This is a genomic window from Sphingobium sp. OAS761 (assembly GCF_024168485.1).
Classification (GTDB): domain Bacteria; phylum Pseudomonadota; class Alphaproteobacteria; order Sphingomonadales; family Sphingomonadaceae; genus Sphingobium.
The window spans coordinates 113195-170695 of record NZ_JALJVY010000007.1 but is presented as its reverse complement, the minus strand read 5'-3'; the positions used below and the strand labels follow the sequence as shown (position 1 = coordinate 170695).

49 protein-coding genes and 2 tRNA genes (2 of these 51 only partly in view) are annotated in these 57501 nt (G+C 64.7%); 30 read left to right on the top strand and 21 right to left on the bottom strand.

What is annotated here, in order from left to right; translation table 11 throughout:
* Positions 1 to 1329 carry the beginning of a DNA-directed RNA polymerase subunit beta gene (rpoB, locus tag J3E64_RS11275; protein WP_253342842.1) on the bottom strand. The gene continues 2835 nt to the left of window position 1, outside the view, so only the first 1329 of its 4164 coding nucleotides appear in the window; the start codon lies at positions 1327 to 1329; its stop codon lies beyond the left edge, outside the window.
* A gap of 304 nt (positions 1330 to 1633) precedes the next feature.
* A complete protein-coding gene (locus J3E64_RS11270; protein ID WP_253342841.1) occupies positions 1634 to 2827 on the bottom strand; it encodes an MFS transporter in 1194 nt (397 codons plus the stop codon).
* A 179-nt stretch (positions 2828 to 3006) separates the two neighbouring features.
* On the opposite strand from J3E64_RS11270, the gene J3E64_RS20835 reads away from it, so the two are divergent.
* Complete coding sequence (locus tag J3E64_RS20835) at positions 3007 to 4095, top strand: helix-turn-helix transcriptional regulator (RefSeq protein WP_253342840.1); 1089 nt, start codon at positions 3007 to 3009, stop codon at positions 4093 to 4095.
* Positions 4096 to 4133: 38 nt separating this feature from the next.
* Here the strand turns inward: J3E64_RS20835 and J3E64_RS11260 are convergent, their stop codons facing one another.
* The 8 genes from J3E64_RS11260 to hflK all read right to left on the bottom strand — a co-directional run bounded on the left by J3E64_RS11260 (position 4134) and on the right by hflK (position 13661).
* The gene (locus tag J3E64_RS11260) at positions 4134 to 5393 is read right to left on the bottom strand and encodes a cell wall hydrolase (RefSeq protein WP_253343019.1); all 1260 of its coding nucleotides are present in this window, start codon (positions 5391 to 5393) and stop codon (positions 4134 to 4136) included.
* 87 nt (positions 5394 to 5480) lie between these two features.
* Positions 5481 to 6410, bottom strand: coding sequence for a cysteine synthase A (gene cysK, locus J3E64_RS11255; RefSeq protein WP_253342839.1), 930 nt, complete (start codon positions 6408 to 6410; stop codon positions 5481 to 5483).
* Positions 6407 to 7714 (bottom strand): MFS transporter, encoded by a 1308-nt coding sequence (locus J3E64_RS11250; RefSeq protein WP_253342838.1) that lies wholly within the window; start codon positions 7712 to 7714, stop codon positions 6407 to 6409. The genes cysK and J3E64_RS11250 overlap by 4 nt, the downstream gene beginning before the upstream one ends.
* Before the next feature lie 203 nt (positions 7715 to 7917).
* Entirely contained in the window at positions 7918 to 8310 is a 393-nt protein-coding gene (locus tag J3E64_RS11245; RefSeq protein ID WP_253342837.1) for a hypothetical protein, read from the bottom strand.
* 36 nt (positions 8311 to 8346) lie between these two features.
* A complete protein-coding gene (locus tag J3E64_RS11240) occupies positions 8347 to 9957 on the bottom strand; it encodes a helicase HerA-like domain-containing protein (protein ID WP_253342836.1) in 1611 nt (536 codons plus the stop codon).
* Between the two features lie 105 nt (positions 9958 to 10062).
* Complete coding sequence (locus tag J3E64_RS11235; protein WP_253342835.1) at positions 10063 to 11559, bottom strand: Do family serine endopeptidase; 1497 nt, start codon at positions 11557 to 11559, stop codon at positions 10063 to 10065.
* Between the two features lie 123 nt (positions 11560 to 11682).
* A complete protein-coding gene (gene hflC, locus J3E64_RS11230; protein ID WP_253342834.1) occupies positions 11683 to 12531 on the bottom strand; it encodes a protease modulator HflC in 849 nt (282 codons plus the stop codon).
* Positions 12531 to 13661 carry an FtsH protease activity modulator HflK gene (hflK, locus tag J3E64_RS11225; protein WP_253342833.1) on the bottom strand — a complete coding sequence of 377 codons (1131 nt, stop codon included), beginning with the start codon at positions 13659 to 13661 and terminating at the stop codon, positions 12531 to 12533. Before hflK ends, hflC begins: the two co-directional genes overlap by 1 nt.
* Before the next feature lie 72 nt (positions 13662 to 13733).
* On the opposite strand from hflK, the gene J3E64_RS11220 reads away from it, so the two are divergent.
* A complete protein-coding gene (locus J3E64_RS11220; protein ID WP_301287245.1) occupies positions 13734 to 14702 on the top strand; it encodes an Mrp/NBP35 family ATP-binding protein in 969 nt (322 codons plus the stop codon).
* Here J3E64_RS11220 and J3E64_RS11215 read toward each other — a convergent pair whose 3' ends face one another.
* Positions 14703 to 15161 (bottom strand): GNAT family N-acetyltransferase, encoded by a 459-nt coding sequence (locus J3E64_RS11215; RefSeq protein ID WP_253342832.1) that lies wholly within the window; start codon positions 15159 to 15161, stop codon positions 14703 to 14705.
* A gap of 80 nt (positions 15162 to 15241) precedes the next feature.
* On the opposite strand from J3E64_RS11215, the gene J3E64_RS11210 reads away from it, so the two are divergent.
* The 8 genes from J3E64_RS11210 to J3E64_RS11175 all read left to right on the top strand — a co-directional run bounded on the left by J3E64_RS11210 (position 15242) and on the right by J3E64_RS11175 (position 24014).
* Positions 15242 to 15676, top strand: coding sequence for a CoA-binding protein (locus tag J3E64_RS11210; protein WP_253342831.1), 435 nt, complete (start codon positions 15242 to 15244; stop codon positions 15674 to 15676).
* A 38-nt stretch (positions 15677 to 15714) separates the two neighbouring features.
* Positions 15715 to 17982, top strand: coding sequence for a molybdopterin cofactor-binding domain-containing protein (locus tag J3E64_RS11205; RefSeq protein WP_253342830.1), 2268 nt, complete (start codon positions 15715 to 15717; stop codon positions 17980 to 17982).
* On the top strand, positions 17979 to 18980 hold the full coding sequence (hemH, locus tag J3E64_RS11200; protein WP_253342829.1) for a ferrochelatase: 1002 nt from the start codon (positions 17979 to 17981) through the stop codon (positions 18978 to 18980). The genes J3E64_RS11205 and hemH overlap by 4 nt, the downstream gene beginning before the upstream one ends.
* A gap of 23 nt (positions 18981 to 19003) precedes the next feature.
* Positions 19004 to 19726, top strand: a complete 723-nt coding sequence (gene phbB, locus J3E64_RS11195; RefSeq protein ID WP_253342828.1) for an acetoacetyl-CoA reductase — start codon at positions 19004 to 19006, stop codon at positions 19724 to 19726.
* Entirely contained in the window at positions 19726 to 20025 is a 300-nt protein-coding gene (locus J3E64_RS11190; protein WP_253342827.1) for a ribbon-helix-helix domain-containing protein, read from the top strand. Before phbB ends, J3E64_RS11190 begins: the two co-directional genes overlap by 1 nt.
* Before the next feature lie 60 nt (positions 20026 to 20085).
* Positions 20086 to 22395, top strand: coding sequence for a TonB-dependent siderophore receptor (locus J3E64_RS11185; RefSeq protein ID WP_253342826.1), 2310 nt, complete (start codon positions 20086 to 20088; stop codon positions 22393 to 22395).
* A gap of 156 nt (positions 22396 to 22551) precedes the next feature.
* Positions 22552 to 23316 carry an energy transducer TonB gene (locus J3E64_RS11180; protein WP_253342825.1) on the top strand — a complete coding sequence of 255 codons (765 nt, stop codon included), beginning with the start codon at positions 22552 to 22554 and terminating at the stop codon, positions 23314 to 23316.
* 14 nt (positions 23317 to 23330) lie between these two features.
* Positions 23331 to 24014, top strand: coding sequence for a Fe2+-dependent dioxygenase (locus J3E64_RS11175; protein WP_253342824.1), 684 nt, complete (start codon positions 23331 to 23333; stop codon positions 24012 to 24014).
* Positions 24015 to 24020: 6 nt separating this feature from the next.
* Here the strand turns inward: J3E64_RS11175 and J3E64_RS11170 are convergent, their stop codons facing one another.
* From J3E64_RS11170 to J3E64_RS11155, 4 genes are all read right to left on the bottom strand, one after another.
* Positions 24021 to 24893 carry an FAD:protein FMN transferase gene (locus J3E64_RS11170; RefSeq protein WP_253342823.1) on the bottom strand — a complete coding sequence of 291 codons (873 nt, stop codon included), beginning with the start codon at positions 24891 to 24893 and terminating at the stop codon, positions 24021 to 24023.
* Positions 24894 to 24991: 98 nt separating this feature from the next.
* A complete protein-coding gene (locus J3E64_RS11165; RefSeq protein WP_253342822.1) occupies positions 24992 to 25870 on the bottom strand; it encodes a DUF4198 domain-containing protein in 879 nt (292 codons plus the stop codon).
* Positions 25871 to 25881: 11 nt separating this feature from the next.
* Entirely contained in the window at positions 25882 to 26415 is a 534-nt protein-coding gene (locus J3E64_RS11160; RefSeq protein ID WP_253342821.1) for a DUF2271 domain-containing protein, read from the bottom strand.
* A 13-nt stretch (positions 26416 to 26428) separates the two neighbouring features.
* Positions 26429 to 27073 carry a PepSY-associated TM helix domain-containing protein gene (locus J3E64_RS11155; protein WP_253342820.1) on the bottom strand — a complete coding sequence of 215 codons (645 nt, stop codon included), beginning with the start codon at positions 27071 to 27073 and terminating at the stop codon, positions 26429 to 26431.
* A 259-nt stretch (positions 27074 to 27332) separates the two neighbouring features.
* On the opposite strand from J3E64_RS11155, the gene J3E64_RS11150 reads away from it, so the two are divergent.
* Positions 27333 to 28247 carry a VacJ family lipoprotein gene (locus tag J3E64_RS11150; protein ID WP_253342819.1) on the top strand — a complete coding sequence of 305 codons (915 nt, stop codon included), beginning with the start codon at positions 27333 to 27335 and terminating at the stop codon, positions 28245 to 28247.
* A gap of 28 nt (positions 28248 to 28275) precedes the next feature.
* Here J3E64_RS11150 and J3E64_RS11145 read toward each other — a convergent pair whose 3' ends face one another.
* Both J3E64_RS11145 and J3E64_RS11140 read right to left on the bottom strand, forming a co-directional pair.
* Positions 28276 to 32940: an NAD-glutamate dehydrogenase domain-containing protein gene (locus J3E64_RS11145; RefSeq protein ID WP_253342818.1), complete on the bottom strand. Its 4665-nt coding sequence runs from the start codon at positions 32938 to 32940 to the stop codon at positions 28276 to 28278.
* A 281-nt stretch (positions 32941 to 33221) separates the two neighbouring features.
* Positions 33222 to 34517 (bottom strand): hypothetical protein, encoded by a 1296-nt coding sequence (locus J3E64_RS11140; RefSeq protein ID WP_253342817.1) that lies wholly within the window; start codon positions 34515 to 34517, stop codon positions 33222 to 33224.
* Between the two features lie 165 nt (positions 34518 to 34682).
* Between J3E64_RS11140 and J3E64_RS11135 the strand changes: the two genes are divergently transcribed.
* The 3 genes from J3E64_RS11135 to J3E64_RS11125 all read left to right on the top strand — a co-directional run bounded on the left by J3E64_RS11135 (position 34683) and on the right by J3E64_RS11125 (position 35961).
* Positions 34683 to 34755 (top strand) — tRNA-Thr (locus J3E64_RS11135).
* A 148-nt stretch (positions 34756 to 34903) separates the two neighbouring features.
* Positions 34904 to 35221, top strand: coding sequence for a DUF6481 family protein (locus tag J3E64_RS11130; protein WP_253342816.1), 318 nt, complete (start codon positions 34904 to 34906; stop codon positions 35219 to 35221).
* A 119-nt stretch (positions 35222 to 35340) separates the two neighbouring features.
* Complete coding sequence (locus J3E64_RS11125; protein ID WP_253342815.1) at positions 35341 to 35961, top strand: spermidine synthase; 621 nt, start codon at positions 35341 to 35343, stop codon at positions 35959 to 35961.
* A 283-nt stretch (positions 35962 to 36244) separates the two neighbouring features.
* Here the strand turns inward: J3E64_RS11125 and J3E64_RS11120 are convergent, their stop codons facing one another.
* On the bottom strand, positions 36245 to 36697 hold the full coding sequence (locus J3E64_RS11120) for a group 1 truncated hemoglobin (RefSeq protein WP_253343015.1): 453 nt from the start codon (positions 36695 to 36697) through the stop codon (positions 36245 to 36247).
* A gap of 63 nt (positions 36698 to 36760) precedes the next feature.
* Complete coding sequence (locus J3E64_RS11115) at positions 36761 to 37633, bottom strand: DUF3034 family protein (RefSeq protein WP_253342814.1); 873 nt, start codon at positions 37631 to 37633, stop codon at positions 36761 to 36763.
* Between the two features lie 108 nt (positions 37634 to 37741).
* Here J3E64_RS11115 and J3E64_RS11110 point away from each other — a divergent pair, with 108 nt between their 5' ends.
* From J3E64_RS11110 to J3E64_RS11095, 4 genes are all read left to right on the top strand, one after another.
* Positions 37742 to 38365, top strand: coding sequence for a methylamine utilization protein (locus tag J3E64_RS11110; RefSeq protein ID WP_253342813.1), 624 nt, complete (start codon positions 37742 to 37744; stop codon positions 38363 to 38365).
* Positions 38366 to 38370: 5 nt separating this feature from the next.
* Positions 38371 to 40683 (top strand): bifunctional diguanylate cyclase/phosphodiesterase, encoded by a 2313-nt coding sequence (locus J3E64_RS11105; protein WP_253343012.1) that lies wholly within the window; start codon positions 38371 to 38373, stop codon positions 40681 to 40683.
* Between the two features lie 425 nt (positions 40684 to 41108).
* Entirely contained in the window at positions 41109 to 42203 is a 1095-nt protein-coding gene (locus J3E64_RS11100; RefSeq protein WP_253342812.1) for a glycosyltransferase family 4 protein, read from the top strand.
* Between the two features lie 14 nt (positions 42204 to 42217).
* On the top strand, positions 42218 to 44434 hold the full coding sequence (locus J3E64_RS11095; RefSeq protein ID WP_253342811.1) for an amylo-alpha-1,6-glucosidase: 2217 nt from the start codon (positions 42218 to 42220) through the stop codon (positions 44432 to 44434).
* A gap of 44 nt (positions 44435 to 44478) precedes the next feature.
* On the opposite strand, the gene J3E64_RS11090 is transcribed toward J3E64_RS11095, so the two are convergent.
* Positions 44479 to 44553, bottom strand: a tRNA-Gln gene (locus J3E64_RS11090).
* A gap of 125 nt (positions 44554 to 44678) precedes the next feature.
* Here J3E64_RS11090 and J3E64_RS11085 point away from each other — a divergent pair.
* The 3 genes from J3E64_RS11085 (at position 44679) to J3E64_RS11075 (ending at position 46577) form a co-directional block, all read left to right on the top strand.
* Positions 44679 to 45194: a MarR family winged helix-turn-helix transcriptional regulator gene (locus tag J3E64_RS11085; RefSeq protein ID WP_253342810.1), complete on the top strand. Its 516-nt coding sequence runs from the start codon at positions 44679 to 44681 to the stop codon at positions 45192 to 45194.
* A 70-nt stretch (positions 45195 to 45264) separates the two neighbouring features.
* Entirely contained in the window at positions 45265 to 45579 is a 315-nt protein-coding gene (locus J3E64_RS11080) for a hypothetical protein (RefSeq protein WP_253342809.1), read from the top strand.
* An 83-nt stretch (positions 45580 to 45662) separates the two neighbouring features.
* On the top strand, positions 45663 to 46577 hold the full coding sequence (locus J3E64_RS11075) for a DMT family transporter (RefSeq protein WP_253342808.1): 915 nt from the start codon (positions 45663 to 45665) through the stop codon (positions 46575 to 46577).
* Positions 46578 to 46735: 158 nt separating this feature from the next.
* Here the strand turns inward: J3E64_RS11075 and J3E64_RS11070 are convergent, their stop codons facing one another.
* Entirely contained in the window at positions 46736 to 47494 is a 759-nt protein-coding gene (locus J3E64_RS11070; RefSeq protein WP_253342807.1) for an enoyl-CoA hydratase, read from the bottom strand.
* 99 nt (positions 47495 to 47593) lie between these two features.
* Here J3E64_RS11070 and J3E64_RS11065 point away from each other — a divergent pair, with 99 nt between their 5' ends.
* From J3E64_RS11065 to J3E64_RS11025, 9 genes are all read left to right on the top strand, one after another.
* The gene (locus J3E64_RS11065) at positions 47594 to 48559 is read left to right on the top strand and encodes a bile acid:sodium symporter family protein (protein WP_253343010.1); all 966 of its coding nucleotides are present in this window, start codon (positions 47594 to 47596) and stop codon (positions 48557 to 48559) included.
* A 48-nt stretch (positions 48560 to 48607) separates the two neighbouring features.
* On the top strand, positions 48608 to 49789 hold the full coding sequence (locus J3E64_RS11060) for an aromatic ring-hydroxylating dioxygenase subunit alpha (RefSeq protein ID WP_253342806.1): 1182 nt from the start codon (positions 48608 to 48610) through the stop codon (positions 49787 to 49789).
* The gene (locus J3E64_RS11055; protein WP_253342805.1) at positions 49786 to 51387 is read left to right on the top strand and encodes an NAD(P)/FAD-dependent oxidoreductase; all 1602 of its coding nucleotides are present in this window, start codon (positions 49786 to 49788) and stop codon (positions 51385 to 51387) included. Before J3E64_RS11060 ends, J3E64_RS11055 begins: the two co-directional genes overlap by 4 nt.
* A gap of 163 nt (positions 51388 to 51550) precedes the next feature.
* Complete coding sequence (peaA, locus tag J3E64_RS11050) at positions 51551 to 53278, top strand: quinohemoprotein amine dehydrogenase subunit alpha (RefSeq protein ID WP_253342804.1); 1728 nt, start codon at positions 51551 to 51553, stop codon at positions 53276 to 53278.
* On the top strand, positions 53275 to 54723 hold the full coding sequence (gene peaB / locus J3E64_RS11045) for a quinohemoprotein amine dehydrogenase maturation protein (RefSeq protein ID WP_253342803.1): 1449 nt from the start codon (positions 53275 to 53277) through the stop codon (positions 54721 to 54723). Before peaA ends, peaB begins: the two co-directional genes overlap by 4 nt.
* Positions 54720 to 55091 carry a quinohemoprotein amine dehydrogenase subunit gamma gene (gene qhpC / locus J3E64_RS11040; protein ID WP_253342802.1) on the top strand — a complete coding sequence of 124 codons (372 nt, stop codon included), beginning with the start codon at positions 54720 to 54722 and terminating at the stop codon, positions 55089 to 55091. The genes peaB and qhpC overlap by 4 nt, the downstream gene beginning before the upstream one ends.
* 8 nt (positions 55092 to 55099) lie before the next feature.
* Positions 55100 to 56191, top strand: coding sequence for a hypothetical protein (locus J3E64_RS11035; protein ID WP_253342801.1), 1092 nt, complete (start codon positions 55100 to 55102; stop codon positions 56189 to 56191).
* A gap of 31 nt (positions 56192 to 56222) precedes the next feature.
* Positions 56223 to 57212 carry a hypothetical protein gene (locus tag J3E64_RS11030; protein WP_253342800.1) on the top strand — a complete coding sequence of 330 codons (990 nt, stop codon included), beginning with the start codon at positions 56223 to 56225 and terminating at the stop codon, positions 57210 to 57212.
* A protein-coding gene (locus J3E64_RS11025; protein ID WP_253342799.1) for an ABC transporter ATP-binding protein crosses the window boundary here: on the top strand, positions 57209 to 57501 show its start. 1411 nt of this gene lie beyond the right edge of the window; 293 of the gene's 1704 nt are visible here — the first part of the coding sequence; it begins with the start codon at positions 57209 to 57211; the stop codon falls past the right edge of the window. Before J3E64_RS11030 ends, J3E64_RS11025 begins: the two co-directional genes overlap by 4 nt.

The following is a 57501-nucleotide window of genomic DNA, read 5'->3' as shown; positions in this document are numbered from 1 at the left end:
CTTGACGACGGCCAGGATGTCCTCGGTCCGCAGCGTGGTGACCGTATCTTCCGCGTCGAGGTCCAGGCGCATGTTCATCTTCACGCGGCCGACCGCCGACAGGTCATAGCGCTCGGGGTCGAAGAACAGACCCGCGAACAGCGCGTCGGCGGTTTCGCGCGTCGGCGGTTCGCCGGGGCGCATCACGCGATATATGTCGGACAGCGCCTGATCGCGCTCCTCGGCCTTGTCGGCCTTGAGCGTATTGCGGATCCAGGGGCCGGTGGTGACATGATCGATGTCGAGCAGTTCCAGCCGATCGATGCCCGCACTGTCCAGCTTTTCCAGATTTTCCGGCGAAACCTCGTCACCGGCCTCGATATAGATTTCGCCGGTCGATTCGTTGATCAGGTCATAGGCGCTGTAGCGACCGTAGATTTCCTCGGTCGGAATCAACAGCGTTTCGAGCCCGTCCTTTTCCGCCTTGTTGGCGGCGCGGGGAGAAATCTTGTGACCGGCGGCGAACACCACCTCGCCCGACTTGGCGTCGACGATATCGAACGTCGGCTTCTGGCCGCGCCAGGCTTCGGCGAGGTAGGGAATCTGCCAGCCGCCTTCGCCGCGCAGGAAGGTCACCTTGTTGTAGAAATGGCTCAGTATGTCCTCGGCAGTCAGGCCGAGGGCATAGAGCAGCGCCGTGACCGGCAGCTTGCGCTTGCGGTCGATGCGGACGTTGACGATGTCCTTGGCGTCGAATTCGAAGTCGAGCCAGGAACCGCGATAAGGGATGACGCGCGCCGCGAACAGATATTTGCCCGACGAATGGGTCTTGCCCCGGTCATGGTCGAACAGGACGCCGGGCGAACGGTGCATCTGGCTGACGATGACGCGCTCGGTGCCGTTGACGATGAAGGTGCCGTTCTGGGTCATGAGCGGCATGTCGCCCATGTAAACGTCCTGCTCCTTGATATCGAGCACGGAGCGGGTTTCGGTGTCCTGATCCACTTCGAACACGATCAGGCGCAGCGTGACGCGCATCGGCGCCGCATAGGTGATGCCGCGCTGACGGCATTCCTCGACGTCGTATTTCGGCTCCTCCAGCTCGTAATGGACGAAGTCCATTTCGGCGGTGCCGGCAAAATCGCGGATCGGGAAAACGCTGCGCAGGGTCTTTTCCAGGCCCGAAACATAGCTGATCTTGGGATCGGACCGCAGGAACTGTTCGTAGCTCTCCCTCTGGACCTCGATCAGGTTCGGCATCTGCACCACTTCGTGGATGTCGCCGAACACCTTGCGGATGCGCTTCTTCGCGCCGGTGTTGCTGATTGGGGGAAGAGCCTTGGTCGCCATGCGTGTCCTGCCTGTCTCTGTTCGTCGTGTTTTTCCGCATTGCGGCGGAAATTCAGCCTGGGCAGCGAGGAATAACAGATGATTCGCATCCGCCATTCCACGCAAAAAAGTGCGGGTCGGGACTGTCCGAACCGCACTGGCAGCGTCTTGTAACCCTTCGAATTCCGCCTATTCCAACCGTCGCCGTGCGCTACGCAGCATCGGATCCCGGCAGGAAGCCGAAGGCCGGTCCGAAAGGGGCAATGCCCGTCCGGATCGGATTTCCTGTCGGCATATAGGGAGGAACGGCACGCTTGTGAAGAGCCTATCCCTTCATATCGGACGATCGGGCAGGGCGGACCATCGCGATCACCACTGCCGCGACGAACGCCATGGCTGCGTATGTCAGGACAGGCAGCCCATACCCACCGCTCAGCGCGCGCATCCCGTCCGTCATGGCGGGCGCAATGCTGCCCAGCAGACCGGTGAGGGCGATGATGGTGCCCAGCAGGCCGGGAAAGGCATCGGGCGCGAAACGGTCGTCCAGCAATATCGGGGCCGACTGGCCTGGCAACGCGCTCGCCCCACCCCACAGGATGACGAAGGCGCCCAGGCCCGCAATGCCCCACGGCCTTGCCAGCAGCAGCGACGCGCTGCCCAGCGCCAGCAACAGGCTGGACCCGATCAGCGCGCGGCGGGCACCGATCCTGTCTGTTGCCAGCCCGCCGAGCAGCAGGGCCGGAAGGCCCATCAGATTGGCCAGCCCATAGGCTGCGGTGGCGCGCGTCGCGGTGAAGCCCTGGTCCAGGAGGCTGCTGACCGCCGCGAACAGGATGCCGTTGATGGACAGTTGAAGAAGGATCATTGCCGCAAGAATGCCGATAAAGCCGGCCGCCGCCAAAGGCAGGCGCGGGGTCAAGGCGCGGGCACGGACCGGACGGGAACTGCGAGGCAGCCTTGGCAGGCAGGGAAGGAAAGGAATGCAGGCCAGCAGCAGGCCGGCGGACCATGCGCTCATGGCGCCTTGCCATCCCAGTCGGTCTAGCAGAAGGCTGAGGGCCGGCGGCAGGACAGCCCCCCCAACCAGTGTCGCGCACAGGAGGGCGCCCAAGGCAATGCCACGGCGATCCGCCATGAGGCGGGTCACGATGGTGATGGCGGGCACCAGTGTCGATGCCGCTACCCCGGCTCCGGCCACCGCCATCGCGCCGCTCAGGATGATCCGGTCCGCAGCCATCGCCGCCGCCATCCATCCCGCGCCGACCAGAAAGACGCCTGCGCAAAGCATCGCCCTGACACCGATGCGATCCAGCATATGGCCCACAATGATGTTGGAAAGGCTCATCGCAACCAGGAAGGCGGATGCGGCGAACCCGGCCGGTCCTGAAAAATGCCGTTCGGCGTGCGGTATCAGGACGGTGAGGGAGAATAAGGTGGAGCCCTGAACGAGCAATGCGATCGCCGACAATGCCAGAACCGGCGTCCATGACTGCCCCGCATTGTCACTGGTCTTTGCCATCCTCATGTCCCTTGGCTGCCGGGACTTGTTCCGGCCTATCGTTCATCCGGGGCAATAGCCGGTTTTTGTTTTCGGGGAATATTGAATTTATACAATGTGCTAAATTGCATTCTGTGCTAAAGGGCCCGGTGATAGGATAAACTCGATGCCGATGGGGAGCGGCTACAGGAGGTGCTGGAGTGATCCGCGCGGAGGAAATTTACGACGCTGCGACCGACGACGGGGCGTTCGATCGCCTTGCATCGACGCTGGCGGAGGCGATAGGGGCAAGGTCCGCTGCCTTTCATTGGGGCCGTTCGCCCGCCGATGCCGATGAAGTGAGTTATTCCGGTTATTTCTCGGAAGAGCAGATGGACGTCTACGACCGGGATTTTGCCTTCGACGATGTGTGGGGCGGTGCGCTTCAGGGCCGGTCGGTCAACCATATATGGAATTTCGCCGATCTGGTCGGCGACGACGAATATGAAGCGAGCCGCATCTATAATGAATGGATCCGGCCGATGGGGGACGATACGTTCCGCTGTCTGGGCGGTACGATCCGGCATGGCAGCACCACAGGCTATATCGGCTTTCATCGCGGCAGGACGCAACGGCCATTTTCCAAGCGGGATGTCGGCATCGCCCAACAATGTGTGGCCCATATCGGCCGGGTCATGCACATACGCCGTCAGCTCGACCGGGCGACGCATCGGGGACGCATGCTGCATGCCACACTCGATCTTGTGGGCCATGCGACGCTGATCCTGTCGATGGACGGGCGCCTGCTCCATTGCAACGGCCAGGCGGACATCATGCTCCGCCGGCAGGATGCATTGATGATGCGTCAGCAACGCATCGTCGCGCGCGATCTTGCGAGCGATGCCGCGTTGCAGGCGGCATTGCGCGCGGCGGCGGCGCCGGAAGGCACGCGGTCGGCTGCCGTCATGCTCCGGCGGGAGGACGGGCCGGGCTATATCGTCACCGTGGCGGCACTGATGATCGCAGGCACGCGGCGGATCGTCCTGATAGCAACCGATCCCACCACTATGGACGGCAGTCTGGTTGGCCGCATCCGGTCGCTTTACGGCCTGACCCGCGCGGAGGTTGAAGTGGTGCTGGCGCTGTGCGCGGGCAAGGCGCCGGAAGAACTGGCGCGTGAGCGCGGCGTCGCGCTCAATACCGTGCGCACCCAGATGAAGAATATCTATTCGAAAATGGATTGCAGCCGGCAGTCGGAACTGGTCGCCCGGATCAGCCTTCTGCCGCGCCTGAACGTCGCGGAAATATAAGGGGCCTTCGGTGTCGGCTGTCGGACCGGTGCGGCCGACTAGGGAGCCCGCGCGCGCGGCGCATCCGGTGGCGTGATCCGCACCGTTTCGAACCGCTCCTTGCGCCGAACGCCGCTCAGCGCCGCATCCGGCGTCGCCGAAGGAGCAGGGGCGGCGGCGGGCGTCCGGTCGCGCATGCATTGCGCCTTGGCCGGGCGCGGCGTCTGATCGCAATTCCACAGGGCGCGTTGCAGCCCGCTCGCCGTGTCGTGAATGTAGGCAAAGCTCATCCGGCTCAATTCCGTGTCGCTCAAGGGCAGTTTCGTCGGCGTCGTCCCCTTCCGCCAGGCCATGATCCGGCATGTCGGCCGACCCGCGCAAAAGGTTTGGGCCAATGCTGGCCAGCGGTCGGACGACCCGCCGTCCGGCAGCTCGACCAGGAAGCTCTTGCCGTCGGGGCCGAGGACCGCGATCTTCACGCCGGCCACGGTCCTGCCCAGCATGTCCTCGCCGATTGCCTGCTTCGGCCGGGCGGCGAGCGCGGCGGCGGCTGGCGTGGCGCCGGGCGCATAGGCTCCCTCGCCGATGGCATCGTCACCTGCCCCCTGATGCGCCGCGGACAATCGCGCGATCCGGCCGATCAGCGGTTCGCCATTCGCGCGCGCCAGGCGAAAGGCCGGTGGCGTGCCCCACCAGCCGCGCCAGCGGAAGAAGAGATGCGTGTCCACCGCGGCAATCTTGTCCAGGCTGCCGCTCCAATAGGGCACGACCCAATCGGTATGATAATGGGTGGCAAGACCGACGACCCGGTCGACCTTGCCCGCCAGCGCGCCCTTCGCGATGTCGCGCGCGCGGTCCCATGCGCCGGTTGAGGGCGTTCGCGCCAGGGCGCCGTCGCAGGTGAAGGTAAACTGGCACCCGGTTCGGCGTTCCTGTCCCTGAAACACGACGCCGCATACCGTCTTGGGGAAGGCGGGGTGACGAACGCGGTTCAGCACGACTTGCGCCACGGCCTCCTCGCCCTTGGCATCATCTCCGGCCTCATAGAGCACCGCCGCCGCCAGGCAGTCTGTCGCACGCGCCAGATCTGTCTCGGACCCCGAAAAGACGAAGGGCCGGGCTGCCGGGTTCGGCAATCTGGAAAAGGGAATGGCCGCATTCACCGCCCGGGCCTGGTCGCGGTCCAGGCTGTATATTTCCACGGGTTCCACCGGCGGCGGCGGTGTCCGCGGCTTTCGCGCCAGTGCCGCCGCCACGGGCGCGAACGCGGTACGGTTCCGCGAAGGCCCGGCGCGCGTGTCCCATGCCGCGACGCCCATGGGTACGCCCAGCAATATCAGCGCCCATATAATCCAGGCGAAAGGATGCGCGCGTTCGCTTCGGCTCACGAAGATCCGTCCGCCGCCCTATTCAGGCAGAAAATCGGGTACGGACAGATAGCGTTCGCCGGTATCGTAGTTGAAACCCAATATCCGTGTTCCGGCCGGCGCATCCTTCGCCTTTTGCGCAATCGCCGCAAGCGTGGCGCCGGAGGAGATGCCCACGAGCATGCCTTCTTCCCGTGCCGCCCGGCGCGCATATTCCTTCGCGTCGGCGGGGTCGACCTGAATGACGCCATCCAGCAACTGGGTGTGCAGATTGGCCGGGATGAAGCCGGCACCGATGCCTTGTATGGGGTGCGGGCCCGGCTGGCCGCCGCTGATCACGGGCGACAAGGTCGGTTCGACGGCATAGACCTTCAGTGCGGGCCAGGCCTGTTTCAGAACCTGCGCTGTGCCGGTAATATGCCCGCCGGTCCCCACGCCGGTGATCAGCATGTCGATCGGCGCTTCGGCGAAATCGGCGATGATTTCCTGTCCGGTCGTGCGGATGTGGGCGTCGACATTGGCCGGATTTTCAAACTGTTGCGGCATCCAGCTGCCGGGTGTTTGCGCCACCAGTTCCAGCGCGCGTTCGATCGCGCCCTTCATGCCCTTTTCGCGCGGCGTGAGGTCGAAGCTGGCGCCATAGGCGAGCATCAGTCGCCGGCGCTCGATCGACATGCTTTCGGGCATGACGAGGACCAGCTTGTATCCCTTGACCGCCGCCACCATCGCCAGGCCCACGCCCGTATTGCCCGATGTCGGTTCGATGATGGTGCCGCCAGGCGTCAATTCGCCCGAAGCCTCTGCCGCCTCGATCATGGCGAGCGCGATACGGTCCTTGATCGATCCGCCCGGATTGGCGCGTTCGGACTTGATCCACACTTCGGTGCCTTCGGACAGGTCGCCAAACAGCCGGCTCATGCGGACGTGCGGCGTGCTTCCGATGGTTTCGAGAATATTGGCAACTTTCATTTCGCCGTCTCCTGATTGTGGTCCGCCGCCCTTATGTCGGGTGGGTCGAAGGTCCGCGCAAGGCGCAGTTCGGGAAAGAGTCTGGCCCAGAGGATGGTGATGATGATAGCACCGATCCCGCCGCCGATGACAGCCGGTACCGGACCGACCAGCGCCGCCAGGAAACCGGATTCCGCCTCGCCCAGTTCGTTCGACGCGGAAATGGTCAGCTGCGACAGGCTGGACACGCGTCCGCGCATGGCATCGGGCGTATGGAGCTGGACCAGCGACTGACGGACGAAAACCGATACCATGTCGGCCCCGCCCAATATGACCAGCGCGCCGATCCCGACCTCCATGGCGATGCCGCGCGGCAGGAAGGCGGTGCTGCCGAAAACGATGGTCGCCAGACCGAACAGGATGACCGCGCCCAGCATCTTCAACCCGACCTCGGTCTTCATCGGCTTCACGGAAAACCATAGCGCCATGGTAGCGGCGCCGATCGCGGGTGCAGCCGCCAGATGGCCGAGCCCGGCCGATCCGACATGCAATATGTCGCGGGCATAAACCGGCAGCAGGGCGGTCGCGCCTGCCAGCAGCACGGCAAACAGATCCAGCGTGATCGTCGCCAGCACCAGCCGGTTACCCCGGACATAGCGGAACCCGTCGATCATCTGGCGGATCGGGTGGCGGCTGGTATCGCGTGGCGGCTGCGGCACCGGGCCGATCAGCATCATCCCGGCCAGTGCGACCGCGTAAAGGCTCGCCGCCAGCGCATAGGCCCCCCAGGGCGTTGCCGCATAGGCGTAACCGCCCAGCGCAGGCCCTGCGATCATGCCCGTCTGCCAGGCTACGCTGGAAATGGCGATGGCGTTGGGCAGCACCTTGGGCGGCACCAGATTGGGTGCCAGCGCGCCATAGGCCGGCCCGTTGAACGCTCGGGCGATCCCGACGATCACTGCGATGCCGAATATCAGGGGCAGGCTGACCCAGCCTTCGTAGGTCGCGAAGGCCAGCAGTCCCGACGATATCGTCAGCAGGGTCAGCGTGATGCGCGTGATCTTGCGCCGGTCGAAATGGTCCGCGACCCATCCGGTGACAGGGGTGAGAAAGAAGAGCGGCAGGAACTGCGCCAGCCCGATCAGGCCCAGCTGCGCCGCGGACTGCGCCGTCGACATGGTTTCACGCGCGATATTGTAGGCCTGCCATCCCAGTACGATCATCATCGCATATTGGGCCAGCACCGCGCTTAGCCGGCCGACCAGATAGGCCCGGAAATTGGCTATTCGCAGTGGATGGCGGGGATCGTCGTCGGGCGTATGCATGTCCGCGCTTTAGCGGGGCGGTGATGGGGCGGCAACGGTCGTTTTCCGGTCGGATGCGTGGCATGCTCCGTGTGGGCAGCACGCGCATCTTTGTGCTTCGAGCAGAGTGAGAAGAAACGCACGCTCAAGGTGTCACGCGATCGGCGCGTCGCGTGCCGTGATCGCACCGGGCAGAATTTTCATAATCGCACGATTATGAATCCCTACCGCCGCAGCAAAATCCCGCTGACCGACCCGTTGCGTACCGAACAGACGAAGGGCACCCTCTCGCCGCCATTCTTCCAGCCGACCACGCCCTCGACTTCCCAGCCGGTAGACATGCTCCTGGCCCGGGCCGGGCCCAGCAACATCGCGCCCGGGCCCGCCTGCGCCCCTGCCTTCGCGGCACAGGCCCGGCTTGCAGCGTCGGCGCTGTCGATCGGTCCATAACTCGTCGGAAGATAGGGCGCGCGCCGCGCATCTCGCTGCGCCTGCCGGTCCTGCACGATATCGCTGGCGATGGCGGCGCCTATCACATCATGAGGATCAATAACTGCCTGCGCATGGACGGGTCCCGCGACCAATAGTGCCCCTGTCCAGAACATGATTCTCTTCATGATCCGCCGCCTCCCTGCCGGCCGCCAACCCATATCCTATTTGAACAGGCTGCCCAATATGCCGCGCACAAGTTGCCCCGCGATCCCGCCGGATGACTTGCGGCGCGACGACCCACCAAAGACCGCCCGGCCGATTTCGTTGGCTACCTGCCGCCCGACCGACGATGCCGCCGACCGTGTCGCCGACTGGACCGCCCTGTCTAATGTCGACGGTTTGGCCGCTTCCCGGGCCTGCCGCTTCAGATCCGCCTCGCGCTGCCGGGCCTCCGCCTTGGCTTGTGCGGCGGCGGTCTTGTCGGCTTCCGCCTGGGCTTTCGCCACCTGAGCGGCGGCCGCTGCCGCATCCGCGCGCGCTGCCAGTATCTCTTCCGCGGACTCGCGGTCGACGGCGGCGTCATATTTGCCGGCGCAGGGCGATATGGACTGGATGATCGCGCGCTCCTTCGGCTCGACCGGCCCCAGCCGCGAGCGGGGCGGGGCGATCAGCGTGCGCTGCACGATGCCGGGCGATCCATCCTCCTGAAGCAGCGATACCAGCGCCTCGCCGACCTTGAGCTCGGTGATCGCCGTGGCAACGTCCAGCTCCGGATTGATGCGGAAGGTTTCGGCCGCCGCCTTGATCGCCCGCTGGTCGCGCGGGGTAAAGGCGCGCAGCGCGTGCTGCACGCGATTGCCCAATTGTCCCGCGACATCCTCCGGAATATCGATCGGGTTCTGGGTCACGAAATAGACGCCGACGCCCTTGGACCGGATCAGCCGCACCACCTGCTCGATCTTGTCGGTCAGTGCCTTTGGCGCATCGTCGAACAGCAGATGGGCCTCGTCGAAGAAGAATACGAGCCGAGGCTTGTCCGGATCGCCCGTTTCCGGAAGCGTCTCGAACAGTTCGGACAGCAGCCAGAGCAGGAAAGTCCCATAGAGCTTGGGGCTCTGCATCAGCTTGTCGGCGGCCAGGATATTCACATAACCGCGCCCCTTTTCGTCGACTTGCAGGAAATCGTGGATATCGAGAGCGGGTTCGCCGAAGAAATGGTCGCCGCCCTGACTTTCGAGTTGCAGCAACTGCCGCTGGATCGCGCCGACGCTGGCCTTGGTGACATTGCCGTAACGGGCGGACAGGCTATCGGCATTGTCCGCGCAATGAGCCAGCATCGCCTGAAGATCGCCCAGGTCGAGCAGCAGCAGCCCTTCCTCGTCGGCATATTTGAAGGCGATCGACAGGACGCCCTCCTGCGTGTCGTTCAGGCCCATCAGCCGTGCCAGCAACAGCGGACCCATCTCGCTGACGGTGGTGCGGATCGGATGCCCCTGTTGCCCATAGAGGTCCCAGAAAATGGCGGGGTTGTCGGAATAGCTATAATCGGCAAGGCCGATCTCGTTTGCGCGCGCCACCAGCTTGTCGGCATTCTTCGCGGTAGGGGAACCGGCCATGGAAATGCCGGCCAGGTCGCCTTTGACATCGGCGAGGAATACCGGAACGCCCAGTGACGAGAAACTTTCGGCAAGGCCTTGCAGGGTGACCGTCTTGCCCGTGCCGGTCGCTCCCGCGATCAACCCGTGGCGATTGGCACGGCGCAGGTTCAGATATTGCGGTATCCCGCCATCCTTTTCAGGCGCACCCAGCCCGATGAAAATGCCTTCAGCCATCGTCCCGACCTTCCCCACAAAAGAAAACCGTCATTCCCACGATTGCGGGAATGACGGCATAATCTTCGCGCTGCCTGTCCCGCAAGCGCGATGGCAGCATGGCGCCTATTTGTCCCGCAGACGAATCGGCAGGAACAGGGCCGGCTGTCCCCGGCGCAACACCTGGAGCAGGATGGCGTTGCGGCCCTGCGAGGCGACAGCCTTGACCTGCGCATCCAGTTCCGCCTGCGTTGTGACCGGGCGGTTATTCGCGCTCAGGATGACATCGCCCCGCCGCAGGCCCTTGGCGCCGGCATCGGTGGAACCGTCGACGGCCGTAATGACGATCCCGCGCGTGTCCGCCGGTACGCCGAGTTGCCGGACGATGCCCGGCGTCAGCGGAATTGCGGCGATCCCCAGCGACTGCTCGGCGGCCTTGCCGGGCGCCTGCTGCTGGCTGTTGAAATCGTCATCGTCCTGGCTCTGGGCGAAACTGTTGAGTTCGTCCTCCGGAGGGCGTTCGCCTACGGTCGCGCTGACGGTCATCCTCTGGCCGTTGCGGATCAGGACGATCGGCACCTTCGACCCGATCGGCTGGCTCGCGACGATCGACGACAGGTTCTGGTCCGGGTTCACTTCCTGGCCGTTCACGCTGACGATCACGTCGCCCGCCTTGATCCCGGCCTTGTCGGCGCCCTTGCCCGGCTCGACACCCTGGATGAACTCGCCGCTATTCTTGGGCAGGCCGAGCGAGTCTGCCAGATCGTCGCCCAGCGGGCTGATCTGCACGCCCAGATAGCCGCGCTTGACCGTCTGCCCCTTCATCAGGGTCGTGACGATCGGCGCCGCCTGTTCCGACGGGATGGCGAAGCCGATGCCGACATTGCCGCCCGACGGCGAGAGGATCTGGCTGTTGATGCCGATCACGTTGCCGCGCATGTCGAACATCGGGCCGCCGGAGTTGCCCTGGTTGATCGACGCGTCGGTCTGGATGAACTTGTCGTAGGTGCCGCCGGTGCCGCGATGCAGGGCGGAAATAATGCCCGCCGTCACTGTGCCGGACAGGGCGAACGGGTTGCCGATCGCAACCACCCAGTCGCCCACGCGTGCCTTGTTGCTGTCGCCGAACTTGACGAAGGGAAGGGGCTTCTTGGCTTCTATCTTCAGCACCGCGATGTCGGTCGCCGGATCGCGGCCGACCAGCTTGGCGGTATATTCTTCGCGGTTCGTGAGCGTGACCGTGATCGAATCCACGCTCGCGCCTTCGGCACCGGCCGACACGACGTGATTGTTGGTGACGATATAGCCGTCGGCCGAAATGATGAAGCCGGAACCGAGCGACTGCGCCTGACGGGTCTGGGGCTGCCCTTGGCCGAACAATTCGCCGAAGGGAGTCCCCGCAAACGGGTTCTGCACCTGAACGCGCTGCTTGGTCGAAATATTGACCACCGCGGGTTGGAGCTTTTCCACCATGTCGGCCAGACTGGCTGGCGCGCCTGCGGGGGCTGCGGCGGTCAGCCCTTCATTCTGGGCGACCTGCGCGCCGACATAGGGGCTGGAAGTGACGGCGATGGCGGTGCCGCCAAGCAGCAGGGCGCCGGTAATAGCATAAGCGTAACGCACTCGTGACGGTCCTCTCTGATCTTCAGGGAATGGAAGGCGGGACTCTCAAGGAAGCCCTGACATGCGCCGCGCAGTCTTAACCCTCATTGAATGACGCTGGTTCCGTAATGATCCCGTTTCGGTTCAGCGCCCTCCCTGGAACTGGCGCAGGAACTGGTTGTCCGGAGACAGGATGATGTTGGTTTCGCCGCTGCGATCCGGCGAGAAAGTGTAGCGATAGCTCTGCATGGCCCGGTAGAAATCATAGAATCCGGGGTCCTTGCCAAAGCTTTCCGCATAGATGCGCGCCGCATTGGCATCCGCTTCGGCGCGGATGATCTGCGCCTGCTTCGCGCCCTGCGCACGAATGGTCAGTGCCTCCTGCTCGCGCGCGGTGCGCATGCGGGTGAAGGCGCTTTCCAGGGGCGTGCCGTCCGGCAGGTCGGCACGCTTGATCCGCACGTCGACGATCTCCGCGCCATATTGGCGCGCGACGCGGTTGAGACCGGTCTCGATATTCTGCATCACCTGCCCGCGCTCGGGACTGAGCAGCGCGGCGAAGGGACGCTTGCCCAGTTCGTTGCGCAGCGCCGAACCCAGGATCGGGCGCAGCGCGTCCGACACGCGGTCCTCACTGCCAGCCGCGATGTACATGCGCAGCGGATCTACGATGCGATAGCGGGCGAACGCGTCGACCTGAAGGCGCAACTGGTCGGTCGACAGCACCTGCTGGCGCTCCATCTCCACCGACAGCACGCGCTTGTCGATCCAGACGATCTGGTCGACGAACGGCATGCGCAGGATCGCGCCGGCACCGGTCTGGCCGAAGCTTTCCTTCGGATTATAGCGGTTGATGATATATTTGGGATCGCCGAAGCGGACGATAACGCCCTGCTTGGTTTCGGGCACGATGGCGACGGTGCTGCCGAAGATGATCAGCAGTACAAGCGCAATCAGCGCGAGCGCGACGGGATGGCGGAAAATACCGGACATCACTGGCCCTCCGTCGCATTGCCGCCGCTCGTCGCCGGGGCGGCCTGCGCCCTGCGCTTGAGTTCGGGCAGGGGAAGATAGGGCGTCACGTTTCCATTCTCCACGATGGTCTTGTCGACGGACGACAGCACGCCTTCCATCGTTTCATAATACATGCGGCGGCGCGTCACTTCCGGTGACAGGCGATATTGCTCGTACACCTTGTCGAATGCGGCGGCCTCGCCCTGCGCCTTCGCCGTCACCTGCTGCGCGGCGGCGCGCGCTTCGTTGAGGTAGGTCTGCGCGGTCTGCTGCGCCGCCGACACCGCCTTGAACGCATCGTTGACGGCTGTCGGCGGATCGGCCTGCTTGATCGCGACGCCCTGGATCAGGATGCCCGACTTGTAGCCGTCCAATATCTCCTGCATCCTTTGTTCGACCTGCTGCTCGATCGTCGTGCGACCGGCACCCAGCGCGTCGTCCAGGCTGACGCTCGCCAGAACCGCGCGCATCGCGCTTTCCGCCACTTCCTTGACCGTCGAATCGGGGTCGGAAAGCTGGAACAGGTACAGTTCCGGATTGCGGATGTTCCAGCGCACCGAATAGGCCAGATCGATGATGTTCTGGTCGCCCGTCAGCACCAGATTTTCGCTCTCCGCGCTCAGCGATCCGATATCGATCGTCCGGATTTCCTCGACATCGACCGTGGTGACTGCTTCGAACGGAGCGGGCATCGTCATGCTGATGCCGGGGGAAAGCGTGCGGCTATATTTGCCGAAGAAGGTGACAACGCCGCGTTCCTGCGGGCCGACCCGGTGAAAACTGGTCAGCAGCAGCCACAGCACCACGACAATGCCGATGGCCACGGGCCAGAGCGTCTTTCCCCCCGGACGAGGCGGCAAATTGCCAAAGCCGCCGCCGCCCTGGCCGAAACTTTCACGTCCGCGCCGCAATAGTTCCTCGATCGCGGACGGGCCTTTCTGGCCGCCCGGTCGTCCCGGCTGAGTCCATGGGTTGCGCGGGCCGCCGTCGCCGCCCTTCTGTCCGTCTCCGCTGCCTTCCGGCCCGTCGCCGCCCTTGCCGCCGTTTCCACCCCAGGGGCCTTGCGCCATGCTTGCGATGCCGGGCATCCACCCGAATAATCTCTTCATGCGCCCTTCTATAGGAAGGGTCGCGCGCGAAAAACAGTGCCATCGCTCCGATAATTTCCTAGAGGGCGCGCCATGACCGACCTGACTGATTTCGCCGCCCGCCTTTCCGCCCTGACCGACGGTCGCGCCAGCACGCCGCGCGTCAAGGACGGGGTGATGACGCTGGCGCTCGATGTCGGCGGGCTTGCGCCCGAACGGCGTGACGGGCTGGCCGCCGCCATACGCGAGGGCGCACTGACGGTGCCGGGCGTTACCGACGTGCGCATCGCGATGACCGCTGAACGCCGGGCGTTGCGGATATTGGCGGTGGCGTCCGGCAAGGGCGGTGTCGGGAAATCCACCCTGTCGGCCAATCTGGCCGTCGCCCTGTCCCGGCTGGGGATCAGGGTCGGACTGGTCGACGCGGATATTTACGGCCCGTCGCAGGCGCGCCTGATGGGCAGCGAGGATCGCAAGCCTGTCGCGCGCGACAAGAAGCTGGTGCCGGTAACCGGCGTGGCGGGGATACCGATGCTCTCGATGGCGCATCTGGTCGAACCCGGCAAGGCACTGGCCTGGCGCGGCCCGATGGTCAGCGGCGCGCTCGGCCAGTTGATCGATGCGGAATGGGGCGACGTGGAATTGCTGGTCGTCGACCTGCCGCCGGGCACCGGAGACATTCAGTTGTCCATGGTACAGAAGCACAAGCCGGCGGGCACCGTCATCGTATCGACGCCCCAGGATCTGGCGCTCATCGATGCGACGCGGGCGATCAGCCTGTTCGAACAGGCCGGGGTGCCGGTGCTCGGGCTGGTCGAGAATATGGCGGGCTATGCCTGCCCGCATTGCGGCGAGGTTTCGGATCCCTTCGGCCAGGGCGGCGCGGAAGCGACCGCGCAGCAACTGGGGTTGCCGTTCCTGGGACGTATCCCGCTGGCCATTGACATCAGGCGGCAATCCGACGCGGGGGACCCTCCGGCAGCGGGGGATGGGCCCTATGGCGACGCCTTTCGCGCGATCGCGCGGACCGTTGCGGACCGGATCGGGATGATAGCGTGCTGATTACAGGTCGAGATGGAAAAACCGGTTGAACGCGCTCTGGCGATAGTCGCCGAAGGCGGGGCCTTCGCGGAAGCCGTTTGCGCGATAGAGGGCAATGGCGGGTTCGAACGCCGCTCCGCTGCCTGTTTCCAGGCTCAGCCTGCTTATCCCCCGGGCGCGTGCCTGCGCGATAAGGTGCCGCAGCATCGCGGTACCGACACCCCGGCGCAGATGATCGGGATGAGTGCGCATCGACTTGATCTCGCCATGACCGGCACTGACGGTGCGCAACGCGCCGACTCCCGCTATGCTGCTGCCGTCCCAGGCGGTCCACACCTGTATGTCGGGAGTTTGCAGGCCGGTCAGGTCGAGCGCGAACACGCTGTCCGCTGGTGACGTCGCCTGCATCCCGGCGAGATGCAGGGCGAGCAGGCCACAGGTCCGTGCATCGCTCAGGTCGTCAGGACGGATGTCAAACATGGCCGAGATGCTATACCGATTGCCGTGCGGATGGAACGGATCGCCCGAGACGGACGTCCTTCCGCCGAAGGAGGACATTCATGCCGCTTACCGCATCGCACGACATCGCCGATCTGTTGGGAGGCGTGCGCACCATAGCGCTCGTCGGTATTTCTGATCGGCCCGACCGCCCCAGCTATACCGTCATGAAATTCCTTCAGGATCACGGCTACCGGGTGTTGCCGGTCAATCCGCAGATCGCCGGCGAGCATGTCCACGGCGAATTTGTCTGGAACAGCCTGTCCGACATCGGCGTGCCGATCGACATGGTCGACATATTCCGCCGCAGCGAAGCGGCCGGCCAGGCCGTCGACGATGCCATCGCCATCGGTGCGAAGTCGGTGTGGATGCAACTGGCGGTGGTCAATCCCGACGCTGCCGCCCGCGCGGAAGCAGCCGGGCTGAAAGTCGTGATGGACCGTTGCCCGGTCATCGAGATCAAACGCCTGGGACTCGCGCCCTTACCTGCGGATTAAGGCTTTCCACGCCGGTCGCGCGCCGGTATCAGGCGGCCATGGGGCGCGCACCGCGGAAGCAGGCCGGCAGGCGATCGGGCATTGACAGGCGGACCTTGCTGATAGGCGGCGGTGCCGCCGCCGGGCTGTTGCTGGCATGGGGGGCATGGCCGCGCAGCTATCGGCCAAATCTCAACGCCGCACCGGGCGAGACGATCGTCAACGCTTTCCTGAAGATCGACCGGAACGGGCAGATCATCGTCGTGGTGCCGCAGACCGAAATGGGCCAGGGGGTGACCACTGTCCTGCCCCAGATACTGGCCGACGAGCTGGGCGCGGACTGGCGGACGATCGCGGTGCAAAGCGCGCCGGTAAGCCCGCTCTATGCCAACACGCTGCTGGCGCGCGAATGGCTTGGCAGCGACTGGACGCGGTTGCTCGGCGGAGCGGGCGACTGGGTTCTGGACCAATATGCCGTGCGGGGCGCCCTGATGCTGACAGGGGCCGGTACGTCGGTGCCGATGTTTCACGAGGCCTATCGCGATGCCGGCGCCGCAGCCCGCCTGCTCTTGTGCAAGGCGGCCGCCGCGCGCTGGAATGTTCCCTGGGAAAGTTGCGACATACGCGACGGCCTGATTACGGATGGCGCGGAACGGCGCCTGAAAATCGGGGATGTGGTCGAAGAAGCGTCCCGCCTGGATCTGCCCGACATATTGCCGTTGCGTCAGGGGCAGGTCGATCGCCTGTGGGGGCAGGACGTTCCCAGACTCGATACGCCCTCGAAGATTGACGGCACGCATAATTTCGCCGCGGACATCCGCTTGCCGGATATGGTCTATGCCTCGATCAGGCAGGGGCCGATCGGCGATGCGGTGCTTGACCGGGTGGACGAGCGCGCAGCGGCGAGCGTCACGGCCTTCCTGAAACTGGTGCGCAACGAGCGTTGGGTGGCGGCCGTGGCGAGCAACTGGTGGGCCGCGAACCGGGCTCTGGATCTCAGCGACCCCCTGTTCCGGCTGCAAGGACGGCCGGTGAGCAGCGAATCGATCGACGAAATGCTTGAGACCGGCTTTGCGGGCGATGCGGGCCGACGCCTCTATGCGCAGGGCGAGCTGTTGCCGGTGTTCGAAGGCGCGACCATTGTTGCCAGTGAATATCAGGTGGATGCAGGCCTGCATCTGTCGCTGGAACCGCCCTGCGCCACGGCGCGGGTGACCGACGGCGGGGCGGAAGTGTGGATGGCGACACAGGCGCCCGGCCTTGCCCGCGCCGCCATCGCCCGGGCGCTCGACATGGGGGAAGATGCGGTCACCATCTACCCGCTGCACGCCGGCGGCTCCCTTGGACGGGCGATGGATGCCGATGCGGGGGTTCAGGCGGCCTTGATCGCGCGCGAGATGGGGCGGCCCGTCCAGCTGCTCTGGTCCCGGCTGGAAGACGTTATCCAGGATCGCCCGGCAGCCCCCGCCCATGCTCGCATGGCGGCCAAGCTCGGTCGCAACGGTGCGGTGGAAGGATGGCTCGCCAAAATATCGGCGCCATGCGCCATGGACCAGACATGGGGCCGCATCGCACGGGGGCGGGCGCCGCACGAAGCGGCGGCCGATGCTTCCGGGCGTGCGTCGCGCCTGGCGGTGGCGGGCATGGTGCCGCCTTATGCCATTCCCAACTGGGCCGTGGACCATTATCCCGCAGATGTCGGATTGCCGGTCGGGTTCATGCGCGGCAACGCGCATCTGCACGGCGCCTTCTTTACCGAAAGCTTCATTGACGAACTCGCGCATCTGTCCGGGATGGAGGCAATGTCCTTCCGGATCCAGATGCTGGGCGGGAATCCTCGACTGGCCCATTGCCTGACGACTGCGGCCGCGATGGGGGGATGGCAGGGAGGTATTCCCGGAAGCGGGCAGGGGATCGCCGCGCACATGATGGGCGGCGCCTATGCGGCCATATTGGTCGAGGCGGCGATGAGCGGCGACCGGCTGACGATCAGCCGAATCGTCGCCGCCGTCGACGTGGGGGATCAGGTCAATCCCGATGTCGCCCGCCAGCAGATCGAAGGCGGCTTGATCCAGGGCATGGCCTATGCGACCGGCGCCTCGGTCTCCTATGCAGGCGGGATGCCCACGCGCGCGATACTGGGGCGCATGAACCTGCCGCGGCTGGGCGACGTGGGGGAGGTTACCGTGGAATTGATCCGCAGCACCGCCGATCCCACGGGCGTCAGCGACCTTGCAGCGCCACTGGTCGCACCCGCGATCGCCAATGCCCTGTACACATGGACAGGACAGCGCATCCGCAATCTTCCGCTAGTGGGCGCCGCATGACCAGGCCCGACGGACATCCCGACATTCCTTCGTCCAGGATCGGCATATTGCTGATCAACCTGGGAACGCCCGACGCGCCGGATGCCGGATCGGTCCGTCGCTATCTGAAGCAATTCCTGTCCGACCGCCGCGTGGTGGAAATACCGCCGCTTCTGTGGCAGCCGATCCTGCGAGGTGTGATCCTCACGACACGACCGCGCAGGTCGGCCCATGCCTATCGGCAGGTCTGGACGGCCGAAGGGTCACCTCTGGCCGTTCATACGCGGGCGACAGCCGAAGCGTTGCGGGCGGTGATGGGGGAAAGATGCGTAGTCGATTGGGCGATGCGCTATGGCAACCCCGCCATCGCCGACCGGTTGGCGGCGATGAAGGCGGCCGGATGCGACAGAATATTGATCGCCCCGCTTTACCCGCAATATAGCGCGGCGACGACGGCCACGGCCAATGACGCGGCCTTTGCGGCGCTCGCCACCATGCGGTGGCAACCGGCCGTCCGGACCTTGCCGCCCTACCATGACGATCCGGCTTATATCGACGCCCTCCGGCATTCGATAGCGAATCACATCGCGCAACTCGACTTCGTGCCTGACGCCCTGCTGCTGAGTTTTCACGGAATGCCGGAACGGACCCTGCATCTGGGCGATCCCTATCATTGTCAGGCCGTGAAGACGAGCAGGCTGCTTCGGGAAGCGCTGTCGCTGCCTGTTCATATGAGCTTTCAGTCGCGCTTCGGACGCGCAAAATGGCTCGAACCGGAAACGGAGGCCGTTCTTACCCGATTGGTACAGAATGGTGTGGCGAAGGTGGCCGTTTCCACGCCCGGTTTCTCGGCGGATTGCCTCGAGACGCTGGAAGAAATCGCCCTGCGTGCGAAAGATGTTTTTTTATCCGCCGGCGGCGAAAAATTCGCCTATTTGCCCTGTCTAAACGCGTCGGCGGAAGCTATCATTCTCTACCATAGGCTGCTGAGCCGAGAACTTTTGGGTTGGATGGACTGACCCGTTACTGGGAGGATGCGCACATGTCGAAGGTGGCTATCGTGACGGGCGGAACGCGTGGCATCGGCGAAGCCATCAGCGTAGCCTTGCGCAACATGGGTTGTTCCGTTGCCGCCAACTATGCAGGCAATGACGCAAAAGCCCAGGCCTTCACCGATGCGACCGGCATCAGGGCGTTCAAATGGGACGTGGGCGATCATCAGGCATGCCTTGATGGCTGCGCCCAAGTGGCGGATTCCCTCGGCCCCGTCGACATCGTGGTCAATAATGCGGGCATCACGCGCGACGGCGTACTGGCCAAGATGAGCTTCGACGACTGGAACGAGGTGATGCGCATCAATCTCGGCGGATGCTTCAACATGGCCAAGGCGACGTTCGGCGGCATGCGCGAAAGGGGATGGGGGCGCATCGTCAATATCGGGTCGGTAAACGGCCAGGCCGGGCAATATGGGCAGGTGAATTATGCCGCCGCCAAATCGGGCATTCACGGTTTCACCAAGGCGCTGGCGCAGGAGGGCGCAAAGTCAGGCGTGACGGTCAATGCGATCGCGCCCGGCTATATCGACACGGACATGGTGGCAGCCGTCCCGGCGGCCGTCCTGGACAAGATCGTCGCGAAAATCCCTGTCGGGCGGCTCGGCCATGCAGAGGAAATCGCGCGTGGTGTAGCCTTCCTGTGCAGCGACGAGGCCGGTTTCGTGACGGGCAGCACCCTGTCCATCAACGGCGGCCAGCACATGTATTGATGCGGGACGGCGGTCCTCCCGACAGTGCTGCCGGGCGAGCGGAGGGCTCGCCCTTCGCCGCGCCGGTCAAACGGAGCGTGACGATCGCCGGGCACCAGACGGCGGTCAGCCTGGAACCCCTTTTCTGGTCGGCGTTGCGCGATCGCGCGGCCGAGGAGCAACTGCCTGTCAACGCCCTCATTGCGCGGATCGATGCGACTCGCCTTGCCGTGCCGGCCCCCCCGAATCTGGCCAGCGCGATCCGTTGCTGGCTGTTCGGACGCGCTCTCGACGATAAAAATAAGAGTCATTCGCAATAGCATTGACTTTGCGAACGGGTCGCAATAGCAGGTGCCCAACTCATAAAGGGGATCTGTCTTATGTCTAAATCCGTCGCTCCGTCTTTCCTGGCCTTGGGGTGCGTGGGCGCGCTCGCGTTCGCGTCCGGCGCACATGCGCAGGATGCCACCGAAGGCGTCACGCTCGGCGGCGTTACCGTCACCGACACCGCAATCGTCGATCAGCCGGCGCGCCAGGAAAGCCCGAAGGCAACCCGCCCGGTGCGCGATACGCCCCAGACCATCACCATCATGACCAACACGGTCATCGAGCAGCAGAATCTCCTTACCCTCCGCGACGTCCTGTCGACCGTCCCGGGCATCACATTCGGTGCGGGCGAGGGTGGCGGCGGTTATGGGGACAACATCACCCTGCGCGGCTATTCGGCGAATACCGATATCACCACCGACGGCGTTCGCGACAGTGCGCAATATAGCCGCACCGATTCCTTCAACATCGATCAGATCGAGGTCACGAACGGCGCCAATTCGGTGACGGCCGGCGCCGGCGCGGTCGGCGGGTCGATCAATATCGTGACCAAGCGTCCGCAGGCAGATACGCAGATCGTCGCCAATGCGGGTATCGGCACGGACAATTATTATCGCGCCGCCATCGACGCCAACGTCCGCGCCAGCGACTTCATCGCTTTCCGTATCAACGCCATGGCACACAAGAACGATGTGCCCGGCCGTGATGTGGAGGACTACAAGCGGTGGGGCGTCGCTCCGTCCATCACCTTCGGTATCGAAAGCCCGACCCGCCTCACGCTGCAATATCTGCATCAGGAGGATAATAATGTCCCGCAATATGGGGCGCCCTACGTTGCCGCGCTGGGCGGCCTGTTGCCGGGCGCGCACCGCAGCGACTATTTCGGGTTCCGCAATGTCGACACGCAGGAAACCAATATCGACCAGCTTACCGCGACATTCGAGCATGAATTCAGCGACAGGGTCAGCATCCGCAACCTCACCCGCTGGCAGGATGTGACGCAATTCACCATCGTCAATCCGCCGCAAGGGACCTATTGCCTGGCGAGCGGAATCCTGCCGGACGGCAGCGCCTGTCCGGACACCGTGCCCGCTGGCTATTATCTGCCCACCGGCCCCCGCGGCACGACGCGGGATTCGCGCAATCAGCTCATGTTCAACCAGTTCGACCTGAAAGCGGTGTTCGATACCGCCGGCATCGAACATACGCTGGTCGTTGGCGGTGCCCTGACCTGGGAGAAATATGATCTTGCCCATGGCAACAGCCAGCGCAACGCGGACGGATCGACCGTCACCTATCCGCTGATCAACATCGCCAATCCCGGCGCGATCGTGCCCGGGCCGGACGGCTTTACCTATGGCAGCAACGTCTACACCGGGTCGGTTGCCTTCGTCCCCCAGCGCTACGACCATGGCGAACAGGAAAATTACGCTGTCTATCTGTTCGATACGATGAAGATTTCGGATCATTTCGAACTGAGCGGCGGCGTGCGCTACGAACATAACAAGGGCAGCTTCCGTCGTGACACGGTCGAAGGCGCGACGCCCACCAGCGGCGGTACGGTGACGCCGGGCACGACATTCCATAATAAGGACGATCTCTTCTCCTATCGCGTGGGCCTGAACTACAAACCGGTGGAGGCGATCAGCCTCTATCTGGCCTATGGCAACAGCAGGACCCCGTCGAAAAGCTCGGTCAACGGGTCCTGCACGGCGGAATCCTGCAACGTGAAGCCTGAAACCGCGAAAAGTTACGAGGTCGGTGCCAAGGCCGAACTTGGCGAGGGTGTGTTGCTGACGGCGGCGCTGTTCCGCAACGAGCGCAGCAATTTCCTGGTGACCGGCATCATCAGCGACGACAATCCGCTCGGCGAGATGCAACTGGACGGCAAGTCGCGTGTCGACGGCATCGCGCTCGGCGCCAACGGGCAGATCACGCCCGACTGGACCGTCACCGCCAACTACACCTATCTCGACAGCAAGATCATCCACAGTGTCGCGGACGGTCTGGACGACCCGCTGGCGGGTGCCGCGCTGACCAATGTGCCCAAGCATTCGGGCAGCGTCTTCACCACCTATACGCTGCCGTTCGGGCTGAAGCTGGGCTACGGCTTCACCTATCAGGGCAAGTTCGACCTGAATTCGACGACCAGCGGCGCCATCTACCAGGTGGACGATTATCTGATCCACAATGCGATGCTGGCCTATGATTTCATGCCGGGTCTCTCGGCCCAGCTCAACGTCAAGAACTTCACCGACAAGACCTATTTCACCGGCGTCCGCAACGGCGCCACCACCTCCGCGCAGTGGGCGCGGGTGGGGGAAGGGCGGTCTGCCATCCTGACGCTGGGATATAAATTCTGATGGTTCAGGCCCCGGTTTCCCGACCGGGGCCGGGACGGGCGGCGATGCATCCCATCCTCCTCGGGTCGCCGCCCGTCCGGACTTTCGGAAATTTGACGGATCGCAATTGATTCGCATTAGGCTCTGCGATATGGCCGGGGCCAGGGAGACGAGGTCATGCTGCACGCCGCCAGCCAGCCGATTGACGACTATCTGGCCGAAGTGGAACCGGTTTTTTCCCGGACCCCTGCGGCCAGCCCGATCGCTGCGCCGGCGTTCGTCGCGGCGGTGGACCGCTATCGCGCGCAGTCCCGGACAAATCTGCCGATCATCGGCGCGATTTTGATCATGCACATCGTGGCCATCGTGGCCCTTGTCCAGGTTCGTCACCATATGGTGCGCGCCGACGAAGCCAGTCTGACGGTCGTCAATCTGACGCCGCCGCCCCCGCCGCCGCCCGCCGCTGCGGTTCCGCCGCCCCCTGTCGCGGCGGAGGTTGTCGCGCCGCCACCCGTCGTCCGGACGCCCGTGCCGATCAGCCAGCCGGTGCAGACCGTCCCCGATCCGGTTCCGGTTCCCGTTTCCGCGCCGCCATCGGTCGCCCCGTCGTCCATGTCCGCCGGCGCCGCGCCGCCGGCGCCGCCCGCCTCCGTCCAGGGCGGCGACCTGGCAACCCAGATGATATCGGGCAAACCGCCCCGCTATCCGCTCGACAGTCGTCGCAAGAAGGAACAGGGCACGGTGATCCTGGCACTCACCCTTGGGCTGGACGGCACAGTGGAATCCATCGACATCAGCCGGAGCAGCGGGTTCGCGCGGCTCGACAATGCGGCCCGGGATGCGGTCCGCAACTGGCGTTGGAAGCCGACCTTGCGCGGCGGCGCGCCGGTGCGTGTGAAGGGCGTGGTTGCGATACCCTTTCTTTTGCAGGGCCAGGGCTGAGCGCCAGAGCAGACATGTTGATTGCCATTCCCGACCTGCTCGATCATCGCAGCCTCGATGCCATTCGCGGCCTGGTCGACGCCGCCGACTGGGTCGACGGCAATGTGACGTCCGGCCATCAGTCCGCACTGGCCAAGAACAACCTGCAACTGCCGGAGGATACACCGGCGGCAAGGCAGGCCGGTCAAATGATTCTGGACGCGCTGGGCCGTTCGCCGTTGTTCATCGCCGCCGCCCTGCCGTTCAGGATATTCCCGCCGCTCTTCAACAGCTATGCCGGCGGCCAGGCGTTCGGGGTCCATGTCGACAATGCCGTGCGCATTCAGGCGGGCACGGGTTTCCGCATCCGGTCCGATCTGTCCATGACGGTGTTTCTGGAGCCGCCCGATGCCTATGACGGGGGTGAACTGACGGTCGAGACGAATTTTGGCGTTCAGCAGGTCAAGCTGCCCGCCGGTCATGCGGTGCTGTACCCGTCATCGTCCCTGCACCGGGTTGCGCCCGTCACGCGGGGTCGCCGGGTGGCCAGCTTCTTCTGGCTTCAATCGATGGTGCGGGATGACAGCGCACGGCAGATGCTGTTCGACTTGGACAGCAGTATCCAGCGGCTGGCCGCCGATCTGGGCCATGGTCATGCCGATGTCGTCCGGCTGACCGGCGTCTATCACAATCTGCTGCGGCGCTGGGCCGACGCCTGATCCCGTTCAATCCAGCATGGCGGCCAGGGCGGGCGTCATATATTCGATCCCCCGGTCGCCGTCCCGCCGTACGAGCCGCGCGGCCAGCCCTTCGCGGGTGGCCAGTGCCATTCCCTTCTCAGGTCCGGCCACGGTAATCGCCGTCGCCCAGGCGTCGGCCATCATGGCGCTTTCATGCAGCACCGTGACGGAGGCCACATCCGCCGGAATCGGCCGGCCGGTGGCCGGGTCGATGCTGTGGGACAGCCGCTTCTCCTCCTCGATGCGGAAGCGCCGGTAATCGCCTGATGTCGCGACGGACAGCCCGCACAGGGCGATCCGCAGGGTGGGAACGATCAGGCCCGGCGGCGCTTCGACATCGACCCACCAGGGCTGCATGCCCGGCTTGATGCCTTCGCCGCGCAATTCGCCCCCGATTTCGACCAGAAAATCGGCGACGCCCGATCTGCGCAGCAGGTCGGCCAGCATGTCGACGGCGAATCCCTTGGCGATCCCGGAAAAATCGAGCGTGACGTCGGCGATGCGCCGTGCCCGGTCCTGCCCGATTTCCACGCACCGCCAGGGCGCGCGCTCGGAATAACAGGGGCCAGAGGAGGCGCCGGGTAGCGGGCCGAACCCCCAATGGTCGACCATCCGGCCGATCGCCGGATCGAAGGCGCCGTCGGACAGCGCCGCCATGTCCAGCCCCGCCCGCAGCACCGTCAGCATCTCGGGCGGCAACGTCATCCAGCCCCCGACCGGGGCGCTATTGAAGCGGGTAACGACCGAATCCGCTTCCCAGTTGCTCATCTGGTCGATGATTCCGGACAGCATCTGCCGGACGGCATCGGCGCATCCGGCGGGCGGATCGACGGCGTGAATGTTCCAGCTTGTGCCCATGGTCGGGCCTGACAGCCGCGTTATCGTGGCGTTGACGGGCCGCCCGGCAAGCTGGCCGGGCGACAGGGTGTCCGGAATTGCGATGCGTATGCCGTTGGTCAGGGCGCCATCACTTCCAGAGTGCTGACATAGGATGCACGCCGGGGCGGCGGCCCGGCCGGACCGTCATCCTGCGACCCTGCATTGTCCTGGCCCATGCCGGAAGCGCCGGAAGCGCCGGGACCGCCCGCGCGACCGCCGCCGATGCTGGCGCTCATCCAGTACATGCCCGGTTCCGGCCAGGTGACCGACAGCCTGCCGTCCTTGTCTGTCGACATGTCCATCTGGTTCAGGCTGTCGCGGTAGCGGATTCCGCCCGGAATGATCGTGACCTTGATGTCTTCGGCAGGCCTGCCGTCGAGCAGGAACTGGAAGGTCGCCGTTTCCCCGGCTATCAGGTCATTGGGATGGGTAACCGGGACCATCTCTATGCCTTCGCCTGCCGGCTTGAAGATCGTCGTGGTGGGCGCGCCCAGCGTCAGGAAGATTTCGTTGCGGTTGGACATTTCGGCGGTGCGCACGTCCGTCGCACCGGCGGGGATCGCGCTGGCCAGCTTGTCCTTCGTCGTTCCGCGCGGCAGGCGTTCCCGCTTGCCGTTCAGCATGTAGCTGCCCATGATGCCGCTCGACACGCTGGCGATCCGATAGGTGCCGGGCTGGGTCAGGTGCACGTCGAAGACGGAACGATATTTGCCCGTCGCCGCATTCTCGATCTTGCCGCTGCTGCCGTCCGGCAGGGTGACGCTGATCCCGTCGGTGCGCATCGGCACATGTTCGAAATAGAACAGATCGTTGGAAACGGCGGCGTCCACCGTCACCCAGGCATCGTCGCCGGAAAGGATGGTCGAGGACGGCAACATCCATTGCCGGTGCGCCTGCGCGGCGCCGGGTATCAGCAGGGCGGCGATCGCGCCTGCAATCGTCAGTCTGGCCTTCATGATCTCTCCCCTCATTTTCCGAAATTCAGCACCACAGCGCCCAATTCGCTCTTGCCCTGCATCCTGACCGTTGCGCCGGGCTTGGGCGGCCAGGCAAAGGGCAGGCGCAGCAATTCGCGCCCGCCCACTTCGCGTGCGGCTTCGACCACAAGCGTGTAGTTGCCCGGACCCAATGCGCCCAGCGGCCCGCGCCCGGCGGTGAAGGCAATCTTCTGTTCGCCCGGCGCCCGGGTCGCGCCCGTCACGCCATCGGCCGGAAATTTCATCGACCGGCCCGACACGCGCCACCATTGACGCACATCGCGCAACCACTTGGTGCCTTCGCCGCCGCGTTTGTCGACGTCGTACCACACCGACAGCGTGCGCGGCGTCGCGCCCTCCTTCTCGATCCAGACGGCCACATAGGGGCGGTGATATTCGGCCACCGACAAGCGCGGCAGGGTGACGCTCAGGGTCATGGTCTGCGCGCTGGCGGGGGTCGCGATGGTGCCGGCGGCGCCGAAAGCCGCGGTGCCGGTCAGCAGCAGGCGATGGCTGATCTGCATGATGGAACGTCCTTCAATGAATGAACAGGATGGCAAGCAGGGCCGGCAGCGCCAGTCCGGTGGCGACCAGGGGCCATGTGCTGGGGCGCTTGCGGGCGTGAAGCTGAAGCAGGACGAGGCCTGTCAGCGTGAAGATAAAGCAGGCGCCGGCGAAAATGTCGATGAACCAGCGCCAGACTTCTCCGGCATTACGTCCTTTGTGCAGGTCGTTGAGATAGCTGATCCAGCCCCGGCTGGTCGCCTCGCTGGTCACTGCGCCGCTTTGCCGGTCGATGGCGATCCATCCGTCACCGCCGGGGCGGGGCAGGGCAAGATATATGTCGTCGCCCGACCATTCGGCCTCACCGCCCGCACGCTGCCCGACGGCCTGTTCCAGCCAGTGCGCGACGGGCGCAGGAAGGGGCCTCTTGCCGTCGCCTCCGTTATCGGCATTGACCTGACGCAGCATATCCGTGGGCAGCGTCGCGGTTCTTTCGGTGGTAACCGGACTCGCCTCGACATCGGCGGCGTGATTGAGCGTGATGCCCGTCAGGGCAAACAGCAACAGCCCGACCAGACTGACCGCCGAACTCATCCAGTGCCACATATGCAATTGCTTCAGCCAAAAGGCCTTGGCACTTTTCGGCCGTGGCTTGCTGACTTGTGGTGTGCCGTGCATGGGAGCGGAGAGTCCTGCGAACAATTATCAAAGCCGCATAACCCGAGCTACTCGCAATTGCAAACCATTCGCAGGAAGAATTTGTATCAAAATATATGGGCGGCGCGGCGGTTCGGGCCGTCGTTGACTGCGGCCTGCATCGGGCCTAGCCGCTATGGCAAAGGATGCCTCTGGCCGGGGATGCTGTCGCGGGCGGTTGCTGCATGGAACGGCATCGACCCGTTCAGTCCGTCAAGTCATAAAGTCAGGAAATCATGGAATGCTGTCGACGCTTGCTGCGGGGTTGATGATGGGTGCGCCGGTCGTTGCCTACCCGCCCAAACTGGATCTCGCGCCGATCGGCGACCTTGCCTGGCAGGACGTGACGACCCAGGGCGCGCCTTCCGCGCCATCGCCGCTCGCCGCGGCGCCGCCTGCCGATGCCGGGGACGATGATGTCCAGGACATTGTTGTGACGGGAGAGAAAGGAGCGCCTCCGGGCGATCCGCTGGAAAAGCTGAACGCCAAAAGCTTCGAGGCGGTGCAGTCGGTCGACAAGGCGGTCGTCGAGCCGGTGGCGAAAGCCTATAACAAGGGCTTGCCCCGCCCGGCGCGCAAGGGACTGCGCAACTTCTTCTCCAATCTTCAGGAACCCGTCGTGTTTGCGGCCTACCTGCTCCAGTTCAAGCCGGGCAAGGCGGCGGAGACTGCGGGCCGCTTTGCCATCAATTCCACCCTGGGATTTGTCGGTCTGTTCGACGTCGCCAAACGCAAGCCGTTCCATCTGCCCTACCGTCCCAACGGCATCGCCAATGTGCTGGGATTCTACGGGGTGGGTCCAGGCCCTTATATGTATCTGCCGATCGTAGGGCCTACGACATTGCGCGACATCGTCGGCGACACGGCGGACAAGATGATCTTGCCGCTTGCGGTGGGCAAGCCGTTCAACAAGCCGGCGATCGTCATTCCCGCGACCATTCTCAACCAGTTGGGCGAGCGCGCCGCGTTTGACGAAAGGCTACAGGATATACGCGCGTCGGACGATCCATACGGCACCTATCGCACGCTCTACCTCGATCAGCGCAAGGCGGAAATCGATGCCTTGCACGGACGTCAGCCTGCCGAAACGATAGTGCCCGTCTACGGCCCCGGGCTCCCCATGACGAAGGGAGACGCCCCGCAGCCGCCCCGATGAACGGCGGCGCGGCGGTCTTCCTTCGGCGTTACCGCCCCAACAAACCGCGTGCCTGCCCGGCAATTTCGGCAAGCATGGCCACATTGGGCGCGGCGGCGGCCTTGGCGCGGTGGACCAGCGTGCGGAACTGGCGGATGCGCGGGCCCTTGGCCTTCAGCCATTCCTCCACATGCTCGCCGACGTCCTTGCCCTTGCCCTGGGCCAGGAATTCCAGACGGACCTGCTGCATGTCGCGCGCGACGCCGGAAATCAGCAGCCGCTCCCAGGGATCGCTCGGTTCCATACGGGCGGCGGTCGACTGTACCCAATCGATGCCCACGGCTTCGCCCAGGTGCGTGAAGGCGCGGGTCAGGGTGGTTTCGTCGACTTTCATGCGGTCGGCCAGGGCGGCGATGCCGACGGCGCCATCGAGCTTGAACAGGCCCGCCGCACGCTGGGCCAGCGCGTCGGGCGCGCCCAATTCGATCAGCCGGTCGGTGACTCCCTGAGTGCGCCGCAGCGCCTCGCTGGTCAGCAGATCGTCGACCTGCGCCGCAAGCTTGTCTACGCCTTCGGCCAGCAAAGCCTCTCCGGCCGACGGCAATGTCCCGGCGGGCAGGCCGCGCAGCAGGTCCGCGATCTGGGCGCGCATGCCGCTGGCGATGGTGCCGAACAGGGCCAGGCGCGCCGCTTCGCCCATTTCGGCCGCATCGATGTCCGCCCACAGGTCGCGAATGGCATAGAGCCGTTCGGCAATCAGGAACGCGCCGGCCATGTCCGCCAGGGAACAGCCTTCCTCCTCCACCAGTTCGAACGGATGGATGATGCCCAGCCGGTTGACGATGCGATTGGCCACCTTGGTGGCAACGATTTCCTTGCGCAGCGCGTGGGCGGCGATGGCATCGGCTTCCCGCGCCTGCATCGCGGCGGGGAAAGCCGCCATCAGTTCGGCCGTCATGCTCGGGTCGCTGGCAAGATTGCCCTGTTCGATGGCATCCTGAAGCGCCAGCTTTGCGGTCGAAAGCAGGACTGCCAGTTCGGGGCGGGTCAGGCCCTGGCCATCCTGTGCGCGACGCATCAACTGGTCGTTTGCGGCAAGCCCTTCCACCTGACGGTCCAGCCGCCCGCTTTCCTCGAACGTCTCGATCAGCCGGACATAGCTGGCCAAATCTGCGGTGCCGCCTGCCTCCGCGATCGACAGGCCCAGCGCCTGGAGCCGGTTATCTTCCAGCACGATGTCGGCCACGCCGTCGGTCATGCTCACCAGCAGGTCGTTGCGCGCGTCCAGCGAAAGCCGGCCTTCGGCCATTTCCTTGTTCAGGGCGATCTTGATGTTCACCTCATTGTCCGAACAATCGACGCCGGCGGAATTGTCGATGAAATCGGTGTTGATGCGACCGCCGTTCAGGGCAAAGGCGATGCGCCCGGCCTGCGTCGTGCCCAGATTGGCGCCTTCGCCGATGACCTTCACGCGCAACTGCTCGGCATTGATGCGCAACCTGTCGTTGGCCGGATCGCCGACATCGCCGTGGCTTTGTGCGGCGGCCTTCACATAGGTGCCGATGCCGCCGAACCACAGCAGGTCGGCAGGTGCCTTGAGGATCGCGGAGATCAGTGCCGTCGGCTCCATCTCGCTCTCGCTGACATCCAGCATCGCCTGGACCTGGGGACTGAGCGGCACCTTCTTGAGCGAGCGGGCGAACACGCCGCCGCCCTGCGAGATCAACGCCTTGTCATAATCCTCCCAGCTCGACCGGGGCAGGTTGAACAGGCGATTCCGCTCCGTCCAGCTCTTGGCCGGATCGGGCGTCGGGTCCAGGAAGATGTGGCGATGATCGAATGCCGCGACCAGCCTGATCGCCTTCGACAGCAGCATGCCGTTGCCGAACACGTCGCCCGACATGTCGCCGCACCCGACCACCTGTACCGGTTCGCTTTGCACGTCGACGCCCATTTCGGCGAAATGACGCTGGACTGAAATCCAGGCGCCACGCGCGGTGATGCCCATCGCCTTGTGGTCATAGCCGTTCGACCCGCCGCTGGCGAAGGCATCGCCCAGCCAGAAATCGCGGTCGAGTGCTATCGCGTTCGCGACGTCGCTGAAGGTCGCAGTGCCCTTGTCGGCTGCGACCACGAAATAGGGGTCCTCGCCGTCGCGGATCACCACCTGCCTGGGGTGCTTCACCTTGTCGTTCACGATATTGTCGGTGACCGACAGCAGGGTGCGTATGAAGATGCGGTAGCTTTCCGTTCCCTCAGCGATCCAGGCGTCACGGTCGATCTGCGGATTGGGAAGCTGCTTGGGGTAGAAGCCGCCTTTGGCGCCGGTTGGCACGATGACCGCGTTCTTCACCCGCTGCGCCTTCATCAGGCCCAGTATCTCCGTGCGAAAGTCGTCGCGACGGTCGGACCAGCGCAGCCCGCCGCGGGCAACGGGTCCGGCGCGCAGGTGAATGCCCTCGACCCGCGGGCTGTAAACCCAGATCTCACGCCAGGGCAGGGGCGCGGGAAGACCGGGAATGCCGGCGCTGTCCAGCTTGAAGGCAAGCGCCTCGGCGGCGGCCTCGCTGTAGAAATTGGTGCGCAGCGTCGCCATGATGACCGCGCGCAGCAGGCGCAGGACGCGGTCCTCGTCGATTGCGGTGACCCGTTCCAGCCCGGTGTCGATATCGGCCTGCGCCGCATCGATCCGCGCCTGTGCATCGTCGCGCGCAGCCGGATCGTGCAGCGCCTCGAACAGGGTCACGAGACCGGCCGCGACATCGTGCGCGCGTCGGAGCGTTTCTGCGAAAGTCGCCATGCCGTAAGCCATGCCGGTCTGGCGCAGATAGCGGAACAGGGCGCGAAACAGCACGACCGATCGCGGCGCCAGCCCGGCGGTCACGATCAGTTCGTTGAACCGGTCATTTTCCGCGTTGCCTTCCAGGACCTGCGCAATGGCTTCGGTGACGACATCGGACCGCGCAAGGACAGCCTGGGCGTCGCCGCCGGCCGGCAGTTCCAGCACGAACCGCTGCACGACCCCCAGCGCGCCGCCATCGAGCAGTGTCGTCATCTCCTCGATGACGCGAAATCCGAAATTCTCGAAAGCCGGTACGACTTCCGACAATGCCACGGCGTCGTGCGCGTAGACCTTCAGCCGCAGCCGTTCGATGCCATCCTCGGGGTTGCGATAGATCCGGATCGATTTGTCGCCCGGTCCCGACAGGCCATGAATGCAGCGTATGTCCACGGCCGCTTCCGCCGGGCCGGCGCCATTGCGGTAGGCCGGGGGAAAGGCCTGCGCGAAACGCTGTGCCAGCGCGGCGGCGCGACCCGGGTCCTCGGTGTTGCCGAGCGCTTCCTCTACGGCGGGAACCCAGCCCCGAACCATCTGCTTGAGTTGCCGGTCCAGGTCGCTGTCGTCGGGAACGATGCCGCCCTCGCGCAGGTCGAGCGTGATGCGCAGCAGCGCCAGCCCACCTTCCTCCAGCGCGATCGACCAACTCAGCACCGGCCCGTTCGCGGCGACCGACAGCATCTCCTGGACGGCAATGCGGCGCGCCGTCGACAATTCGTCGCGCGGCAGCCAGACGAATGCGTATAGGTGACGCGCCAGCGCGCTGGTGGCGAGCGCAAGTTGCGGGCGCGGCCGGTCGCTCAGTGACATGAATGTGAGCGCCAGGCGTTCCAGCGTCTCCCGGTCGAACCCGATCAATATGTCATGGGGCAGGGCGGTCAGCGCGTGCGACAGCGTCTTGCCGGCATGGCCGCCCGGATCGAATCCGAACTTGTCCATCAGCGCCGAGAGCGCCGATCGCAGCAGCGGGACCTTGTCGGGCGGCGCGGACAGGCCCGAACTGGTCCACATGCCGGCATGGATGGAAAGCGCCTTGACCTGCCGGCCCTCGCGGATCGGCACGATGACGAGGTCCAGCAGCACGTGGCGATGGACGCGCGACATGCGGCTCGACTTGATGATCAGGGGCGTGCGCTTGCCTTCTTCGAACCAGGCAAAGGCTGCTTCCAGCGAGGCAGGCGCAATCAGCGTCTTGTCCTGAAGCGTGCAGATGCCCAGCCGCGCCTGGGTTTTCCCGTCGCGACCGCAAATTTCGTGACCGACCTGCGTGAAATGGCGGGCCAGGAACCAGCGCAGCAGCGCGGCCCCTTCCTCATCCGGCACGCAATCGGCGTCGGACGCCATGGCCGATTGCATGGCCGCCCAGTCGGTCACGGCCGCCCGGACGTCGCCCAGCGTATTGCGAAGCGCCTTTTCCAGTGTCCGGCGTGCCTTGGCATCGGCGCGGTCGGCCTCGATGTAGATCATCGATTCGCGGCGCGCGCCCGCCGCGTCGTCGTCCAGTATCGCGACCAGCCTGCCGTCCCTGTCGCGCGAAACCGATAAGATCGGGTGGAGCAAGCGATGGATGGTGATGTCGGCGGCCGCGAGCGCATTGGCGATCGAATCGACCAGGAAGGGCATGTCGTCGTTGACGAGCGCCACGCGCATGTAGCGGCCCTTGGCGCCTTCGCCCATGGTTTCCAGGGCGATGACTGCTTCGCCGGGTGCGCGGGCGCTGGCGGTTCGTCCCAGGAATGCGGCCGCGGCCGTCAGCGCGGCGGCATCGAAACCCTCCCTTTCGCCGGGCAGGGCACCGCGCTCAAGCGCCGTTTCCATGGCCTCGCGGATGAATGTATCGACTTCCTTGATCTTGCTGTCTGTCAGCACCGTCATCGCCTACCTCTCAGCACGGGATGGTCCCGCTTGGCTTTTCAACGAGGAAGCGGTGGATCGCCGCCACGCGAATCCTCGGAAAGGAAGCGCCTATATGCGCTCGGGCGGCGCGGGGCTCAAGTGGGCTATTGTAACAAAATTTCTTATGTGTGTAATATTATGATGCGCCGCAACATGGCGGCATTGCCGCGCGATGCCCTATCAGCGCGATGCCCTATCAGCGCGATGCCCTATCAGCGCGATGCCCTATCAGCGCGATGCCCCATCAGCGCGATGCCCTGTCAGCGCGACGCTGCGACAATGACTTTCTGGCCTAGGCCCGATTCCTGGGGCAAGGCCGCCAGCAACGACAGGCTGCCGTCGGCTTCGCGCCGCGCGACTATGACGGCCAGGCCGTCCGCGTCGGTCTGGACATCGACCGGGCTGATCGGTTCCGCCGTCTTCATCCGGCTGCGCGCGGCCTCCCGCTTGTCGGGCCGGGCCGGGGACATCGCCCGCCGCCGTGCGCGTTCGTCTGCCACCAGCGCCTTGAGACCGCCGGTGTAGGCGGCAAGATGATCCGACAGCGTGCCGACGCCCAGATCCGAATTCAGCGCATGGTCCAGCGCGGTCGCATATTCTGTGATCCGCGTCTTGTCGTAGCCGGCGCCGAAGACCAGCTTGATGACGGCGGTCATCGGGCTGCGTGCCTGCGCCTTGATGCCCGAATCGGCGAGCAGTTCGGCATAATCGTCGGGCCGGGCGCGCGCGATGAGGGCGAAATCATATGCCAGTCCAACGGCCCGATACAGGGCGGCGTGGCTGCGCGCCTCGCTGGTCCGCACCTGTTCCGCGCCGTCGCGTGCCAGGGCCAGCCAGTCGGCCAGCGGCGCGTCCTCGGTCGGGCTTTCCATGCCGGTCAGGTCGAGCGGTTCTTCGCCGATGTCCTCTGCCTCCGCGTCGCTGTCATTGGCCGGGCCGTCCGCCCAGACCGGCGTCGCTAGCCGCGGCACCGGCGCGTCGAGCAGGGCGCGGTTGACCTCCGCTTCCAGGCTCGCGCGGGCCTCGCCGCTCACCAGTTCCTTCCAGTTGATGACGCCGAAGACAAAGTCGATGGTTTCATCGTCGGACGAAAAAGGCATCAATATGCCGCGATACAGAATCTCCGAACCGCGTTGATTGACGAACTCCGCTTCAAAGCCGATCGGCGCCGCGTTGGCGATGATCTGGAGATAATGATCGGTCAGCCGGGACAGCAGCGACCGTGCGGGAACATCGTCGATGAACGCGATGGCGCCTTCTATCTCGCATTCCTGGCGCAGCGCGCTGCCCAGATAGACAATGGCCGGGTTTTCCAGACCCGTGCTGAAATCCAGCAGCACGCTGTGCGGTCCGAAGTCCTCGAGCTGGTCCGGCGACAGATCCTCGATCGACGGCAAGGCGCGATCGCCGAGCAGCGATGCCCAGTAATTATAGGCGCGCACCTGCATCCGGCGCTCGTCGGCGGCGATGGACGGCGGCCTGTCCATGGCTGCGTCGTCGGCATAATCGAAGTCGTCATGGTCGTTGGCGACGTCATGCCCGCGCACAATGTCCATCCCGTTGATCCTTTGAGCGGTGAAAAGCGTTTGCTCGGGACTCGACATTGGCAGCGGATGGTGAATTTGGCGTAAATATCCGCGTGGCATGCACGGGGAAAGGTGCCGGTCCTGCAATTGTCTGCTTGTCCTTGCGCACAACCGCTGTTATCTGCCCGCGCCAACGCCGCTTTAGCTCAGTCGGTAGAGCATCGCATTCGTAATGCGAGGGTCACGTGTTCGAGTCACGTAAGCGGCACCGTCCCTTTCAGAGGGAACTCTCGGAAAACCCAGCGAAAGTGCCCTTCCGTTGATGACCGGAGGGGGGCCATGTTTATGGGCCTTTGGGCTTGGTCCCATGGGTTCCCGATGGGTGGAGCGTGGGGCGATGAACGTAGAAGGACGATATGCGCGGATATAAGGAACCCGGTTTCCAGGATCGCACTGCGGCGGCGCAGGACGCGCGGAAGAAGGCGTTGGAACAGTTGCGCGCCAAGGCTCCCCGTAGCGAGGCGGAGCGGTCGGAGCGGCTGGCCAAAAGTCTCGCCAAGGAAGCGGCGGATCGGGAAAAGCGCGAGGCGGTGTTGCGTGAGCGGGAAGCGGCCAAGGTCGCCCGGCGCGAACAGGCCGAAAAGGATGCGGCAAAACAGCCGGTCGCCCTGACCGACGCGGAGCGCAAGATTGCGCGCGACGCGCGTTATGCGGCTCGCAAGGCGCGAAAATAGGTCGTTGTCCGACCGAATGTGAAGGATCGTTTCTGGACCACTTTGCTGGCGGCCCCGCCCAATCTTCACCCGATCCTGTAGAACTGATCGATACGGCCGATATACCGGGCGGCGGGCAATTGCGGCTGCTCAGGTCTGATGGCGACTATTCCATCCAGTTCGGCCTGGAAGAGTTGATGGGCAGCTGCGACCATGTGTCGGAGGAGGCGTTGGCTGCGCTGACCTGTCAGCGGCTGGGCCATGGCAATGGCGATGTGCTGATTGGCGGGCTGGGCATGGGCTTCACACTGGGCGCCGCGTTGGCGGCGTGGTCGGCGGAATCATCCATCATAGTGGCTGAACTGGTGCCCAAGATTGTGACCTGGGCCCGGGGGCCGCTGGCGCATATATTCCGCGACCACTTGTCCGATCCGCGTCTGACCATTGACGTCAGCGACGTGCATGACGTCATTGCCGCGTCAACCGATCGGTTCGATGCTATTTTACTTGATGTGGACAATGGTCCCGACGGCATGATCCGGCCGGAGAATGAGCGGCTTTACTGCAACTGGGGCCTGCGTTCCGCTCATGCCGCGCTCAAATGCGGCGGGATATTGGCGATCTGGTCGGCCTACCCGGCGAGGGACTTTGACCTGAAGCTGGAGGCCTCCGGGTTCGAGGTTGAAGAGTTGCGCGTGCCCGCCTTCACCGGCAGCCAGAAGGAGTTTCACCATATCTGGTTTGCACGAAGGGTGCATTAGGGTCAGGCCCGTTGTTCTGAGCTTCGCGATCCCATTCAGGCTCCGTGAGGAGACCGGACACACGCGACCTGTGCTGGCTGACGGATGAGCAGATGGCGCGGCTCGCGCCGTATTTCCCGACAGGCACAGCAGACCGCGGGTCGATGATCGACGATATTCCTCTCCGCCATCGCGCGCGCCGCCACCGTCATCGTCCGGCAGTGATCGACGAATCCCGGGCCTGCGCAACACACAGGGTCGCTGGCGAGGGAGAGGCTGAGCCCCACATCGTGCCGGATCATCGCTATTTCTGCAAAACGTCCCGGCGCATCGGCGCAAGCTTGGAAAGGAAGCGGTTCTGCGCCTGGAAAGCGACGCCTTCCGTCGTCATGGCACGTTGCAGCACTTCCACGAGGCGGTTCATGTCCGCCTTCTGGATGCCCAGATCCTTGTGCGACGCCGCCATATCGCGCCCCGTATAGGAACAACCGGCGTTCAATATGTAGCAGAACTGCTCGAAAATTGTCCGCTTCAACCGGATCTTGTCGTGATTGGCGAAAATCTCCCCGATCACCGGATCGGCCGAACTGGCCTCGACCATGGTGTCGACGATGCGGCGGATGCCGTCCTGGCCATGGAATGCCTTCGCCATGCCCTCGCCGTCAAATGGCGACGCGCCGGCGTTGCGATTGTCGGCAACATAGGGATCGACCGATTCTTCGCCGGGGCGGGCATAGGGCGGCGTGCCTGGCCCCATATCGGACGCAGCCTGAAGGAACAGGAGTGAGACGAGGAAGGACATGCGGAAATTCCCGGAAGATCAGAAGGCAGCCTGAAGCTGCAGGAAAATGCCGCGCTGACCCTTCACCGTCGCGACCGAGCCGAGGTCGGTATAGGCGAGGGTCGCGGTCAGGTGGCGCTTGACGGCATAGGCGGCAAACGCGTCGAACCAGTCATCTTCGCGCGCAATACCCAGATTGTCCGGCTTGGACCGATATTCGCCCCCGATCGCCAGACGGCGCGACAGTTGCCAGGCGGCCGATCCTTCAAATTGCAGGCTGTGGCTGTCTTTAAGGTCGCCGCCGAAACCCAATATGCCGAGCTGATTCGCTTTGGTCAGGCGCGCCGTCGCCGACAACAGGATGGAGCGGGACAGGAACAGCCGGCTGACTGAGGCATAATAATCGACGCCCTCATTGTCCCTGGCACCGATGGCGCGGACGATCGTGCCGTTGTTGTTCCGCTTATATTGTGCGCCCACTGCGATCGCGGGCAGGTGGTCGTAGACCAGATCTCCTGCGACCCTGATCTTCGCGCCGATGACATCCTGCGAAAAGGCGTAATCCTTACCCAGTCCCAGCGCTGTGCCGATGTCGTTCGTGTTGAAATTCTGGTGCGCGTAGCTGATTTCGATCCTGTCTCTAAATCCGACCGCGACCCCCGCACTCTGATAGTCATAGTCCTTGACCTCCACCAGGGTGCCGTGCGCGGAGAGGCCGATGCCATCGCTCGTCTCGTTGCCGGCGATGACTGCCCAGGGCGTAAGCCCGCCACCGCTCGCGCCCTCCAGCGAGGAAATACCGTTGGTCAGCAGCAACTTGCCGCCATTGCGAAGCGGCCTGGCGGCTGACGGTTGCGGCGCAAGGACGATGCCGGTCAATGCGAGAGCGAGCGCGGATTTCGTGAATTTCATGGCGCCGGGGGATAGCCGGTCTTGGTTAATTCCCGGTTAGAATGTGGCGGGCGTGCGTTGATGCCGGACTAAGCATTTATTTATCGTTCACCGCTATCTGCATCGCTTATGCGAAAATTACGTATCGCCTCCCTATCGTTCGCGGCCTTTGCTATCGGCACGGCTCCGGCCCATGCGGGCGATCTCGATCTGCGCGTCGTCGATGCGGCAGGCCGTCCCGTCAGCGATGCGGTCGTCACCGTCCGGCCGGCCGGCGGGATTCCTGCGGGACCGATCCGTTTTCCCTGGGGCACGACGATGGTTCAGGAGAATATTGCCTTCCAGCCACATGTCCTGATCGTGCCGGTCGGCGCGACCGTGCGCTTCCCCAATCATGACAAGGTCCGCCATCACATCTATTCCTTTTCCAGGCCGGCCAAGTTCGAAATCAAGCTGTTCGGCAAGGATGAGACCCGGTCTTACACCTTCAAGACGGCGGGCGCCGTTGCGCTGGGGTGCAACATCCACGATCAGATGAGCGGCTTCATCAAGGTGGTGGACACGCCGTTCGCCGCGAAGACGGGTGCCAACGGACAGGTGCGCATCCCTGGCCTCGCGGCCGGCACCGCACAGGTCACGGTCTGGCACCCGATGATGAAGAGCAAGGATAATGAACAGCTGGTGCTGGTTCCTGTCCCCGGCAGCGGTCCCGTCGTCAGGACGGCTACCGTAACGCTGCGCGCGGGCAGCTGATCTTGATGCTCGCCGGCCTGAAGCGGCGCTGGCGGCGCCAGCTCCTGCGCCTGTCATCCGGCCTGACGGTCAAGATGACGATGCTGTATGGCGCGATGTTCGTCGCGGTGATGGGGGTCTCTCTCTTCGCCACGCGCAACGCCATCGAACATTATGCGCAGGGGGTCATACGGCAGGAAATGACGGTCGGCAGCGCGCTGTTCGACCGTATGACGATGCTGCAGTTCCGCCAGTTGGAGCAGGCGGGCACGGTGCTTGCGAGCGATTTCGGCTTCCGCGCGGCCGTCGGCACGGGCGACGCGCCGACCGTCGCCTCTGCGCTCGACAGCCTTAAGCAGCGGTTCGGTATAGACAATGCGCTGTTCATCGGCGTCGACGGCAGCGTGGCCGGCGACATCGGTGAACTTACCACGACGGAGAGCAGCCAGCTGTTCGACGCCCTGGATGAAGGGCGGAACCATGGCATCGCCCGATGGGGATCGCATAATCATATGGTCGCGGCCTCTCCCGTACGCGCGCCCATGTTGCTGGGCTGGGTCGTCTTTGCGAAGAATATGGGCACGGCCGACCTGCAACAACTGGCGCGCCTTTCCACGATCGACCTGCACCCCCGGTTGATGCCGCTCAGTGAACTGCCCGTTGCATTGCAAACGGCGCAAAATGACCGGGTGATGACGCGCGAATGGGATCGCGGGACCGAACGGATGCTGGCACAGGCGCGGCCGGTGGAAAATCTGATCCGGTCCGCCCCGCAGATGCTGGTGCTGGAATATAGCCTGACGCACGCCATGGCCGCCTATTCCCCGATCCTGACGGCGCTGCTTGCCTTTGGCGTCATCGGCACCTTGCTGGCGATCTGGGGTGCCTACGTCATGTCACGCAATCTGGCGCGACCTATCGTCGCCCTGGAAATTGCGGCCCGCAAGGTCAGCTCGGGCGAGCATGCCGAGGTAAGGGTGGAGACCCGTGACGAAATCGGGCAATTGGCGCGCAGCTTCAACCGCATGGTGAACGCCGTGGAGGAACGGGAGCGCCAGATTGCGCATATGGCGTTTCATGACGGGTTGACGGGGCTCGCCAATCGGGCGCTGCTGCGCGAACAGATCGCCTTGTCGCTTCAGCGCAACGACGCCTTCGTGCTGTTCTGCCTCGACCTCGACAATTTCAAGTCGGTGAACGATACGCTGGGTCACCCGACCGGCGACGCCTTGCTGTGCGAAGTCGCCCTTCGCCTCGCCGAAACATGTCCGACCGGCTTCGTCGCGCGCCTTGGCGGCGACGAATTTGCGATCATCGTGACGGATGGTGTGGGCGCCGCCGACCAGACCGGGCGCGCGATCGTCAATGCGCTTTCACGGCCCTTTCAGGTCAACGGCCACCGCATCGTGGCGGGCACCAGCGTCGGCATAGCGCTCGCGCCGCAGGATGGGGAGGATGCGACGTCGCTGCTCAAAAATGCGGATCTGGCCCTGTATCGCGCCAAGCATGACGGCAAGGGCAGCCATCGCTTCTTCGAAAGCGCGATGGATGCCGAAGCCCAGGCGCGCCGTGCCATGGAGGTCGACCTTCACGATGCGCTGCGCAACGGCGAGCTGACGTTGCATTTCCAGCCGCTCTTCGGGCTTTCCCAGAACCGGGTTACGGCATTCGAGGCCCTGCTGCGGTGGAACCATCCCACGCGCGGCATGGTGTCCCCGATCGATTTCATACCGCTGGCGGAGGAGACGGGCCTCATCATCCCCATCGGTGAGTGGGTGATCCACGAGGCATGCCGGGTTGCGGTGACCTGGCCGGACGATATCCGGATCGCCGTCAACGTCTCACCGGTCCAGTTCCGAAGCGCGACCCTCAACGCCATCGTGATGCAGGGGCTCGCCCGCTCGGGTCTGGCGCCGCAGCGGCTGGAGCTGGAGATTACCGAAAGCCTGTTCATCGACAATGTCGAGGCGACATTGGCATCGCTTCATTCCCTCCGCTCGCTGGGCGTGCGCGTGGCGCTCGACGATTTCGGAACGGGCTATTCCTCGCTCAGCTATCTGCGCAGTTTTCCCTTCGACAAGCTGAAGATCGATCGCAGCTTCATCGTCGACCTGCTGGCCCATGATGGCGCAACTGCGATCATCCGCGCCATCACGACGCTGGCCGACGCACTGGGCATCGAAACCACGGCCGAAGGCGTCGAAAATAGCGACCAGCTCGACATTTTGCGGGCCGAAGGATGCGGTCAGATCCAGGGCTATCTGTTCAGCAAGCCGATCCCCGCGGGCGACGTGGCGGGGTTGCTGCAAAGGCTGGATGGCGAACGCAAGGCCGCCTGATCGCAAATGCGCAATCCCGGTGTGCCGGGGAAACGCGCTTTCTCCGCTTCCGTCGCGTGCGCAGTTCCGGGGTTGCGGCACCATTGTCCAAAGCGCGCGCCGGTCGTGCGGAAATTCCGACAGTTAGGGCGGAACCAGGCCCCTATGCCCTTGGTTTGATCAGGCGGGCCTCGCGCGCCTGGAGCCGACGCGGGGAACGGAAGGCAATGGCCTCGTGCCAAAATCCGCCATGGGCGATCTTGAGCCCAAGCCGATCGTCCGCCTTGACCTGTCCGGTGCAACGGGACGCGTCTGATATGTATCTTGATCTGGGGCAAAATTTTGTCGGCACCCCGCGTGCAACCAGTTTCACACCGGAGATTTTAGTCAGAGCCGCTGCCGCGAGGGGGGATCGGCCATCGGATATTTGATGGAGAGATTTCCCTATGAAGATCGCGCAGATTGCCCCGCTGGCTGAAAGCGTCCCTCCGAAACTCTATGGCGGCACGGAAAGGATCGTGTCCTACCTGACCGAGGAACTGGTGCGGCAGGGCCATGACGTCACGCTGTTCGCCAGCGGCGATTCCGTCACGAGCGCCGAACTGGTGCCGATTACCGACGTGGCGCTGCGGCTTAACCCCGACGTCCGCGACACCATTCCCTATCACATGATCCTGCTGGACGAAGTGCAGCGTCGGGCGGATGAGTTCGACGCGCTGCATTTTCACATCGACGTCATCCATATGCCGCTGGTGCGCGATTTCGTCGGGCGGACAGTCACCACGCTGCACGGTCGCCTGGACCTGCCGGACTTGCCGCCACTCTATCGCCGGTTCGCCGATCACAGCCTGGTGTCGATATCGGACCATCAGCGCGCACCGATGCCGCCGGTGAACTGGGCCGGGACGATCTATCATGGCCTGCCCGGAAACCTGCTTCGCCCCAAATTTGCAAGTGATGACGGCTATCTCGCGTTTCTGGGGCGCATCTCTCCGGAAAAACGGCCTGACCGGGCCATTCGCATAGCCGCGCGCGCCGGCCTGCCGCTCAAGATCGCGGCCAAAATCGACAATGTCGACCGGGGCTATTGGGACGCGGAAATTGCCCCCCTTGTCGCCGACAACCCCAATGTGGAATTTGTGGGCGAAATCAGCGAACAGCAGAAGGCGGAATTTCTCGGAAATGCCCGGGCCTTGCTGTTCCCGATAGACTGGCCCGAACCTTTCGGCCTTGTGATGATAGAGGCGATGGCCTGCGCCACCCCAGTCATTGCATTCCGCTGCGGTTCCGTGCCGGAGGTCGTCGAACACGGCGTTTCAGGGTTCATCGTCGATAGCGAGGATGAGGCGGTCGAGGCGGTCAGGCATCTGGGCAACCTCAGCCGCATCGGCGTCCGCGCAGCATTTGATACACGTTTTACCGCGGAACGAATGGCGATGGATTATGTTAACCTGTATCATGCTCTTCCCGGTGCCCGTACGGAGGCGGCGCGCTTGCGCCGGATGCGCGGAGAGGGGGCGGAACTTCAGGTCGTCGGATAAAAGAGGGTATCGCCATGTCACTTGCCAAGCCCGTTCCGGAGGCGCGGCCGCTAGATCCGGGCCAGATGCTGTCCCAGGCGCAGACCCAATTCTTCATTCCCGCCACAGCGTCGCTGCACGAGCGGCGCCCGCGCACGCTCAAGCACGGCGACAGCTTCGCCGTGTTCGATCACAGCGGCGACGCGATCGCGGGTCCGGGCAGTCCGGAGGGGCTCTACCATCGGGATACGCGGCACCTTTCCCACCTGTACCTGACGGTAAACGGCCTGCGTCCCATCCTGCTGAGTTCGGCGTTGCGCGACGACAATGCGACACTGACCTGCGACCTGGCCAATCCCGACTTCATGGGGGACGATGGCCGGGTCGCGGTGGAACATGACCTCATCCATCTGCGTCGCACCCGGTTCCTGCGGGACGGCGCGGTCTATGAACGGATCACCGTCCGCAACTTCGACAGCCAGGCCCGCCAGGTGGAAATCGGTATCGCCTTCGCGGCCGATTTCTCCGACCTTTTCGAAGTGCGCGGCATGACCCGGTTGCGCCGGGGCGAAATGGGGGAGCCGCGCCTTACCGAGGCCGCGGCGGAACTCACCTATCTCGGCCGCGACGGGCAGGAGCGGGTGACGCATCTGCGGTTCGATCCTCGCCCCGCCACATTGTCCGAGCGACAGGCACGGTTCCAACTCCATCTCGATCCGGGGCAGCGCCGCGCGATTTTCATTCAGATCAGCTGTTATCGCCCCGAGGAGGAATCCAGCCTGTCGCGGCATTTCCTGAAATCGCTGCGCGAGGCGATGGAGGATATGAAGGAAGCGCGCGCGCGCGCCGCCAGCATCCGGTCGACCAACGATCTGTTCAACGAAATTGCGGGGCGGTCGATCGCGGACATCGCGATGCTGTCGACCCAGACGGCCTACGGACCCTATCCCTATGCCGGCATTCCCTGGTTCAGCACGGTTTTCGGCCGAGATGCGCTGATCACCGCGCTACAGACGCTCTGGCTCGACCCGGAAATCGGACGCGGCGTGCTCGGCTATCTCGCCGCGCATCAGGCGACCAGTTTCGACGCCGCCGCCGACGCCGAACCCGGCAAGATCCTGCACGAGGTGCGCCACGGTGAAATGGCCGAACTGGGCGAAGTGCCGTTCCGGCATTATTACGGCAGTATCGATTCCACGCCGCTGTTCGTCATGCTGGCCAGCGCCTATCTGGAAAGAACCGGCGACCTAGCGTTCGTCGAAAGCATCCTGCCGCAATTGCATGGCGCGCTGGAATGGATCGACCGTTACGGTGATCGCGATGGCGACGGCTTCGTCGAATATGGCCGTCACACCGACCAGGGGCTCCAGAACCAGGGGTGGAAGGACAGCCATGATTCCGTCTTTCACGCCGACGGTTCGCTGGCGTCGGGACCGATCGCGATCGCCGAGGTGCAGGCTTATGTCTACGGCGCATGGCATGGCATCGCGACGATCCTCGCCAGGCTGGGCGACGCTGCCGGTTCCGCAGCCTATCTGGACAGGGCCCGGGACCTCCGGGAACGCTTCGACGCCGCCTTTTTCGATGCGGACCTCGGAACCTATGTGCTGGCGCTCGACGGCGCGAAGAAGCCATGCCGCGTGCGTTCGTCCAATGCCGGGCATGTGCTGTTCACCGGCCTTGCAAAGACCAGCCGTGCCGATGCCGTCGTTCGCACCCTGATGGCGCCGGCCTCCTTTTCCGGTTGGGGCATCCGCACCATCGCCTCGACCGAGGCGCGCTACAATCCGATGAGCTATCACAATGGGTCGATATGGCCGCACGACAATGCCATGATCGCGGCCGGTTTCGCGCGCTACGGCTATCGGGAGGAAGCCGCGCGGATATTCGAAGGGCTGGTCGCCGCTGCAAGCTATGTCGATCTGCGCCGGTTGCCCGAACTCTTCTGCGGATTTCCCCGGCGCCGGGCGATGGGTCCGACCTTTTATCCCGTTGCCTGTTCGCCGCAGGCCTGGGCGGCCGGAGCACCGCTTTCCCTGGTGCAGTCCTGCCTTGGGCTGTCGATCCAGGTCGATGAAAAACGCCTGTGCCTCGAACAGCCCGTGCTGCCCGAATTTCTGGGAACGTTGCTGCTCAAGGGACTGAGTGTCGGCAATGCGCGGATCGACGTCGCGCTCGACCGGATGGCGGGCAAGGCCGTGGTCAAGCCCATGGGGCGGAGCGGAGAGGCGCAGGTCGTCACCATCGCCTGACGGCGACAGCGTAACGCGGATGTCGTATCGATTGCCGACATGTCTGGCTGGGGCGGCAGGATTCGAACCTGCGCATGGCGGTACCAAAAACCGCTGCCTTACCGCTTGGCTACGCCCCAGCAGAGCCGGTCCGAGCCCGGCGAGGACCGCCATATAACGTCATATCGGCGAAAGGAAAGCCTAGTCATCGCAGTTTCGTGGCGTCAATATGGCCGCTTCCCGCTTGCTTGGAACGATACCGGCCATGTCTGCATCCTCTTCTTCTCCAACCCCTGCGCAGATCGCCCCGGCGTCGCCGCTTTTCCTGCGCGAGGACGAGATAAGGCGCGGGATAGAGATGCTGTATTTCGGCTATGGCGCGCTCACCCGGTCGATCGATGAGGGGCTGTCGGCGCAGGGATTGGGGCGGGCGCATCATCGTGCGCTCTACTTCATCTCGCGCCAGCCGGACCTGACGGTGAAGGAATTGCTGGCCTTGCTGGCAATCACCAAACAGTCGCTGGGCCGCGTACTCAACGACCTGATCGAGCGCGGCTACATAGAAACGCGCACGGGGACGAGCGACCGCCGGCAGAAGCTGCTGCGGCTCAGCCCGTCCGGGCAGGCGCTCGAGGCCGATCTCTTCCGCGCCTTGCGGGAAAAAATGGCCGCTGCCTATGCCCAGGCGGGGCAGGGGTCGGTGACAGGATTCTGGCGGGTTCTGGAAGGGCTGATCCCCGAATCGGACCGGTCGATGGTGTTCGGCCTGCACGGCCGGTAGTTTCCCGCACGCAACTTTATCGGCTTTCCCGCGCTTGTCCCTCTCCATGCAACGATAGAGAGGTAGCTTCATGCGCATGCCCATCCTCGCCGGAATGGCGATCCTGGCCGCCACCGGCCTGTCCGCCTGTTCGGAAAAAACGCAGGATAATCTCGAAAATACCGGCTCCTCCATCGGCAACGATATGAGCCGCGCCGTCGATGACGCGGGTGATGCGATCGGCAACGGCCTGGACGACGCAGGTCGCGCCATCGACAATGGCGCGGATCGTGTCGGCGATGCGACGGACAATGCCGCCGCCGATGCCCGGCGGGAAGGTCAGGAAGCCAAGCGCGACATGGGCGATGCCCTTCAGGATGCGGGCACCGACCTGAAGAACGACTGATGATGGCATGGGCGGCGCGCGCGGACGCGCCGCCCCGCTTGCCCCGTCTTGACCGACGCCTGCACGATCCATAGGCGGCGGCAATGGACTCCGCGCTTCCGCCCCAGCTTCCCGAACGGGTGACCGACGGACCATGGATGATCGGCCGGCCGGAAATGGCGCTGATCGGCGTGACCATGTTGTGGGGCGGCACTTTCCTGATCGTGCACGTTGCAATGCGCGCGTCCGGCCCGCTGTTCTTCGTAGGCCTGCGTTTCGGTACAGCCGCCCTTGTCGCCTTGCCCCTGGCATGGCCCGTCTTGCGCGGTTTGACCTGGCGCGAACTGCGCGCGGGCGCGGTGATCGGGCTGGGCATCTTCGGCGGCTATGCGCTCCAGGCCTGGGGGCTTCGCAGCATATCCAGCTCCACCTCTGCCTTCATCACGGCGGCCTATGTGCCGCTGGTGCCGGTGCTCCAATGGGCAATCCTTCGGCGCCCGCCGCGTCTTGCAAGCTGGGCCGGCGTCGCACTCGCGCTCGCGGGACTGATGCTGATCGCGGGGCCGCGCAGCGGCATCGGGCTGGGGTGGGGCGAAACGCTGACCCTGGTCAGCACCGTCGCGATCGCGCTGGAGATCATCTTCATCAGCCTGTGGGCCGGCACGGTCGACGTGGTGCGCGTGACGCTGGTCCAACTGACGGTGACGTCGTTTCTGTGCTTCGCTTCGATGGTGCCGGCGGGGGAGGCGATCCCGCCTTTGTCCCCCTATATATTGCTGGCGGCCTGCGGGCTGGGCGCCGCGACCACGCTGATCCAGCTCGTCATGAACTGGGCGCAGCGAAGCGTGTCGCCGACCCGCGCGACGCTGATCTATGCCGGCGAGCCGGTCTGGGCGGGCATCGTCGGCCGCGTCGCCGGCGACCGGATGCCGCCTTCATCCCTGCTGGGCGGCGTCCTCATCGTCGCTGCGGTCGTCGTCAGCGAACTGCGTCTGGTCCGCCGCGACACGCGGACATAAATCATCCGCAGGTTGGTCGGTCACGGTCGGCGGCTCCTTGGCGTGCACGGTTCTACGACCATGATCTTTCCGCGCAACGCAAGGCCTCTCCGGTGGATTGATTCCGACATTCGAACGAGGCCTGGCCTCGAACGGTGTCGAATGTCGGAATCGGACCACTAGGTCCGGCGGAACACCGGTGGGCGCTTTTCGAAGAATGCGGCAAAGGCCTCCTGCGCCTCGGGTGATGCGAGCCTCTCGCGAAACAGCCGCGCTTCCTCCTCGATGCGCGCGGACAGGATCGCCGTATCGCCCTTCATCAGGCGGCGCGTCGCCATCAGTGCCTCGGGCGGCTTGGCAAGCAGCGCCGCCGCCTTCCTGCGGGCATGGTCGATCAGTCCATCCGGCGGGACGATGGCGGTGACCAATCCCGACCGGTCGGCCGTCTCGGCATCCATCGGTTCGCCCAGCAGCAGCATCGCGGCCGCCTTCGCATGACCCATGATTGTCGGGGCCAGCAGGCTGGACCCGGCCTCCGGCACGATGCCCAGGTTGACGAACGGCGTGATGAAGCGCGCGTCGGGCGCGGCATAGATCAGGTCGCAATGAAACAGCATCGTGGTGCCGACGCCTACCGCCAGCCCCTGGACGGCGGCGACGAGGGGTTTTTCGAACGCCGCGATCGCCCGGATGAAATCGAACGCGGCCGCGCCGCCTTCCGGTCCGGCCATGAAATCTTTGAGGTCGTTGCCCGCGCAGAATGCGTCGCCGCTGCCGGAAAACAGCACGGCGCCGACGTCCGGTCGGCCCGCGGCGTCGGCCAGCGCGGCCGTCATCGTCCGATACATGGCGCCGGTCAGCGCGTTCTTCTTTTCGGGCCGGTCGATCCTGATCTCGATCACGCCTTCATTTTCGCTGATGGCGATATGTTCGCTCATGCCCAATCTCTCCTTTCAACGCCCCATGGCAAAACAGGTGGCGACAAGTCTGAGCGCCGTCTATCGCGCCATCCGACCTCCGATCAACCCGGGCTTATGATAGAGCGCCTTCGCCTTGTCCTCGATCCTTTCCTGATCGCGTTGCTCGCGACGGTGCTGGCTGCTTCCCTGCTACCGGCCAGGGGCGCTGGCGCGCAGGTGGCCGGCGCAATCGCGGACGCCGGCATCGTGCTGCTCTTCTTCCTGCATGGCGCCAAATTGTCGCGCGAGGCGATCTGGAGCGGGGCAAGGGCGTGGAAGCTGCATCTGGGGACGCTCGCCACCACATTCGCATTGTTCCCGGTCGTCGGAATCATCGTCCGCCATGCCGCGCCCTTGCCGGAAGGATTGCGGGACGGACTGCTCTTTCTCTCCCTGCTGCCCTCGACCGTGCAATCGTCCATCGCCTTCACCGCCATCGCGCGCGGCAATGTGGCCGCGGCGGTGGTCAGCGCGTCTTTTTCCAATCTGCTGGGTATCCTCGTGACGCCGTTGCTGGTCGCGCTGCTCATGGCGCGTGGCGGCACCGGCGGCCTTGTGTCCGCCCAGGCGGTCGAAGCGATCCTGCTGCAATTGCTGCTGCCTTTCCTGCTCGGCCATCTGGCGCGGCCCTGGGTGGACGGGTTCATCGCCCGGCACAGGGCATTGGTGGGACGGGTCGACCGGGCATCGATCCTGCTGGTCGTCTATGCCGCCTTTTCGGCGGCGGTGGTCGAAGGATTGTGGCGACGTGTGTCGGGCGGCGAACTGGCCCTGCTCGCGCTGATCTGCTGCATGATGCTGGCCGTGGTCCTCATTTTTACCCGGGTTTTGGGACGCGCGCTCGGCCTTGCCCGCGCCGACGCGATCGTGCTGATTTTCTGCGGCTCTAAAAAAAGCCTCGCATCCGGTGTGCCGATGGCGGGCGTGCTGTTCCCCGCCAGCCTGGCCGGGCCGGTGTTGCTGCCGCTGATGCTGTTTCACCAGATCCAGCTCATGGCCTGTGCCGTGCTGGCGCGCAGACTGGCAGCGGAAGAAGCGGAGTAACGATGGACAGGCCCGGCCAATAATTATACGATTGTATAACAGTTTCATATGGGGACCGAATTGACGAGAAGGGGGGCAGGAACGGAGGAAGATCCGGATGCGGGCTGGTCCCTGCCGGCATGGACCTATGTCGACACCGAATTTTTCTCGGAAGAGGTGGCACGCATCCTTCGGCCATCGTGGCAGATCGTGTGCCATGACAGCGATATTCCTGCGCCCGGCGATTTCCAGCGGTTCGATTTCGTCGGCGAAAGCATCGTTCTGATCCGTGGCGCGGACGGGGCGGTGCGCGCCTTCGCCAATGTCTGCCGCCATCGCGGCGCGCGGATCGTCGATGCGGATGTGGGATGCGCGAAGAAGCTGGTCTGCCCCTATCATGGCTGGACCTACGAACTGGACGGGCGGTTGTCCGGCGTGCCCGGCCGCACCGGCTACGGACCGGCCTTCGACCCCGTCGATCATGGCCTCGCATCGGTGGAGGTCGACCGGTGGCAGGGGTTCCTGTTCGTCCGGCTGGAAGATGACGGCGGGCCATCCGTCGCCGCTATGATGGCCCCCTATGCCGAACAGATCGCGCCCTATCGCTTCCCCGACCTGCGGGCGATGGGCCGCGTGACGCTGCGGCCGCGCGCGGTAAACTGGAAGATCATCGGCGACAATTATTCGGACGGCCTGCATATCGCGGTCGCGCATCCGGGCTTGCGGCGGCTGATGGGCGACGGATACGGGGTTGAGGCGTCGGCGCATGTGGACAGGATGTGGGGACCGATACTGGACCTGCCGTCCGCCAATCCGTCCGAACGCGCCTATCAGCATTTCCTGCCCACGGTCCCGCACCTGCCGCCCGATCGGCAGCGGCTGTGGACCTATTTCAAACTGTGGCCCAATTTCGCGATCGACATCTATCCCGATCAGGTGGACTTCATGAGCTGGCTGCCCCTGTCGCCGACCCGGACCCTGATCCGCGAGATCAGCTATGCCGTTCCCGATGACCGGCGGGAAATGAAGGCGGCGCGCTATCTCAACTGGCGCATCAACCGGCAGGTCAATGCAGAGGATACCGATCTGGTGAACCGGGTGCAGGCCGGGATGGCCTCGTCCGGCTTCAGCGTGGGACCGCTCAGCGAACAGGAAGTGGCGCTGCGGCATTTCTGCGGTCGGGTGCGCGCGCGCATTCCGCAGGCCCGCCTTCGTACGGCGCCATCCGCCGGATGGAGCGCGCGTCCATGACCAGCCACTATGATGCGGTCATCATCGGGGGCGGGCATAATGGCCTTGTCTGCGCTTTCTATCTGGCGCGTGCGGGCTATCGCGTGCGGATATTGGAACGGCGCGCGGTGGTCGGCGGCGCTGCGGTGACGGAGGAATTTCATCCGGGTTTCCGCAACTCGACCGCCAGTTACACCGTCAGCCTGCTCAACCCCAGGGTGATCCGCGACATGAAACTGGCCGATCACGGCTATCGCGTGATCGAACGGCCTGTCAGCAATTTCCTGCCGCAGCCCGATGGAGGCTATCTGAAACTGGGCGGCGGGCTGGAACGGACACAGGGCGAGTTCCGCAAGTTCAGCGCGAAGGATGCCGAAACGCTGCCATCCTATTATGCTGCGCTGGAGGTGGTGGCCGACCTGCTGCGCGACCTTGTGCTCAAAAGCCCGCCCAATGTCGGGGACGGCATGACGATGGTCATCGACGCGCTCAGGCAGGGGTGGCGCATCTCCGGGCTCGGCATCGAACAGCAGCGCGACGTGCTGGATCTGTTCACCAAGTCCGCCCGCACCATCCTGGATTCCTGGTTCGAAAGCGATGCGGTCAAGGCGGCGTTCGGCTTCGATGCCGTGGTCGGCAATTATGCCAGCCCCGACACACCCGGCAGCGCCTATGTCCTGTTGCATCATGTGTTCGGCGAAGTGAATGGCAAGAAGGGAGCCTGGGGCCACGCGGTCGGCGGCATGGGGGCCATCACCACGGCAATGGCGGCGGTGGTGCGGGCGATGGGGGTCGAGATCAGCCTGGAGGCGCCGGTCGCTTCGGTGCTGGTGGATGGCGACCGCGCCGTCGGCGTGCGGCTGGACGGCGGGGAGGAGGTGACGGGGCGCTGCGTCATCGCCAATGTCGGGCCGAAGCTCCTGTACGAACGGCTGATGGCGCCGTCGGACCTGCCCGCCGATTTTCGCAGGCGGATCGGCGCGTTCAACGTCGGATCTGGCACCTTCCGCATGAATGTGGCGCTGTCGGCGCTGCCTGATTTTACCTGCCTGCCGGGTGTCGGTGAACATCACCAGTCGGGCATCATCCTGGCTCCCACGCTCGATTATATGGACCGGGCCTTTCTGGATGCGAAGCGCGACGGCTGGTCCCGCGCGCCGATCGTGGAAATGCTGATCCCCTCGACCGTCGACGACAGCCTGGCGCCGCCGGGATGCCATGTCGCCAGCCTCTTCTGCCAGCAATTCGCGCCGGTTCTGCCCGACGGCCGCAATTGGGATGACGAGCGGGAGGCGGCGGCGGACGCGATCGTCGCCACCGTGGAGGCGCAGGCCCCCCGATTCGCAGACAGCATCATCGCACGCCAGATCCATTCTCCGCTCGATCTGGAACGCAAGTTCGGTCTGGTCGGCGGCGACATCATGCATGGCCATCTGTCGCTGGACCAGATGTGGTCGGCACGCCCCGTGCTGGGGCATGGCGCCTATCGCGGACCGCTCAAGGGGCTCTATATGTGCGGGGCAGGGACGCATCCGGGCGGCGGGGTGACGGGCGCACCGGGCCATAATGCGGCTCGCGCGGTGCTCAAGGACGGCGCCATCTGGAACCGGTGGCGCTGAGCCGAAGCGACGCCGTCATTTATCTGCTTGAAAAAAATCTGACAGATGTCAAGATTTCGCTGGCGGGTCGTCACGAGGCAATTCGTTATCTGGTGAAAAGGGGGAGGAAGCCCGGGCTTCGATGGTAACGCGGCACCGTTCCGCGTGAAGGGGGACATCTGGGGTGAAGCGGCTTCCCGTCACGAAACTGGCCTTGCTGGCGCTGTTTTCCGCGTCTGTCGTGTTCGCGCAATCGAACGGAGCACCGGATGGCGCCGCGATGAAGGAAACAGAACCCGGCATCCCCGTCACCGATCCGCTGGTGCGGGAAAAATGCGGCGGCTGCCATACCCCGGACGCGAAGGGCAATCTGAGCCGCATCAGCTGGGTCCGCACTACGCCGGAGGGCTGGTCGCAGGCGATCAAGCGGATGGTGCGCCTCAACGGACTGTATCTGACCCCCGATGAAAGCCGCGCGGTCGTCAAATCGCTCGCCGCCTCGCACGGGCTGGCGCCGGAGGAGGCAAAGCCCGTCATGTATCTGGCCGAAAAGCGGATCATCGACGAAAGCATCATCCCCAACGAAACCATGCATGGCGCCTGCGCCAGTTGCCACGCCTATGCCCAGCCCATGTCCTGGCGCCGGTCGAAGATGGAATGGAAGACGCTTCAGGACCTGCACGTCGCTCTCTATTCACAGGCGGATGCGCAATATCGCCGGCCCGCAGAGGACAGCGAACAGCCCGAGGGTCGCGATCCCAAGGACAAGCTGACCCGCGGCGAATATGCGCTTACCTATCTGCCCAAGGTTGCCGGGCTGCACTCTCCGGAATGGGCTGCGTGGAGCGCGCGCCAGCGGGCGCCGCGCCTGGCCGGGGACTGGCTGGTGGTGGCATCGGTTCCCGGAAAGGGCCGTTTCGTGGGCGACTTCACTGTCGCGCCGGGCAAGGCGCCCGACGAATTCATCACGCAGGCGCATTTGCGCGCTCTGGGCGACGGCGCCACGATCAGCCGCAGCGGGACGGGCATCCTCTATGCCGGATATAGCTGGCGCGGATCGTCGAAGGGGACCGCCGCCGCGACCCCCGACGACCTGGCCAGCCCCGCGCGCGAGACGATGTGGTTCGCGCCGGACCAGCAAAGCGCGCAGGGGCGCTGGTTCTGGGGCGAATATCAGGAATTCGGCTATGACGTGAAACTGGTCCGGGCCACCGCCGCGCCCGCCATTCTGGCCGTCGTGCCCGGCCCGGTGAAGGTCGGGACGAGAGGCGTGCAGATGCGCATCCTGGGCCATAATCTGCCCCTATCTCCCGCCGCCGCCGACATCGATCTGGGCGCGGGTGTTTCGGTAACCAAAATTCTGTCGGCGACCCCGCAGGAAATGGTGATCGCAGCCGATGTGGCGCCCGCCGCAATGCCCGGGCCGCGCGACGTGCAGGTTGCCGGCGCAGTGCTGGAACAGGCTTTCCCGGTCTATCGCAACGTCGATTATATCAAGGCGACCCCGGAAACCGCGCTGGCCCGGCTGGGCGGTATAAAGTTCGCCAAGGGGTATCAGCAGTTCGAGGCGACCGGCTACGACAACGGCCCGGACGGCAAGCCCAATACCAGCGACGACGTCGCGTTGGGGCCGGTCGATGCCGACTGGTCGATGCAGGAATTCATGTCGGTCTATTATGACGACGACATGAAATATGTGGGCGCGCTAAGCCCCACCGCCTTCTTCACGCCGGGCGTGGAGGGGCCCAATCCCGAACGCCGCTTCGGCCGCAACAATTATGGCGAGGTATGGGTCGTCGCCACCGCGAGGAAGGAAAGGGACAAGTTCGGGCGACCGTTGAGCGCCCGGGCCTATCTGGTCGTGACGGTGCCCATGTATCAGCGGTTCGACCAGCCGGAGGTGGCGCGATGACGGTCATGCAGGCACCGGCCTATCGCCGGGCGGAATATCATGGCTTCACGGCGGGAGGCGCGGATTTCGTCTATCTCGTGAGCGCCGGTGCGATCTTCGAGATCGACACGGACGTGCAGGCGGTGCTGTCCCGCCTCGACGGGCAGGACGTCGCCCACGCCGCGCTCGTGCGGCAATTGACGGGGGACGGGCGTGATGCGGCGGATGCCGAGGCGCTGGTGCGCGAATTGCGCGTTGCGCGGCTGATCCAGCTTGGCGCCGCCGCGCCGGTCATGCCGCAGGCGCCGCCGGCCGACTTTCCGCTACAGGCGCTGGTGCTCAACGTCACCAACCAGTGCAATCTCGCCTGCACCTATTGCTACGAATTCGGCGCGGACAAGATCGCGACGCCTGCGGGCAAGCCCAAATATATGACGCTGGAAACGGCGAAGGCGTCGGTCGACCTGCTGATCGCCGAAGCGACCGGGCGCAAGGCGGTACACATCACCTTCTTCGGCGGCGAAACATTGATGAATTTCAAGCTGCTGCGCGACGTCGTGAGCTATGCCAATGGAGCGACGGCGGCGGCGGGGAAGGGGATCACCTACAGCCTGACCACCAATGCGACGCTGCTGACGGAGGAGATCGTCACCTTCCTGTCGGACAATCGCATCGGCGTCACCGTCTCCATGGACGGCCCGCCGGAGGTGCAGGACAAGCATCGCGTCTACAAGAACGGCAAGGGCAGCTATGCGGTCATCGAACCGCGCCTGCGCACGCTGATCGCCGGCCACAAGACCCGCGCCGTCACCGCGCGCGTGACGCTGACCGAAGGCGTCACCGACGTCGTGCGCATCTTCCGCCATCTGAAGGACGACCTCGGCTTCCACGAAGTCGGCTTCGCCCCCGTCACCAGCGGCGAAACGCGCGCCTATTCGATCGACGCCAATGGCATGGACGATGTGCTGGCGCAGTTCGGCGCGCTGGCCGAAGAATGGCTGGAATTCGCCCTGCGCGGCGAGGTGCACGGCTTTACCAATGTCAGCGAGACGATCAGCGAACTGATCTCCGGCGTCAACAAATCGCATCCATGCGGGGCCGGGCTGGGCCTGATGGGGGTCAGCCCCTCGGGCGACCTGTCGCCCTGCCACCGCTTCACCGACGCCGACACGCATGTAATGGGCCATGTGTCGAGCGGCATCGACCGGGCCAAGCAGGGCGACTTCCTGGCGCGCGGCCATGTCGAGGCGAAATATGACTGCCAGAGCTGCTGGGCGCGACCGCTGTGCGCGGGCGGATGCCATCATGAAGCGTTCGTGCGCTATGGCGACACGGGCCACGCCAACCTCCATTATTGCGACTGGATCCGGCAATGGACCGACACCTGCCTGCGCATCTATGGCGAACTGGCGGTGAAAAATCCCGGCTTCCTCGAACGCTTCGCTGAACGAAAGGGCCTGTCATGAAGCATCTTCGTGCCATCAACAAAAAGGCGCGCGCGATCGACGAGGCGGTGGCGCAGATCGAGGCGGCGGCATCGCCCGCCGCCGGGGCGGATGCCGACATGGAAGAAGATGTCATAGCCCTGCAACAGCAGCCACGGCCCCATGTGCCGATGGGGTGCACCTTGTCCTTCTCGCCCGGCTGGGAAGTCGATGCGGGCGGGGGTACGGCGGGCCTCTGCCAGCCGGTCGAGCGCGACATCTACGACTGCTACGTCACCTGCTTCTGGCCGGTGCAGGTCCCCGACCATGTCAATTACTCGCCCGACTGGGCCAGCAACTGCGCCACGGCCACCAAGGACTGGCGCAATCTCGACCTTGTTTTCCCATGAGGCGCGCCATGCTGACTTTCCGCCGGTTTCCCGCCTTCTGCCTGGCCATGCTGGCCGCCGTCCCGGCGCCCGCCGCCACGCTCTTCATGGGCTCCTATCCCGACCAGTTGCTGATCTTCGACGAAGGATCGGCGTCGGTCACCGGAAAGCTGACCCTGGCGACCGGCCTGCCGACGTCGATGATCCTGTCCGACGACGGCAAGCGCATCTATGTGACGACCATCACCACCAGCGGGATCGAGGTGGTGGACACCGCCGCCCGCACCGTGGTGAGCAAGTTCAGCCTCAATGACGGCACGACGCGCTATCGCTTCTGGGGCGGCACGCCCGATCCGGCGGGACGATTTTTCTACACGCTGCTGACCCGCATCGACAAAGGGGCGGATCGCTACACGATCAGCAAGCCGATGTGGGCGGCGATCGACCTCAAGACCCGGAAGATCGCCCGCACCGTCGAACTGGACAAGGAGGACGAGCGGTCGGGCGGCGGCTGGCGCATGTCCTACAAGGTATCGCCGGACGGCCGGTTTCTCTACGCCTTCGGGGAAAAGGTGGTGATCGTCGACACCGCCACGCTCAAGGTCGTGGACCGCATCGACCTTGCCCGGCCGGATGGTACGGGCCTTGAAAATGTGGGCTTTGGCGGGTCGCTGGAAACAATGCGCACGCCGGGGCAGTTCGTGTCGCTGTTCAACGCGTCCGATCCCTATATCCACAACAAGATGTTCGGGGTCGCCCGCTTCGATCTCAACAGCCGCCGGTTCGACTTCACGCCCATCGGCCCCGCGCCCGAAAGCATGGCGGGGCTGGAGGTCACGCCGGACGGGAAGCAGGCCTATACCGTGGTGGTCAACGGCAAGCTGGGGTCGAAGCGCTGCGAATTCTGGCACATGGACCTGACCACCAACGCGGTGGTCGACAAGGCCGAGTTTCCGTGCCGCTCGCGCTTCCGCTTCGGCATGTCGCTGGATGGCCGCAAGCTCTACATCTACGGCGCCAGCTACGATGTGGAGGTGTACGACGCCACAACGCTGAAACTGGAAACCAAATGGGACCTGGGCAACGATACGACGGGTGCGGGCATGGTTGCCGTCCAGTGACGCGCGTGGCGACGGGCCGCGGGCGCACCTGATGGCCGTCGCCATCCGGGGCGCAGGCATCGCCGCACGCGCGTGCGCGCATCTTCTGGCGAACGCCGGCCTGCCTGTGTCGGTCGATCCTGTCGCGCGCGCGCCGGTGCCCACGATCATGCTCGGCGACCCCGCGCTGGCACTCATCCGCGACATATTCGGTCAGCCCGGCCTGTTTGCGGACTTCCCCCGCGTGTCGCGGCGGCTGGTCGACTGGGGCGGGCGCACGGCGACCGTTCCGCATGGCGGCGTGCTCCTGTCGGAGGGGCAGCTTCAGGCGGCCTTGCCCGCGCCGGCATCGTCGCCCGAAGGCGCTGTCGACTTCACCATCCATGCCGCTTCGTCGGTGCCGGCGGGCACCATGCATGTTTTCGGCGATCGCCATGCCATGGCCGCGCGGGTGATGCTGCGCGACCCCGCCAGCGCGCGGGAAGCCCGGATCGAGGCCGTGGCGGACGGGTGGCTCTATCTGGTCCCGGCGGGCGAAGGGCAGGGCTGGCTGCTGGGAGTCGGTGCACCGATCGACGGGCTGCTGGGGGGAAGCGCCCTGATCGCGCCGGGCGTAGACGCCGTGGGGGCGGCATCCACGCCGTTTCCCGCCGCACCGCGCCTGCATCTGCCGATGACCGGCGCTGACTGGCTGGCGTGCGGGACGGCGGCGATCGGCTTCGATCCCCTTTGCGGCGACGGCGCTGCGCAATCGGTGCGGGAAGCCATCCTCGCCTCGGCGGTCGTTGCCGCCATTGCCGAAGGCGGTGACCGGGCGGCGCTGCTGTCCCACTACCAGTCCATGCTGATCGCGACGATGCGGCGGCACCTGCTGCTCTGCGCGCAATTCTATGCCGATGGTGGAAGCGGGGACTGGTGGCGCGGCCAGCATGACGCGCTGATGGAGGGGCATCGCTGGTGCACCGGCCTGCTCGCGATGCTGCCCGAACCGCGGTTCCTGCTCGATGGTCTGCGCCTTGTTCCGCGACCGGTGGCGGCATGACGCAAGCCCCGTCGCCCCCGGTCGCCGACTGGCGCACCTACCGGCGGCTCGCCCCTTTTCTCAAGCCCTATCGCGGCGCCCTGCTGGGCGTTCTGGCGATCAGCCTCCTGTCCACCCTGTCGGGCCTTGCCCAGCCCTATCTGTCCAAGCTGCTGATCGACCAGGCCCTGCTGCAAAGGGACATGGGCGCGCTGGTGCGGATTGCGGCGATCATGATCGGCGTGACGATAGGAGGCTTCGCCGTCAACATCCTCGCCAGCTATCGCTACGTCGCGCTGTCGGCGGCGAT

Excerpts from the sequence above, each read along its gene's own strand:
- J3E64_RS11270 (WP_253342841.1), bottom strand. The coding sequence starts at position 2,827 with ATGGCAAAGACCAGTGACAATGCGGGGCAGTCATGGACGCCGGTTCTG.
- J3E64_RS11260 (WP_253343019.1), bottom strand. The coding sequence starts at position 5,393 with ATGGGCGTCGCGGCATGGGACACGCGCGCCGGGCCTTCGCGGAACCGT.
- cysK (WP_253342839.1), bottom strand. The coding sequence starts at position 6,410 with ATGAAAGTTGCCAATATTCTCGAAACCATCGGAAGCACGCCGCACGTC.
- J3E64_RS11250 (WP_253342838.1), bottom strand. The coding sequence starts at position 7,714 with ATGCATACGCCCGACGACGATCCCCGCCATCCACTGCGAATAGCCAAT.
- J3E64_RS11245 (WP_253342837.1), bottom strand. The coding sequence starts at position 8,310 with ATGAAGAGAATCATGTTCTGGACAGGGGCACTATTGGTCGCGGGACCC.
- J3E64_RS11240 (WP_253342836.1), bottom strand. The coding sequence starts at position 9,957 with ATGGCTGAAGGCATTTTCATCGGGCTGGGTGCGCCTGAAAAGGATGGC.
- hflC (WP_253342834.1), bottom strand. The coding sequence starts at position 12,531 with ATGTCCGGTATTTTCCGCCATCCCGTCGCGCTCGCGCTGATTGCGCTT.
- hflK (WP_253342833.1), bottom strand. The coding sequence starts at position 13,661 with ATGAAGAGATTATTCGGGTGGATGCCCGGCATCGCAAGCATGGCGCAA.
- J3E64_RS11220 (WP_301287245.1), top strand. The coding sequence starts at position 13,734 with ATGACCGACCTGACTGATTTCGCCGCCCGCCTTTCCGCCCTGACCGAC.
- J3E64_RS11215 (WP_253342832.1), bottom strand. The coding sequence starts at position 15,161 with ATGTTTGACATCCGTCCTGACGACCTGAGCGATGCACGGACCTGTGGC.
- J3E64_RS11210 (WP_253342831.1), top strand. The coding sequence starts at position 15,242 with ATGCCGCTTACCGCATCGCACGACATCGCCGATCTGTTGGGAGGCGTG.
- J3E64_RS11205 (WP_253342830.1), top strand. The coding sequence starts at position 15,715 with ATGGGGCGCGCACCGCGGAAGCAGGCCGGCAGGCGATCGGGCATTGAC.
- hemH (WP_253342829.1), top strand. The coding sequence starts at position 17,979 with ATGACCAGGCCCGACGGACATCCCGACATTCCTTCGTCCAGGATCGGC.
- phbB (WP_253342828.1), top strand. The coding sequence starts at position 19,004 with ATGTCGAAGGTGGCTATCGTGACGGGCGGAACGCGTGGCATCGGCGAA.
- J3E64_RS11190 (WP_253342827.1), top strand. The coding sequence starts at position 19,726 with ATGCGGGACGGCGGTCCTCCCGACAGTGCTGCCGGGCGAGCGGAGGGC.
- J3E64_RS11185 (WP_253342826.1), top strand. The coding sequence starts at position 20,086 with ATGTCTAAATCCGTCGCTCCGTCTTTCCTGGCCTTGGGGTGCGTGGGC.
- J3E64_RS11180 (WP_253342825.1), top strand. The coding sequence starts at position 22,552 with ATGCTGCACGCCGCCAGCCAGCCGATTGACGACTATCTGGCCGAAGTG.
- J3E64_RS11175 (WP_253342824.1), top strand. The coding sequence starts at position 23,331 with ATGTTGATTGCCATTCCCGACCTGCTCGATCATCGCAGCCTCGATGCC.
- J3E64_RS11170 (WP_253342823.1), bottom strand. The coding sequence starts at position 24,893 with ATGGGCACAAGCTGGAACATTCACGCCGTCGATCCGCCCGCCGGATGC.
- J3E64_RS11165 (WP_253342822.1), bottom strand. The coding sequence starts at position 25,870 with ATGAAGGCCAGACTGACGATTGCAGGCGCGATCGCCGCCCTGCTGATA.
- J3E64_RS11160 (WP_253342821.1), bottom strand. The coding sequence starts at position 26,415 with ATGCAGATCAGCCATCGCCTGCTGCTGACCGGCACCGCGGCTTTCGGC.
- J3E64_RS11155 (WP_253342820.1), bottom strand. The coding sequence starts at position 27,073 with ATGCACGGCACACCACAAGTCAGCAAGCCACGGCCGAAAAGTGCCAAG.
- J3E64_RS11150 (WP_253342819.1), top strand. The coding sequence starts at position 27,333 with ATGCTGTCGACGCTTGCTGCGGGGTTGATGATGGGTGCGCCGGTCGTT.
- J3E64_RS11145 (WP_253342818.1), bottom strand. The coding sequence starts at position 32,940 with ATGACGGTGCTGACAGACAGCAAGATCAAGGAAGTCGATACATTCATC.
- J3E64_RS11140 (WP_253342817.1), bottom strand. The coding sequence starts at position 34,517 with ATGGACATTGTGCGCGGGCATGACGTCGCCAACGACCATGACGACTTC.
- J3E64_RS11130 (WP_253342816.1), top strand. The coding sequence starts at position 34,904 with ATGCGCGGATATAAGGAACCCGGTTTCCAGGATCGCACTGCGGCGGCG.
- J3E64_RS11120 (WP_253343015.1), bottom strand. The coding sequence starts at position 36,697 with ATGGGGCCAGGCACGCCGCCCTATGCCCGCCCCGGCGAAGAATCGGTC.
- J3E64_RS11115 (WP_253342814.1), bottom strand. The coding sequence starts at position 37,633 with ATGAAATTCACGAAATCCGCGCTCGCTCTCGCATTGACCGGCATCGTC.
- J3E64_RS11110 (WP_253342813.1), top strand. The coding sequence starts at position 37,742 with ATGCGAAAATTACGTATCGCCTCCCTATCGTTCGCGGCCTTTGCTATC.
- J3E64_RS11105 (WP_253343012.1), top strand. The coding sequence starts at position 38,371 with ATGCTCGCCGGCCTGAAGCGGCGCTGGCGGCGCCAGCTCCTGCGCCTG.
- J3E64_RS11100 (WP_253342812.1), top strand. The coding sequence starts at position 41,109 with ATGAAGATCGCGCAGATTGCCCCGCTGGCTGAAAGCGTCCCTCCGAAA.
- J3E64_RS11095 (WP_253342811.1), top strand. The coding sequence starts at position 42,218 with ATGTCACTTGCCAAGCCCGTTCCGGAGGCGCGGCCGCTAGATCCGGGC.
- J3E64_RS11085 (WP_253342810.1), top strand. The coding sequence starts at position 44,679 with ATGTCTGCATCCTCTTCTTCTCCAACCCCTGCGCAGATCGCCCCGGCG.
- J3E64_RS11080 (WP_253342809.1), top strand. The coding sequence starts at position 45,265 with ATGCGCATGCCCATCCTCGCCGGAATGGCGATCCTGGCCGCCACCGGC.
- J3E64_RS11075 (WP_253342808.1), top strand. The coding sequence starts at position 45,663 with ATGGACTCCGCGCTTCCGCCCCAGCTTCCCGAACGGGTGACCGACGGA.
- J3E64_RS11070 (WP_253342807.1), bottom strand. The coding sequence starts at position 47,494 with ATGAGCGAACATATCGCCATCAGCGAAAATGAAGGCGTGATCGAGATC.
- J3E64_RS11060 (WP_253342806.1), top strand. The coding sequence starts at position 48,608 with ATGGGGACCGAATTGACGAGAAGGGGGGCAGGAACGGAGGAAGATCCG.
- J3E64_RS11055 (WP_253342805.1), top strand. The coding sequence starts at position 49,786 with ATGACCAGCCACTATGATGCGGTCATCATCGGGGGCGGGCATAATGGC.
- peaB (WP_253342803.1), top strand. The coding sequence starts at position 53,275 with ATGACGGTCATGCAGGCACCGGCCTATCGCCGGGCGGAATATCATGGC.
- qhpC (WP_253342802.1), top strand. The coding sequence starts at position 54,720 with ATGAAGCATCTTCGTGCCATCAACAAAAAGGCGCGCGCGATCGACGAG.
- J3E64_RS11035 (WP_253342801.1), top strand. The coding sequence starts at position 55,100 with ATGCTGACTTTCCGCCGGTTTCCCGCCTTCTGCCTGGCCATGCTGGCC.
- J3E64_RS11030 (WP_253342800.1), top strand. The coding sequence starts at position 56,223 with ATGGCCGTCGCCATCCGGGGCGCAGGCATCGCCGCACGCGCGTGCGCG.